This is a genomic window from Actinoplanes sp. NPDC051859, from assembly GCF_044452725.1.
GTDB lineage: Bacteria > Actinomycetota > Actinomycetes > Mycobacteriales > Micromonosporaceae > Actinoplanes.
Genome location: NZ_JBITBX010000021.1, coordinates 1 through 57,336, shown reverse-complemented (window position 1 = coordinate 57,336; position 57,336 = coordinate 1). Strand labels below are relative to the sequence as shown.

The following is a 57,336-nucleotide window of genomic DNA, read 5'->3' as shown; positions in this document are numbered from 1 at the left end:
ACAATCGCCTGATGCGAAACAGCGACACCCTTCGGCCGGCCCGTGGTCCCCGACGTGAAAATCACATACGCCACATCCAACGGCGACAACGGCCGAGAGATTAACGGGCTCGAACCCGGCACACCCGCCAACGGCTCCGACACCAACAAAACCGCAGCCGCATCCTCCAAAATGGCCTGCACGCGCTCCTGCGGATACGCGATGTCGATCGGCACAAAAGCCGCACCAATACGCACCACCGCCGCCAAGGTCTCCACCAGGTCCACCGACCGCGGCAACCGCACAGCCACCCGATCACCAATCTGGACACCCCGGTCCAGCAGTGCCCGCGCCACCCCATCCACCCGGGCATCAAACTCGGCATACGACAGGCTGCTGCCGTCAGCGCCCACGACCGCGACACCATCCGGCGTCGCCAACACCTGCGCACGAATCAACTCATCCAGCGTTGCCCGGCGCACATCCAGAGGTGCACCCGCCACCGCCGGAACGCCGTTGGTCGGCAGCGCGCCGATCGCGGTGTTGGTGTCGCCGTCGAGCACCGACGTCACGAAGGTCGCGAAGCTTTCCGCGTGGTCGGCCAGCCGGTCGAATCCGATCAGCGACTCGTGGCCGGCGAGCTCCAGCCGGGAGCCGTGCACCGGGTCTGAGTAGACGGTCAGTTCGAGACGCCCGACCGGGCCGGCGTTGACGGTCTCCTGCCGGCCGTGCACGTCTCCGAAGACGGCCGTGTAATCGAACGCCTTGATATTGATGACCGGCAGGCACAGGTAGTCGAACTCGCCGCCCGGCCAGCTGCGGGCCACCTGATCCTCGGTCAGGCTCCGGTCCCGGCCGGTGGTGCGGAGCTGCCGCGCCACGCTGTTCACGATCTCGTCCAGCGACGACGTTCCGGTCAATGCCGCCACCACGGGGAGGGAGTTCACCAGCATGCCGGGTGTGCGCAGCGCAGCCGCATCGTCGCGCATCATGAACGGCACGCGCACGATCAGCTCGCGGCGGCCCTCCGCGAGAGCGGCGTAGAGCCCCCACAGCGCGGTCAGGTAGCCCGTCCAGCTCACGCGCGACTGCCGGGCGCGTTCGGTCAGCCGCTGCCAGGCGTCAACCGCCAGCGGGACGGCAACGTGCTGGTGCGAGAGCGCGAACAGCTGGTCGACGGTGGCGTTGACCGCGTAACCGAGCGGTTCGGCTTCCGCGAAGAGAGTCGTCCAGCTGTCCGGGAGGCTCTCCGCCGCACCGTTGGACGCCGTCTCCACCACGGTCGACCAGCTGCCGAACCAGCGAGCCGCGGGCTCGGTGCCGTGCAGCCGGGCGGTGTAGATCTCGGCGACCCGGCGGGTGAACAGCGACAGACCGTACGCGTCCAGCACGAGGTGGTGGGTGGTGAACGCCCAGGCCCAGGTGTCGTTGTCCCGTCGGAACAGGACCGACTCGGAGCGCGACGGCTGGGTGACGTCGATGATCGCGTGATAGGTGGCCCGCACCCGGTGCCGGATGGCCTCGTCGCCGACCGGCTCGTCGACGACCAGGGTGGGCAGGGCCATGGACTCGTCGACCACCTGGAACGCCGTGCCGTCAACCTCGGTGAAGCGGGTTCGCAGCGTATCGGCCTCGGCAAAGGCGCGGTCGACAGCTTCTGCGAAGACAGCGGCGTCGATCGCCCCGTCCAGCCACAGCAGCTGGCCGACCCGGAACGCCGTCGCCTCGGGCACCAGCCGCTGCGCCGCCCACACGCCGTGCTGAGCCCGGGACAGCGGGACAAGTCGGCCAGTCATGAAACCCTCCAAGATCAAAAACCAGAGATCAACACAAAGCGATGGGTACGGAACTCAGCTCGGCGGCTCCACGACCGCACCGGTCAGGGCGTTCCGCACAGCCGCGGCAACCTGGGTGTCGAGGCCGAGAATCGTGACCGTGGCGGCGCCCGGGCCGAGGCGATAGCGGATGACCGCGCGGTAGAGCGTCTCGACACCTTCCGGCCGATCGTCCACCGGCCCGTACACCCGGGTAAGGAGGACATACGGTGCCGGAGCGCGTCGCAGCGCGCGTCGCCCGGCCTGGTTGTGATGCCGCAGCAGGGGAAACTCCGGGCTTGCCGTGCGTTCCGCACCGTCGGCAGGCACAGGCGTGGTCGCCGTGAACGGACCCGGCGGCAACGGCGCGGTCCCTGCGTCGAGAGTGATTTCCTCGTCGACGAGTCCACCAGTGACGCCCGCCGTCCACAGTGCTCGGCGCAGCGCCTGCCGCACGGCGTCGTCGGTGTGCACGCCGACCCAGTCGAAAGTGTCGCTCCGACCCGGCGCGAAGAGGCCGTCATCGACCGGGGCCAGCTGCTTGAGCAGGATCTGCCACCGGTCCAGCTCCGTTGCGGGCACAGCCGTTCCCGCCGCCTCGACGGCCTCCAGCGCCGGTCCGAGCCCAGAGAGACCGGTGTTGTCCGCCCCGCCTCGCAGATTGTCAGCAAGGCGGTGGGCCGAGGCACGGTCCGCAGCTGCGGCGTGCACGGCAAGGGCGACAATCGTGGTGGTCGGCGTCCGCGCGAAGGCCAGGGCCGCAGGTGCGCCGCCCATGACGTCTACCAGATCCTTGGCCGTCGCGCGCACAGACTCCTGGTCGGCGCCGGCGGATTCGGCAACCACCGCTCGGGTCCCCGGCTCGATGTGACTCAGCCACAGGCGCCGGTTGACGCACTGCACCGAGATCCGCAACGCGTCGGTGCCCGCAACGAGGGCGGCGTACGCATCGCTGAGCTCGGGGTGACCGCTGACCTCGAAGCTCTCTGTGTAGATCCAGGCGTTCGGATCGGCGCCCGACTCACGCAGCCGCTCGAGGATCGACGACACCGGCACCGGAATCGGTTCGGCCACGGGCTGTTCGGCGGTCGGAGCTTTCTCGGCACCCGAGGCGGGGAGGATTCGAGCAAGCGCGGCGACGGTGCGTTGCTCGAAAACGTCGCGGAGCGTCAACGGCAGGTCGAGGGCGAGCGCGGCGGACACCAGGCGGGCGGCAAGGATGCTGTCGCCGCCCAAGCGGAAGAAGTCGTCGTCGGCCGACAGATCTCCACCGAAACGCAACACCTCACGGAACACCCCCGCAAGCAGCCGCTCAGACTCCGACTCCGGCGCCCGACCACCCACCGAACCCACATCAGGCTCCGGCAACGCCCGCCGATCCAACTTCCCATTCGCCGTCCGCGGGAACTCCGCCAACACCGTGAACGAAACCGGCACCATATAGTCCGGCACCAACCCCGCAACGTACGCACGAAGCTCATCAACACTCACGTCACCCGTGACATAAGCCGCCAAGAACTTGCCACCCGCCGGATGATCCAAGGCGACCACCACCGCCCCCGACACCAGGGGACTCGACTCCAAGGCGTTACGGACCTCTTCCAGCTCGATTCGGAAGCCCCGGATCTTCACCTGATCATCAGCGCGACCAAGGAAATCCAACTGACCCCGGTCGTTCCAGCGAACCAGATCGCCGGTCCGGTACCAGCGCACACCACCGTCGCCGGCAACAAACCGGTCCGCTGTCAGCGCACCACGACCGGCATAACCCTCAGCCAGCTGCACACCACCGACATACAGCTCGCCGACCACACCCGATCCGACCGGCCGCAACCAGGCATCCAGCACCCGCACCTGGACACCCGGAACCGAACCACCGATCCCGGCCCCAGCATCGGCCACGGTCGCGTCGCCAGTCACCTCAGTCGACCCGTAGAAGTTGCGCAGCACCGCAGCCGGCGCGACCTCCCGCATCGCCGCCACCGTCGACGCAGTCAGCACTTCACCCGAGCACACCCACGACCGCAACGACCCCAACGACCGCACCGCGCCCGGCACCCGAGCCACCACATCAGCCAAACCCGGCACCGTCAGCAGATGCGTCACCCCATGACGACGCACAGCCGCCAGCACCGCAACCGGATCATTCGCCACCTCGTCCGGCACCACCACCACACCCGCGCCCGCCGCCAACGGCGCCAACAACTCCGTCACCGCGTCCACGAAACCCACGCTCGACTTCGCCAGAGCAAGCGCGCCCGGACCAAGATCCAGCACCCGAGCACCCCACACCAAGCGGTTCACCACCGCCCCATGCGAAAGCACCACACCCTTCGGCCGACCCGTCGTACCCGACGTGAAAATCACGAACGCCGCATCATCCACCGGCCCCGCAACCCGACCCGTCGACTCCACACCCGACGCGGCAACCACCGCCACCGCACCCGAGTCAGCAACAATCTGGCCCACCCGCTCAGCCGGATAGCCCGGATCCACCGGCACACACACCGCCCCGGCACGCAACACACCGAGCACCGCAACAACCCGCTCCACCGAACGCGGCAACACCACCGCAACCCGGCCGCCGGTCCTGACGCCCGCACCCGCCAACGCACCCGCAAATGCGTCCACCCGCTCGTTCAACTCCGCGAACGACAGCAGCACCCCGTCGGCCACCACCGCTGATCCGCTCGAACCCGCCGCAAAACCTCGCCGCACCAACCCGTCCACCGACAGGTCCACCGCAACGGCCGGCAGTTCCGCTACCGCAGGCGCAGCCACCAGATCGAGATCAGCGACCCGCGCCTGGGGGGCAGCCGCCAACGCATCCAGCACCCGCCCGAATACCGCCACGAACCGCTCGGCCGTCGGCGCATCGAACAAATCGACGGCGTAGCTGAGGAAACCGGTGATGCCCTGCGGCGAATCCGTCAGATACAGATCCAGATCAGTCTTGACCGCGCCGAGCGACGTGCGCTCCAACCGCACATCGACACCCGGGAACTTCGGCTCCAACACACCGGGATCAGCTACATGCCGATACGTCGCCAACACCTGGAAGACCGGATTGCGATGCACCACCCGGTCCACCCCGGCCACCGCCGCGATCTGCTCGAACGGCGTATCCTGATGCGCCAGGGCGTCCAGCACCACCGTCCGGGCCCGGCCCACCACATCGACCAGCCGGTCCCCCGCCGTAATCCGATGCCGGAACGGCACAGTGTTCACGAAATAGCCGACCAGATCTTCCAGGCCGTCCTCGGTGCGACCGCCGACCGGAGAGCCGATCACCACATCGTCGCCACCGCCCAACGCCGACACTGTCAACGCCGCAGCGGCCTGTACGACCATGAACATCGTCAAGCCCTGCGCCGCAACCCAACCCCGCAACGCCGACACCGTGTCCGCGGCAACACCGAACTCGATATCCCGCCCCACATGCGACGGGGTCCCGCCGGGCAACCGATCCGCGCTGATCCCCGATTCCGCCGCCACATCCGCAAGTGCACCGCGCCAGAATTCCAGCTGTGCTGCCGACTCTGACGCGCGCTGCCACACGGCGTAGTCCGCGTACTGCACCCGCAACGGCTCCCACGCCGGCGAGATGTTGTCAGTGCGGGCATGGTAGGCCGTCGACAGGTCGTCCAGGAGCACCGGAAGCGACCATTCGTCGATGGCGTGGTGGTGTATCGCCAGCACCAGCATCCACTCGGCGGCAGCGACCCGGAGCAGTGCGGCTCGGGCAGGAAGGTCGGTAGCCAGGTCGAATCGGGCCCGGACGAAATCGGCGAGGCGCGCTTCGGTGAAGTCGTCGACAACCAGGATGTCCGCGGTAGGTGCGACGATCTGCTGCAGCTGACCGTCCCGCTCCACCAACAGCGTCCGCAGCACCTCGTGCCGGGACAGCACGTCCTGAATCGCCGCTCGCAGCGCGGCCTCGTCCAGGCTTCCGGTCAGCCGCAGCGATACCGGCACGACATATCGGCCACCGGGTCCGCCAAGCTGGTCTACCAGCCACAATGCCTGCTGCCCGTACGATGCCGGCACGGTGGTAGGCCGCGGCAACTCGCCTACCCGCACCCGCGGGCCCTCCTCGACGCGGTGGGTGTCGATGAGGTGGGCCAGCCCCGCAATCGTCGGCGCGTTGAACACATCCCGCAGCGACAACCCCGACCCCACCCGAGCCACCACACGCGTCGCCAGCAGCGAATCCCCGCCTAGCCGGAAAAAATCGTCGTCAGCCGACAGATCCCCACCGAAACGCAACACCTCACGGAACACCCCCGCAAGCAGCCGCTCAGACTCCGACTCCGGCGCCCGACCACCCACCGAACCCACATCAGGCTCCGGCAACGCCCGCCGATCCAACTTCCCATTCGCCGTCCGCGGGAACTCCGCCAACACCGTGAACGAAGCCGGCACCATGTAATCCGGCACCAATGCCGCCACAAACGAGCGGAGGTCTGCCACATCCGCGTCACCGGTGACATACGCGGCCAGATACTGGCCGCCCGCCGGATGATCCCGCGCGACTACCACCGCCCCGGTCACCGAAGGGCACGATTCCAGGGCGCTGCGGATCTCCTCCAGCTCGATCCGGAAGCCCCGGATCTTCACCTGGTCATCCGCACGACCGACGAACACCAGACCGCCCTGAGCGTCCCAGCGCACCAGATCGCCGGTCCGGTACCAACGCTGACCACCGTCACCGGCAACAAAACGGTCCGCCGTCAGCGCACCACGACCGGCATAACCCTGCGCCAGCTGCACGCCACCGACGTACAACTCGCCGACCACGCCCGATCCGACCGGCCGCAACCAGGCATCGAGCACCCGTACCTCGGCTCCCGGCACCGGACTGCCGATACCTGGCATTTCCGCGTCCATCGCCGCCGTCGCGTCACCGGTGACTTCCGTCGACCCGTAGAAATTGCGCAGTGCCGCGCCCGGCGCGACCTGCTGCATCGCTTCCATCGTCGATGCGGTCAGCACTTCACCCGAGCACACCCATTGCCGCAGTGACCCGAGCTGCCGCATCGCGCCCGGCACCCGAGCGACTACATCAGCCAAGCCCGGCACCGTCAGCAGATGCGTCACCCCGAAGCGCTGCACCGCCGCCACCACCGCGAGCGGATCCCCCGCAACCTCATTACCGGCGATCACCACGGCAGCTCCTGCGGACAGTGGCGCCAGCAGCTCCGTCATCGCGTCCACGAAACCGACACTGCTCTTCACCAGTGCCCGGCTTTCCGAACCAAGGCCGAGCACCTCAGCGCCCCACACCAGCCGGTTCACCACCGATTGGTGGGAAAGCACCACACCCTTCGGCCGGCCCGTCGTACCCGACGTGAAGATCACGAACGCCGCATCATCCACCGGCCCCGCAACCCGACCCGTCGACTCCACACCCGATGGGCTGACCACCGCCACCGCACCTGAGTCATCGAGAATCCACTGCACCCGCTGAGCTGGATAGCCCGGATCCACCGGCACGCACACCGCCCCGGCACGCAGCACACCGAGCACCGCAACAACCCGCTCCACCGAACGCGGCAACACCACCGCAACCCGGCCCCCAGGCCGCACCCCCGCACCATGCAGCAGGGCAGCGAACTCCGCCACCCGCGCATCCAGCTCCGCATAAGACCACGAGACCCCGTCGGAGATTAGTGCCGTCGCCTCCGGAACCGCCGCGGACCGGGCCCGCAATAGACCATCCACCGAGGAATCCACCGAGACAGCAGGTGTCACCAGAGGCGCGGGCACCTCCACCAGATCAAGGTCCGCCACACGGGCGTGCGGGGACCTCGCCAAAGCGTCCAAGACCCGGACGAACACCGCCACGAACCGCTCAGCAGTCGCCGCGTCGAAGAGGTCCACGGCATAGCTGAGGAAACCAGTGACAGCCTCCGGAGTATCGGTCAGATAGAGATCCAGGTCGGTCTTCACCGCGCCCAGCGACGCCCGCTCCAACCGCACGTCGGCACCCGGGAACCGCGGCTCCAGGACTCCCCGGTCGGCCAGGTGCCGATACGTCACCAACACCTGGAAGAGCGGATTGCGATTCGCCGCTCGATCCGCCCCGGCCGCCGCCGCGATCTGCTCGAACGGCGCCGCCTGGTGTTCGAGCCCGTCCAGCACCACGGCACGGGCCCGACCCAGCACGTCCGTCAGCCGGTCCCCCGCACCGATCCGGTGCCGGAACGGCAAAGTGTTCACGAAGTAGCCGACGAGATCCTCGAGACCGGCCTCGGTGCGGCCGCCCACCGGAGAACCGATCACCACATCGTCGCCGCCGCCCAATGCCGACACCGTCAGGGCCGCAGCAGCCTGCATCACCATGAACATCGTCAGGCCCTGCGCTGCAGCCCAGTCCCGCAGCGCGGACACCGTGCCCGCAGCTACGCCGAACTCCAGGTCCACACCCACATGCGACGGCACCCCGCCAGGCAAGCGGTCCGCACTGATCCCTGACTCCGCGGGCGCACCCGCCAAAGCCCCGCGCCAATAGGCCAGGTGCCGGGCCAGCCCGGAGCTCGGATCGTCGACGGCGCCCAGCGCGTGTCGCTGCCACACCGCGAAATCCGCATACTGCACCGGCAAAGGCGCCCACGCCGGCTCGTCGCCCAACGCCCGGGCCCGGTACGCCCGCGACAGATCGCCCAGCAACGACGGGAAGGACCACTCGTCGATCGCGTGATGGTGCACGGCCAACACCAGGACCCACTCAGCGGCGGCAGCCCGCAACAACGCGGCCCTGACGGGAATCTCCGTACCCAGGTCGAACCGAGCCTGCACGATTTCGGCGACCCGAGCCTCGGTGGCATCCTCGACAGCCAGGGCGAGTCGGGAGAGTGCGTCCTGGATCGAGACGACAAGCTGACACAGCTGTCCGTCCCGTTCGACGATCAGGGTCCGCAACGCTTCGTGCCGGGCCACCACGTCCCGGACCGCCGCTCCCAGCGCGACCTCGTCCAGGCTGCCGGAGAACCGCAGCACCAGCGGCACCACATACCGCGCGCCGGGCCCACCGAACTGGTCGACCACCCACAGCGCCTGCTGACCGTAGGAGGCCGGTGCCACCGCGGGTCGCGCAATCGCACCCAGCCGTGCCAACTCCAGCCCACCCGAGCGGCGGGTGTCGATGAGGTGGGCCAGCCCCGCAATCGTCGGCGCGTTGAACACATCCCGCAGCGACAACCCCGACCCCACCCGAGCCACCACACGCGTCGCCAGCAGCGAATCCCCGCCTAGCCGGAAAAAATCGTCGTCAGCCGACAGATCCCCACCGAAACGCAACACCTCACGGAACACCCCCGCAAGCAGCCGCTCAGACTCCGACTCCGGCGCCCGACCACCCACCGAACCCACATCAGGCTCCGGCAACGCCCGCCGATCCAACTTCCCATTCGCCGTCCGCGGGAACTCCGCCAACACCGTGAACGAAACCGGCACCATATAGTCCGGCACCAACCCCGCAACGTACGCACGAAGCTCATCAACACTCACGTCACCCGTGACATAAGCCGCCAAGAACCTGCCACCCGCCGGATGATCCAAGGCGACCACCACCGCCCCCGACACCAGGGGACTCGACTCCAAGGCGTTACGGACCTCTTCCAGCTCGATCCGGAAGCCCCGGATCTTCACCTGATCATCCGCCCGACCGACGAACACCAATCCGCCGATTAGCGCATCCCACCGCACCAGATCGCCGGTCCGGTACCAGCGCACACCACCGTCACCGGCAACAAACCGGTCCGCTGTCAGCGCACCACGACCGGCATAACCCTGCGCCAGCTGCACACCACCGACATACAGCTCGCCCACCGCACCCGGCGCGACCGGCCGCAACCAGGCATCCAGTACCCGTACCCGGGCACCCGGCACAGGAACGCCGATCGCGGCAGAGGCACCCGCCGCCGTTGCGTCACCGGTGACCTCGGTGGACCCGTAGAAGTTGCGCAGCACCGCGCCCGGCGCAACCTGCCGCATCGCCTCTACCGTCGCCGGGGAAAGCACCTCACCCGAGCACACCCACTGCCGCAGCGAAGCCAACTGCCGCACCGCGCCCGGCACCCGAGCCACCACATCAGCCAAACCCGGCACCGTCAGCAGATGCGTCGCCCCGAAGCGATGCACGGCTGCCACCACCGCAACCGGATCTCCCGCGACCTCATCCGGCACCACCACGACGCCCGCCCCTGCCGCCAACGGCGCCAACAACTCCGTCACCGCGTCCACGAAACCCACGCTCGACTTCGCCAGAGCAAGCGCGCCCGGACCAAGATCCAGCACCCGAGCACCCCACACCAAGCGGTTCACCACCGCCCCATGCGAAAGCACCACACCCTTCGGCCGACCCGTCGTACCCGACGTGAAAATCACGAACGCCGCATCATCCACCGGCCCCGCAACCCGACCCGTCGACTCCACACCCGACGCGGCAACCACCGCCACCGCACCCGAGTCAGCAACAATCTGGCCCACCCGCTCACCCGGATAGCCCGGATCCACCGGCACACACACCGCCCCGGCACGCAACACACCGAGCACCGCAACAACCCGCTCCACCGAACGCGGCAACACCACCGCAACCCGGCCGCCAGCCCGCACCCCGGCACCGTGCAGCACGGCGGCAAACGCCGCCACGCGGGCATCCAGCTCCCTGAAGGAGCACAGGACCCCACCGTCAGCGACCAGTGCCGTCGTCTCCGAAACCGCCGCGAACCGGGCCCGCAACAACCCATCCACTGACAAGTCCGGGACATCGACGGTGTCCGCGGAGGCGAGAGCGGCGGAGGTGTCCGAGACCGGGAAGGTGGCTTCGGCGAGGTCGTGGAGGGTCAGGTCCGGCGCTGAGTCGAGCACCCGGTCGAGGAACCGGGCGAAGGCGACCGCATGTCCCTCCACCTCGGCGATGGTGCCAGCCGACTCGTGGCCGGCCAGCTCGAGGCGCAGCCCGTCGACCGGATCGCTGTAGACCGAAAGGTCCAGCTTTCCGATCTGCCCGGGATTGAGGGTCTCTACCGTGCCGAGCACCGGGCCGAACCGGGCGGTGAAGTCGAAGAGCTTGATGTTGATCGAGGGCAGCCTGAAGTAGGAAAGGTCACTTCCGGGCCAACACCGGGTGATCTGGTGGTCCTCCACCATGGCGTGCTTCTTGACCAGCCGCGTCTGCCTACCCACGGCTTCGATCAGACCGCCGAGCGTCTGCCGCGGGCCGATCGAGGCCACCACCGGCAGAACCCTCGACACCGCCCCAGGGGTACGCAAGAGGCTGGGAGCATCTCGCATCATGAACGGAACCCGCACCGCGATGTCGGCTCGCCGGTCGGCAAACGACGTGTAGAGCCCCCAGAGCGCGATGAGCACATCGGTCCAGTTCGCCCGGGTGCTTCGCGCGTACGCCCGGAGGCGGTCGAACCCGTCGACCGGCAGCCGCAGGCGGACGGGCCGGTAGGAGAACGAGAAAAGGTCGGCCAAGTCGCCGGAAGACCGTTCCTCGGCAAGGTCCACGTCCAGCAGCCGGCGCCAGTGCTCGACCGCTTCCGGTTCCGAAAGCGGCTGCTCGGACAGCGCCGGCAGGGCGTCAGCCAGCCGGCCGAACCAGGCGCTGGGGATGTTGTCGCCGTGCACCGCAGCGGTGTAGATCTCCGCCACCCGCCGGACGAACAGGGTGACGCTGTACCCGTCGAGCAGGATGTTGTCCGCAGAGAAGAACCAGGCCCAGGTTCCGTCGGTACGGCGCAGCAACACCGATGCCGTCGACAGCTCCGGCGCGCCGCCCGGGTCATCGCGGAACGAGGCGCGCAGCAGATCCCGGATGGCCGCATCGCTGTGCGGCTTGTCCACCACGGTGGTCTCGAGACTGCGCGCCCGGTCCACAGCCTGGAACGGCGTGCCTTCGTTGTCGTGGAAGCGGACGCGCAGCGCGTCGGTTTCGGCGAAGGCCTGGCCCACTGCCTCGGCAAACGCGGCGGTGTTCACCGCACCCGGCAGCCAGGTGACCTCCCCCGCCCGGAACGCGCCCGGCTCGGCGAACAACCTCTGTGCGGCCCAGATCCCACGTTGGCTGGCCGACAGCGCCAGTCGCTCGTCAGTGTCCACCGGCGCGTTCCGTTCTGGAGAAGGTTTGTCCTGGTCCTACTGGGTCCGTTGCAGACGTTTGCTGACCTTGCCGACCGCCGTCTGGGGGAACTCGGCGACGACTTCCAGCGCATCCGGCAGCTTGTAGGCGGCGAGGCCACGCTCCCGGAGGTACTTCCGGATGGCGCTCAGCTTCAGCGTGGCCGGGTCCGCACCTTCGCGCGGGACCACGAACGCCTTGACCCGCTCGCCGAGGATCCGGTCGGGGACGCCGACGACGGAGACGTCGTGCACGCCTTCGTGGCCGAGGATGAGGTTCTCCACCTCCTCCGGCGCGACCTTCTCGCCGCCCCGGTTGATCTGGTCCTTGGACCGTCCCACCACGGCCAGGTAGCCGTTCTCGTAGCGCTCGATGATGTCGCCGGTGCGGTAGAAGCCGTCGGGGGTGAAGCTCCGGGCGTTCTCCACGGGATCGCGGTAGTAGCCGCGGATCGTGGTCGGCCCGCGGGTCAGCAGGTGTCCCGGCGTGCCGGGCGGCACCGGGGAACCGGCGTCGTCGAGCACGAGCAGTTCGTCACCGGGCGAGATCGGGCTGCCCTGGCACCGGACGCTCGTCTCTTCGTCCACGTCGAACCGGTTGTAGTTGACGAGGCCCTCGGCCATCCCGAAGCCCTGCTGGAGGATGACGTCGAGCTCGGGCCGCACCCGGCGGGCCGCCTCCATGCTCAGCCGGGCTCCGCCGACGTGCAGGCTGACCAGGCTGGACAGGTCGTAGCGGTCCTTGAGCGAGGAGTTCAGCCAGGCCAGCAGGAGCGGCGGCACGATGGACGACTGGGTGACCCGGTGCCGCTCGATGAGCGGGAACACGGTGTCGGGGCTGCCGTCCTTAGCCAGCACCACCGTTCCGCCGACACTGAGGATGCCGAGGAATCCCGGTGATCGCACCGACATGCTGTGACAGATCGGCACGGCGGTGAGCTGCACGGAGTCCTCGGTGATGCCGCAGATCGGGATGCTCTGCCGCACCGAGTGCAGATAGGTCTCGCTGGTGTGCGGGATCAGCTTGGGTCGACCGGTGGTGCCGCCGGACATCTGCAGCAGGGCGACATCGCCCGGGAGCGATCGCCGCTCGTGCGGCAGCGGGTCGTGGGCCAACAGCCGGTCGAGGTCGGCGCCGCCGCCGCCGTCGGCGTCCAGCACGACGGTGTGCTCCAGGCTGGGCCAGGTCGCCTTGAGCTCCGCCGCCAGCGCCGCCAGGTCGGCGCCGTCGTGCGCGGCGACGGTGACGTACACCCGGGCTTCGGTCACCTCGACGAAGTGCTCGATTTCCGTACGGCGGTGTGCCACCGGCGCGAAGACGGGGATGGCGCCGATCTCCCAGAACGCGTAGACGAAGGCGATGAACTCTTCGATGTTCGGCAGGTGCACGACGACCCGGTCGCCGCGGCGGACGCCGAGGTGACGCAGTCCTGCGGCGAGCCGGAGGATACGATCGCCCAGTTCTGCGTAGGTGATCGTGGTTTCTCCGGACACGATCGCGCGTTTGTCGGGCACCCGCGCGATCGTGGCGAACAGCGGCTCCGGCATCGTCTGGTCAGTCCAGAAGCCTTCCGCCCGGTACCGGGTGGCGACGTCCTCTGGGTAGGGCACGAAACCGTCGAGGACGAGCGGTTCGAGCACGGTCATCTAGAGCTGCCTGGACGAGATCTGGTCGACCGCGCCCGGCACCGGCTCGGCCGGGTCGCTCCCCAACGCGACGATCCGGTTGTCGGCGTCGACGTGGACGACCCGGGGCTCGTGCGTGATCAGCTCAGCATCCTCGGCGAGCAGGTAGGACATGATGATGACCAGGTCGCCCGGGCGCACCAGGTGGGCCGCGGCGCCGTTGATGCAGATCTGTCCACCGCCGGCGGTGCCGGTGATCACGTAGGTCTCGATGCGAGCGCCGTTGGTGATGTCGACGACCTGGACCTTCTCGCCTTCGACCAGACCCGCGGCCCGCACGAGATTCTCGTCAATGGTGATCGAGCCCACGTAGTGCAGATCGGCCTGCGTGACCGTGGCACGGTGAATCTTTCCGCCGAGGACGGTTCGTAGCACGCTGTACTCCTTGTATTTGAACGAGATCGAGAAATTCGTCAGTTGCCGGTGGCCGCGGCGGGCGCAGCGGTCGTGAGCGCCTCTTGCTCGGCGATGAAGTCCCGAAGCGACTTGGGACGCAGGTCGGTCCAGGTCTTGTCGATCCAGGCGAGGACGTCGGCGCGGGAGGCGCCGTCGGGGCCGCCGAACACGATCGTCCAGCCGCTCGGTACCGGCTTGAAGGTGGGCCAGAGGGAGTACTGCTCTTCGGAGTTGACGAGGGCATAGAACGTGCCACTGTCGTCGTCGAACGGGTTCTGGGGCATTGTTCCTCCCTTGGTCCGGTGCGTATTTCGTGCTGCCGACATTTACCGATCCCGACTTGTCAAAGCGCGGGAAAGGCTCGACGCACGTCACGCATCGACAGCCGACGGCGAGCGTACGCTAGCACAGTTAGGTTAGCCTAAACTAACAGCACACTGCACCAGCAGCAGGTCTCGTCGTGAGTTAGGTGAGCCTAAGCTAAGCGATAACGCCGATCGATGGCAAGGTCGATACCTTTACCTTCGGCATACCTTCGCGTCCGTTATGTTGGCCGCATGGACACGCCGCTTCGAGAACCTACGTTCCTCATCCTGACCGCGTTGGCCGGCGACCCGCTACACGGCTACGCGGTCATCGCCGAGGTGTCTCGCCTGTCGAACGGCCGCATCTCCCTGCGCCCCGGAACGCTCTACGGCGCCCTGGACCGGCTGGTCGACGCGGCATTCGTCGCCGTGGACCGCGAAGAAGTCGTGGAAGGCAGACTCCGCCGCTACTACCGACTCTCCGAACAGGGTGCCGGCGTGCTGGCTGCGGAGACCGAACGGATGCGGCAGAACGTGGCGGCAGCCAGCGCCCGGTTGCGCGCCTGGACGCCCGCACTCATCGAGGGGATGGCATGAAAAACCTGGAACAGCATTACTCGCGGCTGGTGCGCATCTGCTACCCGGCTGCCTACCGGCGAGTGCGTGGCCCGGAGATTGTCGGCACCTATCTGGAGCTAGCCGCGCCGGACCAGCGCCGACCCACCGCCCGCGACGTAGCCGACCTGGTCCAGGGCGGCCTCCGCCAGCACCGACGCGCCGCCGCAGCCACCGGTCTCCGGCCCGGCCTGCGCCTCGCCGGACCGCTGGCGCTGCTCGCGACCACCGCGCTCGCGGTCTTCGAAATGCCGGTCGACGCGTACGCGTCGCTGATCGGCGAAGGCCCGCAGACTGAAGCTGGATCTTTCCTCGCCATCGCCTGCTGGGCGCTGTGGCTCTTTGCCGCCGTCTTGCTGGCAGTGCTGCCCGGCCGGTTTGCCCGGCACACCGTCGGCACCGCGACCGTCGTGACCGCCGGCCTGATACCGCTGGCCGCCGTCACCGGTCTGCAGCGACCCGCGCTCTTCGTCCTGCTGCCGGTATTGGCCCTGGGCGCGGTGGCTTTCGCCGGCGTACGGCGCTTGCCTTGGTGGGGCCGGCTAGCACCACTCGCCGTCGGTGTTGCGGTCGCCATCGGAACGACAAATCCGCTCCGTAGGAACAACAGCGAGTACGGCTCCTACGACGAACTGACCACGTCGGGCCTCTCCGTCATCGGAGGTGCCCTCCTGGCGCTGACACTGCTCCTCGCGATCGTGTTGGCGGTGCGCGGTGATCACCGTGGTGGCTGGGCTCTGCTGGTGTTGCTCGGTCCGATCGGGCTGTTCTTCGTTCGCGACCCAGCGGAAACGCTTGCCTTTGCGGTCGGCCACACCCCGCAATCTGAATGGTGGTCGCTGGTCGCCGCGGCATCGGTCGTCACGATCGTCGGTCCTGCGCTGCTCATGCTCACGCTGGCCGCACGCCAGCGGCTAGCCAAGTCCGCAGCTCAGTAGGACCGGCAAAGCATCCGTTCCGGGGGTACGTCGGTTGAAAGAGTGTGATTTCGTTCAACCGACCGTTCCTGGCCGCTCGCGAGCGGGAGTATCTGACCGAAGCCGCCGAGTCGGGGCAGACCTCCGGCGACGGGCCGTTCACCCGGCGCGCCACGGAGTTGCTGACCGGCTTGGTCGGCTCGCGGGCGGCGCTGCTCACCACGTCCTGCACGCATGCGCTGGAGTTGACGGCGTTGCTGCTGGATCTGCGGCCGGGCGATGAGGTGATCATGCCGTCGTTCACGTTCGTGTCGACCGCCAACGCGTACGTGTTGCGGGGTGCCGTGCCCGTGTTTGTGGACTGTCGGCCGGACACGCTGAACATCGACGAGCGGGCCGTGGAGGCGGCCATCACCGTACGGACGAAAGCGATCGTCGTCGTGCACTACGGCGGAGTGGCCTGCGAGATGGACGCGATCGGGAAGGTAGCCAAGCACCACGGGATTCCCGTCGTCGAGGACAACGCGCACGGGCTCGGGGCAGCGTACCGCGGGCGGGCGTTGGGGTCGCTGGGCGCGTTCGCGACGCAGAGCTTCCACTCGACCAAGAACGTGCAGTGCGGTGAGGGCGGTGCGCTGCTGATCAACGACGAGCGGTTCGCCGAGCGGGCCGAGATTCTGCGGGAGAAAGGTACGGATCGGAGCCGGTTCTTCCGCGGCGAGGTCGACAAGTACCGCTGGATGGACGTGGGTTCCAGCTATCTCCCGTCCGACCTGCTCGCCGCGGCGTTGACCGCTCAGCTCGAGGCGTTCGAGGTCATTCAGCGGCAGCGGCACGCGGTGTGGGACGCCTACCATTCCGCGTTTGCCGACCTGCCGTGGATCCGGCCGACCGTGCCGGCGACCTGCGCGCATTCCGCGCACCTCTACTATCTGCTGCTGCCCGATCTGGCACGACGGCAGGCGCTGCTGCGGCACCTGGCCGAGCGTGGCGTGCAGGCCACCTTCCACTATCAGCCGTTGCACAACGCCCCGGCCGGGGAGCGGTTCGGCCGGACCGGTCCCGGCGGCTGCCCGGTCACCGAGGACATCGCCGACCGGCTGGTGCGGTTGCCGCTGTACGCCGGTATGGCCGCGCACGAGGTCGAGCAGGTGGTGACGGCGGTACGGGAGTTCAGCGGCTAGGTGCGCGGCCGGGACGCTCCAGGTAGGTGTGGTCCGGCGCTGCGAAGCCCGCCTTCGCGTAGAGGCCGTGGGCGTCTCCGGTGTGCAGCATCCAGCGGAAGTGCGCACCGGGTCCCTGGTCGACCATCGCGTCGATCAGGGCGACGCCGAGGCCGTGGCCGCGATGCTCGGCCACGATGAAGACGTCCGCCAGGTAGGCCAGGGCGAGACCGTCCGAGATGGCCCTGGCGAAGCCGACCATCGCGCCCGTGGCCTTCTCGTAGCAGCCGACCACCCGCCAGGAGGCGTCGATCTGCTGGTCGACGATGTCGCGGGTGCGCCACTGGCCCCAATAGGCCGGCCCGCTCAGGAACGCCCAGACGATGTCGCGGTCGACGCGCTCGGGGGAATCGTCGAACTCGTAGCCGCTCACGACTCGACCAGCGCTTTGCGGCCGGCCGGGATGGCGGCGGCCGCCGGCAGATCCGGGGTGCGGACCAGGTAGGTGGGGCGGCCCAGCCCGTTCGTGTGGATCCGGCCGACGTATTCGCCCAGCACGCCGATGGCGAGCAGCTGCGCGGCCGAGAAGATCGCCACCATGCACGCCACTGTAGTGAACCCGGCGACCTGGGTCTGCCCGCTGAAGTACAGGAACAGCATCAGGACGAACAGGAGCAACCCCATCAGAGCGGCCAGGAAGCCGAGGTACGTGACGATCCGCAGCGGCCCGGTCGAGTAGCCGAGCACCATGTTGAGCGTGTGTCGGATCAGCATCCGGACCGTGTAGTTCGAGCGGCCGTGTGCGCGGTCGTCCATCCGTACGGTGACCGCGGTGGATCCGGTGGTGCCCCAGGACAGTGCCACGTCGAGGCAGGCGTGCGGGCCGTTGAGCTGGGCGAAGCCGTCACGCAGATAGGTGCGGAAGGCACGGAAGGCGCTGATCTGCCGGGCACCGTCGACGCTCATCGCGCGTTCCAGGCCGGCCTTCGCCAGCCGGGACGCCAGGCTGCGGGTCGCGCCGTGCTCTTCCCGCTCGGGTACGCCGTACACGAGATCGATGTCGTCGGTGAGGGCGGTCAGCAGCACCTGGATCTCTTCGGGCCGGTGTTGCAGGTCGTCGTCCATGGTGACGATGACGTCGTGGCTGGCCGCCCGCACGCCCGCGACCAGCGCGTTGTGTTGGCCGTAGTTGCGGCTCAGCCGGAACGCCTGCACCCGTTCGTGTGCTTGTTCCAGGTCGCGCGCGGTGGTCCAGGTGTCGATGTCGCCGCCGTCCACCACCAGCAAGATCTCGAAGTCCGACACGAATCCCGGCAGTGCGTCGTTCAACCGGGAGACCAGCGCGGGCAGCGTGGCCGCGGACCGGTAGCAGGGCACGACGACGGAGACGTACACGTTGACTACTCCCTTGCGGGTGGAATCATCCGGTTCAGACCGGATACATCCCTCTCAACGCCCGTCCCCCGCCTCGCGTGATGTGCAACCCGCGCGTACCTCGAAATGGCCCGCCGTTGCGCTCGCCGGCGCGGCCGCGGTCGCCTCGGTCTGGATCGGCGCTGCCGTCCTGACCGCCGGGCACGGTTTCGACCTGACCGACGAGGGTTACTACCTGCTCTCCTACCGCTGGTGGGACGTCAATCCCCGCACCTTCACCGGCTCGCAGTACCTCTACGGTCCGGTCTTCGAGCTGCTGGGTCACGACATCGCCGGGCTGCGCCTGTTCCGGCTCCTCACCATCGTGCTCACCCATCTCGGATTCGGCTGGGCCTTCATGGGCTGGTTGCGGCTGCGCCGGCCCGCGGCACCGGCCACCCGGCTGTGGGAGGCGGCCGGCACCGCGACGATCCTGGCGGCCGGGGGTGCCATCTACGGCTGGCTTCCGCAAAGCCCGGGATACAACGATGTGGTCCTGCTGGGTGCCATGAGCTGCCTGGCCGTCGTGCTGCGCATCGCCACGTACGCCGAACGCGACGCGCGCGTACCGATCTGGCTGCCGGTGGTCGGCGGTCTGCTGCTGGTCCCGATCCTGCTGGCAAAATGGTCGGCCGGACCGCTACTGCTGCTGATCGCGGTGACCGGGGCGGTGACGGTGTACCCGCTCGGTTGGCGTGCCCTGGGTCGGGCTGCGGCCGGTGCCCTCGCCGGAGTCGTGACGGCAATCGCGACAGTCCATCTCCTGATCGTGCCCCTGACGTACGCGGTGCCGTACCTGGTCGAGGTCAACCGGTTGCTCTCGGCCGGATCGTTCTCGCTGCCGGTGCTGCTCGAACGGTACTGGGATCTGACCCGGCCGATGCTGCTGTCGGTCGCTCGGTACGACGGGCTGCTGTTGGTTGCGGCCGCGGCGGTCGTCCTCGCGCGGCGGAAGGTTTCCCGCATCGCCGCCGTCGCGCTGGCCGTCCTCGGCGCCGCGTTGTCGGCGTATCACGTCGTCGACTCGGGCGCCCTCGGCGGCGGGCGGCTGTATCTCTACCAGTGGGTGCTGATCTTCATCGCCGCGCTGGCGTTCACCGTGTCCACCGCCGTCGCCGCGATCTTCGACCGGCAGTCTTCGCTGGGCCGGGAGCATCAGCGCGGTTGGCTGCTGCTCGGTGTGGTGTTCCTGCTGCCGATCCTGCAGACGCTCGGCACGAGCAACGCCCCGTTCGTCGTGGCGACCAACGGGTTCGCTGTCTGGATGGCCTTGCTCGTCGCCGTGGTGACCGGCCTCGACAAAGCGCCCGCCCCGGCCCGCGTGCTTGCCGCGGGTGTGGCGACCGCCGTCGTCGTCGCGACCGCCTGCGTCGCCACGGGTGGCCTGTGGCGGCACCCCTACCGGACCCCGGGTCGCGCGGAGACCACCAGCTCCGTGCCCGGTGTCACGGCCCTCAACCACATCCGGCTGGACGCGGAGCGTGCCGCCGGGTTCCGGGACCTGCACCGGCAGCTCGAGCCATATCTGTGGCCCGGGCGACCGATGATGGCGTTCGACACCATGCCCGGCGTCGTCCTGGTGCTGGGCGGCCGCCCGCTCGGCGAAGCGTGGTACGCCCCCGCCGACCCGGCCCGGACCTCGGCGGGAATCCTCGCGGACTGCCGCGTCCATGGCCCCTGGCACGCCCCGACAGCCCGGCCCGGCCGACAAGCGCCGATCCTGCTCTTCGACCGCCCGGTGACATCGGACAAGAAGGACCTGTTCCGCGCGTGCGGGCTCGACTTCGACACCGGATACAGACTGCTCGCCCCGAAGGAGCAGACCATGCGGCTCGAGGTGTACGTGCCGGCCGATGACCCGGCGAGCTACCGGTGGGACAAACCCACGAAAGGACCCTGAGCATGGACACCAGCGACATCCAACGGCTCGCCACGCTGGAGGACCGACACTGGTGGTTCCAGGAGCGCCGGTCGATCCTGGCCCGCTGGCTGCGGCGCCTCGCCGACTCCGGCCGCAGCACCGGAACCGCCATGGACATCGGTGCCGCGGCGGGCGGCAACACCCGGGTGCTGCGGACGCACGGCTGGCGGCCGATCGCGCTCGAATACAGCGCGGACGGCGCCCGGGTCGCCGCGGAGCGCGGGTTGACGGTCGTCCGCGGCGACGCCACCCACCTGCCCGTCGCCTCGGCGAGCATTGACCTGATCACCGCCTTCGACGTGCTCGAACACATCGAGGACGACGATCAGGCCGCCGCCGAGATCCGCCGAGTGCTGCGGCCGGGCGGGACGCTGCTGGTCACCGTGCCGTGCGACATGCGGCTGTGGTCCGCCCACGACGTCGCGGGCCACCACTTCCGCCGGTACGACCGGCCGGGACTGACCCGAGTCATCACTCAGGGCGGCCTTTCCATCGACGAGCTGTGGAGTTGGAACGTGTTGCTGCGGCCGGTCGTCGCCATGACCCGGAAACGGGCCTCGGGCAACGAGTTGGCGCCGCTGCCGCCGCTGGTGAACGCCGCGCTGCGGTCGGTCGTCGTGGCCGAACGCTACCTGCCCGCACAGCGGCTTCCGGGAGTGTCGCTGATGCTGCGCGCCCACCGCCCGCGTTGACCGTGCTCGCCCGGCTGGCCGAGGACCGCCGGGTCCGCTACGTGGGCGCGGGCGGAATCAGCGCAGCCGTCTACTACGGACTATTTGCGGCGGGCTGGCTGGCGCTCGGGAACCGGGTGCCCTACCTGGTGGTCGCCGCGGTCACCAGCACGCTGACCGCGATTCTCACGTACCCGATCTATCGCGCTTTCGTTTTTCGGGCGACCGGCCCGGTGCTGACCGGATTCCTGCGGTTCTACGTCGTATGCGTGTGGGCGCTGCTGTTCAGCCTGGGCGGGCTGTGGACGCTGGTCGACGTGGCCGGACTGCCGGTCCTGCTCGCCCAGGCGATCGTGATCACCCTCGGACCGCTCATCAACTATCAGGCCGGCCGGCTCTGGGCCTTCCGCGGCTGACTCAGTCACGACCCCAGGCAGCGTTGTCGCGATACCACCGGACCGTGTCGGCGAGCCCGGCCACGAAGTCGACGCGCGGCTCGTACCCCAGCGACTGGATCTTGCTGATGTCGACCGAATAGCGCAGGTCGTGGCCGAGCCGGTCGGTGACGTGCTCGACCAGCGACCAGTCCGCGTCACAAGCCGCCAGCAGCAGCCCGGTCAGCTCGCGGTTGGTCAGCTCGGTCCCGCCGCCGATGTTGTAGATCTCCCCCGGCGCGCCCTTGCGCAACACCGTGCGGATGCCCCGGCAGTGATCCGCCACGTGCAGCCAGTCGCGCACGTTGCGACCATCGCCGTAGAGCGGCACCGGCCGTCCCGCCAAGAGGTTCGACACGAACAGCGGGATCACCTTTTCCCGATGCTGGTACGGCCCGTAATTGTTGGAACAGCGCGTGACCCGAACATCCATTCCATAAGTACGGTGATACGACCGGCACAACAGATCGGCGCCTGCCTTCGCCGCCGCATACGGGGAGTTCGGCAGCAGCGGATCCGTTTCCGGCCATGAGCCCGCGGCGATCGAGCCGTACACCTCGTCGGTCGAGACCTGCAGAAACGTGGTGACGTGCGCCGAGCGGGCCGCGTCGAGCAGCCGCTGCACCCCCAGCACGTTGCTGCGCAGAAAAGCCTCGGGGTCCTGAATCGAGCGGTCCACATGGGTCTCCGCCGCGAAATTCACCACCACGTCGACGCCGGGCATGACCGCCGCCACCGCCGCATCGTCCGCGATGTCACCCCGCACAAAAGCAAACCCGGGATGGTCGGCCACCGCGGCCAGATTGGCGAGATTTCCCGCGTACGTCAGGGAGTCGAGCACCGTGACCCGCACGTCTTCGAACCCGGCGCACCCACCGCCCAGCAGGTCCCGCACGAACTGCGACCCGATAAAGCCGGCACCGCCGGTCACCAGCATCCTCATCCGCGGATCCGCACCGTGCTGTGGTCACCGATGACGAGCTGATGCGTCCGCGGCGTCTGCGGCGCCGGTGTCACCTCCACTCCCTTGCCGATCAGCGACGCCTCGATCCGCGAGACCCCCCGGACCGTCGAATGGTTCATCACGATCGAATACTCGATCTCGGCGTCCTCCAGCGTGCAGCCGTCCCCGATCGACGTGAACGGCCCCAGATACGAGCCCACGATCTTGGAATCCGCCCCGACCACGATCGGACCGCGCAACACCGAACCCTCGACGACCGCACCCTGCTCGATGACGACCCGCCCGGTGATCTGCGTCCGGTCGTCGACCGTCCCCAACACCCGTGGCGCAATCGACTCCAACACGATCCGATTGCACTCCAGCATGTCCTGCACCCGGCCCGTGTCCTTCCAATAGCCGGTGATCAGATGCGAGTGCACGTGGTAGCCGTTCGACACCAGCCACTGAATCGCATCAGTGATCTCCAGCTCGCCGCGCGCCGACGGCTTGATCGCCCGTACGGCCTCGTGCACGGCCGGGGTGAACATGTAGACGCCGACGATCGCCAGGTCACTCTCCGGCTCGTCCGGCTTCTCCCACAGGCCGACGATCTGACCACTGCGACCGAGCTGGGCCACCCCGTACGAGCGGGGGTCGTCCACCGGCGTGAGCAGCAGCTGGGCGCTGTAGTCGGCACCGGTGAACGCCGCCACCAGCTCCTGGATCCCGCCGACCAGGAAGTTGTCCCCCAGATACATGACGAAGTCGTCATCGGCGAGGAACTCCCGGGCGATCAGCACACAGTGCGCCAGCCCGAGCGGCGCCTCTTGCTGCAGATAGGTGATCCGCAACCCGAACTGCGAGCCGTCGCCGACCACCCGACGCACCTCCGCGCCGGTGTCCCCCACGACGATCCCCACCTCGACAATGCCGGCGTCCCGGATCGCCTCCAGTCCGTAGAACAGCACCGGCTTGTTGGCAACGGGGAACAACTGCTTGGCCGAGGTGTTGGTGAGCGGCCGCAGCCGCGTACCGCGGCCGCCGGCGAGCACGAGCGCCTTCATCGTCAGCGGACCTTCTTCGCCTAAAGAGACATCGTCGCCCGGCTCAACGACCGGCCGGTTCGACGGGCGGCGGGTCAGCAGGGATGATGTCCCCGGCAAGATCATGAATGGGTAGGCGTGGGAGGTCATGACGGTGGGGCCCGGACGTAATGCGCTGGCCGCGGTGGGCCTGCTGGTCGGCCTCGGTCTCACAGTGGCACTGCCGGGGATACCAGCAGCCCTGCTGCCGGAAGAAGGGCCCGCCCTCCCGGGCGGCCGCATCGACATCGGCGACGGCGTCGCCCTTACCCTGCCCGCGGGTGCTCGCCTGGACCTCGGCGATGCCCGCCCCGGCTCCGGCGATGTCACCTTCCGGACAGGCGCGGTGACCGTCAAGGTAGCAACCAGCGCCGTCCCCGACCGGCCGGCGGAATTCATCGCCCACGCCCGCCACAAGCTCGACCGCGACGAAGACCTGCGGCCCGGCCCCGCCGAACCCTGGCCGACCACCGCCGGAGTGCAGGGGGAACGCGGCGATCTTGCGCCAGCCGGCTGCTACTTCGCCGCCGTCGCGGAGGGAGCAGGCGTTGTCGTGACGATGCCGGACACCGGCTGCGGCTCCGCGCCGCCCGAAGTCTGGAGCGCCATTTCCAGCATCACCTTCGAGGAGGCAGCCAAGTGGTAACCCCGGCCCCGCGCTGGTCGGCGTTACAGACCCCGGCGTTCTCGATCCTCGGTATCACCGTCGCGCTGTCGGCACTCTTCCTCGCGGTAGGCACGATTTTCACCTCGTTGTCCACGCCCTGGGCGGCGGCAGCGACCCTGCCGGTGACCCTGGTGGCCGGAGCGGCCTGGCTAACGGCGTTGCTTCGGCTCGCCGACCCGGTCGAACGGCGGCCGGCCTGGCTGGTGGCCTTCGCGCTGGCCTGGGGCGGCGCCCTGGCAGTGGCGGTGGGCCTACTCGGCGGTCTCGCGGTGGACCTGCTGGTGGCCCAGACTGTCTCCCCCACCTTCGCTGCCGACTGGGGAGCAGCGATCGCCGCGCCCTACGCCGAGGAAATCGGCAAAGGCGCGGGCGTCGTCATGGTGCTGCTCGTGGCCCGGCCGTACCTCACCACCGTCTGGTCCGGCGCCCTGTATGGCGCCCTGGTTGGCGTCGGCTTCGCCCTGACCGAGGACGCCGTCTACGCCCTGACAGCGGCCGACGACGTACTGCCCGACGACGTCGAAGCGGCCCTGTCCACCCTCGCGCTGCGATCGGTGGCCTTGGCGTTGGTCGGCCACCCCCTGTTCACCGCCACAGCCGGCGCCGGGATCGCGTACGCCTGGCTGCGCCGCGACCGCTCCCCCAGGCAGCGGCTCGGCGTCCTGGCCGCCGCCCTGTCCGGTGCGATGCTCATGCACGCCGCGGTCAACTCACCGGTCTCTCACGCTGCCACCAGCGCCCTGGCCGCCCTGTCCGAATCCAATGCGATGGCCGGCTATCTGCTGGTCGTCGTCGCCTTCGCCGGATACCCGCTGTGGTGGCTGGTCCAGCTCCGCCGCTCGGATGCCCGGATGCTGCTTACCCGGGCCGCCGCGCTCGCCCCTGAGACCATTCAACCCGACGAAGTGAAAACCCTGGCCTCCGTACGCGCCCGCCGGTCCGCCACCAGGCGCATCCGCCGCCTCCATGGGGCCGAGGCCGCACGTCGCCACACCACACTTCGCCGCGCCCAACTCTGCTTCACCGCGGCGACAGCCCAGCCCTACCTGGGATATCCGGCCTTCGGCCCGTTCGGCCTGGCTCCGCCACTGCTGCACTGGTCCCAAGAAGCAGCCACCGCCCGCCACGGCGTGCCGGACATCAATCCCGCTGCGGACGTGCCGTTGCCACCCACCCGCGCCACGACCGCAGCCGCTACGGCAGTGCTCACGGCCGCGACCGCCGGCCTCCTCTTCAGCCCCGCCGCGCTCCTCGCAATACTAGGTGCGGCGGTCCTCCGCTGGCGCAAGGTGGGCGGTCGCTTGGCAACTATCGCCACACTTTCGGCACTGTTCAGCGCTTACAGCGCCGCCACAACGCTGCTCATTGCGGTGCTCTTCTGATTGCACCACGCCGCGACCTACCCATCGCCGTGCAGTTGTAGCCGGACTTCCGCGACGCTTACCTCCACGAGCTGGGCCACGCTGTCCACCACGAAACCCAGCTCCTCGTTGATCAACAGCATGTGACGGTTGTCCGGTGCGACGCTGGTGAGGACGCAGTCGAGATCGGTCGGCTGATCGGCAGCAAGCCAGGTCAGCATCTCCGGCCGGCACCGAGCTCAACGCGGATCTCGATCTGAGCGTGGTCGCTGTTCTCGTGCTCCGGCAGCGACAACCGGGCGAATCCGGCCAGCCCGGAGGCGTCACGCACACTCCACAGCAGAAACCGCCGCTCCGGCGACGAAACGACCTGCAGCCACTCGTCGGCGCCTGGGCGAGTGGGAGCCGGTTCGTAGGACCGGTCGTTCAGCATGGCGCTCGCCACGATCTGAAAATGCGCGGCCAGGAAGCCTTCCGCCAGGACAACAGAGTCGAGGGGGTCGACGAACCAACGCGGCGTACTCATCGGAATTGCGCTTCTTCGCTGCGGAGTTGGCGCACAGCATCCGCCACCCTACGTAGGTCTTGCCCGGCAAGACACGGGTCCGCGTATCGATATGATTCGCTATATGTCTGTCTTCCTGCAGCCCGGCGCAGAGCCGCGGGTCGTGTTCGTTTCTCAGCTTGCTCTCGGCGGGGCCGGTTGGTCGGTCGTTGCGGAGCGATTGACGTGCGGTGCCGCGACCGTCATGTATGACCGGCCGGGGACGGGTGACGCGCCGCCTCGCCCGGCGCCGAATCCGGATCTGCCGCCGAGTGCGTTCGCCGATGAGCTGGCCCGGCTGCTGGACGAGGCAGGGATCACGCAGCCGGTGGTGGTGGTCGGGCATTCGTTCGGCGGCAACATTGTCCGGCTGTTCGCGGGGCGGCATCCTGAGCGCGTCGCCGGCCTGGTCTATCTGGACTGTTCGGTGCCGCGGCAGCGGTTGTGGGACGGCACCACGCCGATCCTGGACGGCGCCGAGTCGGGCACTGCCATCGATCTTGTCCTGAGTGAGGTGGAGGTGCTCCAGGCTCCTTCCCCGGCGGTGCCGAGTGTTGTCGTGGCGAGCGAGGCGAGCAACTGGAACGAGGATCTCCCGCATCCGGCAGTCACCGATCTGTGGGCGGTCCATCAACGGATCCTTGCGGGTCAGGTCGGCGGGCCGTTGGTGACGGCCGTACGGGCGAGTCATCAGATCCCGGCCGAGGCGCCAGACTTGGTGGCCTACTGCGTGGATGCGGTGGTCCGGGCGGCGGCCAACGGTGGCGTGCCGGTGTTGACTGCGGATGAGGTGGCTCGGGTCGGCGGCCGGTTGGAGCAGTCTGCATAGGCTCACCGACATGGTTAGCGACCTCCCGGCCCTGAGACCGGAAGGCGCACCACGTACGGGATCAGAACTTGCCCTTGTGCAGGCCGGTCTTGAAGCTTTGCGTCAGTCCGGTGTGGCAGTCGTAGTAGGAGATCTCGGCGTACACCTCGTCGGCTTCGCCGCTGTCCTCGTTGAGGTTCATGCTGGACCGGGAAAACTCGGCGGACAGGCCCCTCGGCCCGGCCTTGGGCCAGCCGCTCTTCAGGTAGGCGAGGCCCAGGTCGTCGTCGCTGTTGCTCGGGTCGGAACCCATGATCTTCGCGGTCAAGCGCCCGGCGCCCGGGCAGGCGATGATTTCTCTGGCGTAGGCCTCGGGCAGGTAGCGGTCGAAGCCGACCAGCACGTCCCATCTCTGGTCGCCGGCGTACTCGATGGTGAGACAACCGGTGTAGCGATCATCGGCGGCGCACTTGATCGCGGCCGCTGAGGCGGGTGCCGCGGTGGCCGTCAGCACGCCGGCGGCCAGCGCCGCTCCGGTGACAGCGCCCATGAGACGCGTACGTACGGTGGTTTTCACGTCTTTCTCCTTGATGTCGAGCCCCCCGTCTGCGCCGGTTCGCGGCGGAACGCCCGAACCAACACATCGGCTTTGCTCGATGAGAATCCGGCGAGTGGCCTGGCGCAGCTATACCTAGAAGTAGGTAGTGACGCTTTCGCAGCGAAAATCCGGAGGGTTTCCTTGACGTTGGAACGCACGGTCCGACTGTGCTTCGACCACGCATCGCACCTGGCCGCGACGCACAGCAACCTGTCCGCGGTGCGCACCGACGGGCCGGTGCTGTGGATCGCCGGCGACGAGACCGCGACGGTGGAACGGCTGGTCGCCGACGACGCGGAGCATCCGACCGAGTACAGCCAGCAGTCGACTTTCCGACTGGCCGACCTGGTCGACCTGCCCGGCGCGGATCCGGACGCCGAAGCCGACATCGAGGGTTTGGCGCGCAACGGGCCGTTCCTCTGGGCGGTCGGCTCGCACAGCCTGCGCCGTAAGCAGATCAAGGACCGCCACTCCGGCGCCAAGGCCCTGAAGCGGCTGGCCCGCGTCGAAGGCCAGGACAACCGCCAGATCCTGGTCCGCATCCCGATCGTCGACGTCGACGGGCTGCCCACCCCGACCCGCGAGGTCGTCGTCGACGGCGTGCCGCAGCGCGCCGCGGTGCTGTCCGGCCGGGACGACCTGCGCGTCCTGCTCGAGGACGATCCGCACCTCGCGCGGTTCCTCGACATCCCGGGCAAGGACAACGGCCTCGACATCGAGGGCCTCGCCGTGCACGACGACCGGGTCTATCTGGGCTTGCGCGGCCCGGTCCTGCGGGGCTGGGCTTTCGTGCTCGAGATCCGACCGTACGCGGACCCGCAGCGGCCGGAACAGTTGCGGCTGCTGCCGTTCTCAGACGGGCTGCCGTACCGCAAGCACGTGTTGGATCTGGACGGCCTGGGCGTCCGCGACCTGTGCCCGGCCGGCGACGACCTGCTGGTGCTCGCCGGGCCGACCATGGACCTCGACGGGCCGGTCCGGATCTACCGCTGGCACGGGGCCTGCCGGGCCGAGCTGTCCACGATCGCGCGCGACGACGAGCTCACCCGAGAGCTGGAGCTCACCTACGGCGAGGGCGACGACCACGCCGAGGGGCTCGCGGTGCTGGGTCCGCTGGATGAGGGACGGCTGATGGTGGTCCACGACAGTCCGGCCGTGGCCCGGCTCACCACGACAAACACGGTGCTCGCCGACGTGGTCCGGCTGCCCGGCCACTGACCGGCGAGGCTTTTTGTCGTACCGGGTCGCTAACGTCGGCGCCACCGGATCGAGGCTGGACGGCTCGCACCGGCGACTTCCGCGTACCCGAACGAAGGTTTCCGCATGCGCAGTTTCGCGTTCGTCGAAGGCAGCTCGGCGAAGTTCTGGGAGGTCCACCGGGACGGCACCGACCTCACCGTGCGGTGGGGTCGGACCGGCACCACCGGGCAAGCCAAGGTCAAGACCTTCGACACAGGAGAGGCTGCCGCGGCCCAGGAAACCAAGCTCATCGCCGAAAAGCTCCGCAAGGGGTACGCCGAAAGCACCGCCACATCAGCACCGGCTCCAGTCAGCCAGGTAGCCGGCGCCCCGGACGCGCCCGCCGCCGATTCTCCGCCCGTGCCGAAGCCCCGGGCAGCCAATGAGGACACACTTGTGCTGCCTGGTGCATGGCTACGCTATCGATGTCCACGCCGCGGCGGTGCCGGCGTGACTGCGTTCGTCCCGGATCCGCGGGCCCGGGAACGGGCAGCCGAGCTGGACTCCCGCCGCCGGCCCGACCAGCTCGAGTGGATCCTGCAGTCCACCAGCACCGATCCTGCGCTGGCCGCCGCCGCACGCCAATGGCGAGCTGGCGCGGGCGACGCCCCACCCGCCGGCGCAGCCGTGTGTGCGGCCGTCGCGTCCTCGGGCGGCTGGGGCGATGCGGAGCAGGCCGCCGCCTATGCCGACGTGTGGATTGCCGAACGCGGCCTGCTGTTCGCCACCCGCGCAGCCACCGAGCTCCTCATGCTCATCCTCACTGATGACAACCTGCGCGGGCGGACCTACGCCGGTGGTTCCGACCGGCCCGGCATCCGCTATCGGCGCGCCGGCGACACCTCCTACCAGCGATCCGTCAGCGGCACCGCCTACATCCTGCTCCGGGTGCGTGCCGCGCTCGCCGCGGCGTCCGCTGAGGAGCACGCGGCGGCGGTGGCCGCCCTGACCACCTACCGGAACAACGGCGCCTATGCCCGGACGGCCACCTCGGTGCTGGTCCCCAGCGCGGTGGAGTGGGTCGCGGCAGACGTCGCCGATGCGGTGACTGCTGCCGACGAATACCGGGCCGGCCTGCTCTTGTTCGCGGCAGGCACCGCCGACCAGGCCGATGCGCTGGGTGCGGTGGCGGACGCCTACGGATACCTCACCTCACTCGCCCTGATCACCACCCTGATGGACGGCATCGGCGCACAGGCGACCGGTGTGCTGCTACACTGGTTCGACGCCGATCCCTACGGCGCTGACACTCAGCGCCGTCTGCTGTCCGCGCTGGCCGTGCTGCCTGGCGATGCCGCACTGCGCGGCCTGATCGAACGACTCGATCGCAAGTATGTCGTTGCCGCCTTGCTCGAGGCTGCCCAGCGCTTCCCCGCCCGGGCGATGCGGCTGCTCGCCGAGGCCACCCCGAAAGGCCAGATCACCGAGCTGTTGCGCAGTCACGTCCTCACCCATCCCGAGCTCGCCGAGCGGGTTGCCGAGCAGCTGACCGGGTCAGCGGCGCACCGGGTCGCCGAGATCCGGGCGGCGGCGGCCGCCGTGGTGCCGGCACCCAGGTCCGCGGTGCCGCCGGTGCTGGCGGATCCGCCGTGGCTGCGCCGGGTCCGCGCGGCGAAGCCGGCTGTCGTGCCCCTGCCGGCCTGCGCCGACGCTCCGACGATCAGCTGGCTCCCGGACGAGCGGCAGACCTGGCTGGACCATCCCGTCGAGCCGTACGCCGACCCGCAGTACACCTGGGACCAGCTAGCCAGACGAATCTGCGCGAACCAGGCGCGGTGGTGGGAATATCCGACGTTCTTCATGAAGGCTCCCGAGGAGCTCGTCCGGCCGGTGCTGCCGCAATGGCGGGTCGCCGAGACGTGGGACGCACGCGACTGGATGCACATCGCCGTGGCCCGGTTCGAGCTGGGCATGCTTCCCCAGGTCACTGAGCTGGCCCGGCGCAATCCGGCCGACCTCGGCGAGCTGCTGCTGCCGTACGCCTCGGTCGAGGCGGCGCTGCTGATGGCGGAATGGTACGGCCGGCTCAAGAGCATGCGCCGGACCGCGCGGGCGTGGCTGCTGCGCCATCCCGCCGCGGCCGCCCGGGCGCTGGTTCCGGCCGCGCTCGCCGCCGCGGGAGTCGGCCGGCGCCACGCCGAGCAAGCGCTGCTTCTGCTGCACACCAGTGGGCACAGCGACGCGGTGCGGGCCGCCGCCCTCAGTTACGGCGGAGAAGCCGCTGCTGCCATCGACACCTTGCTGTCCACCGACCCCCTCACTATGCTACCCACGCGGATCCCGACAGCGCCCGGCTGGGCGGTGCCGGGGTTGCTCCCCGCCGTAGTGCTGCGCGAAGGCGCGGGCGCGCTGCCGCCTGACGCGGTCAGCAATCTGCTCACCGTGCTGATGCTCGGCAAGGGCGACGAACCGTACGCCGGGCTGGCGCTCGTCCGGGAGAGTTGCGAGCCGGACAGCCTGGCCGAATTCGGTTGGAGCTTGTTCCAACGCTGGCTTACTGCCGGGGGGAACGCCAAGGAGAACTGGGTCCTGCCCGTGCTCGGGCTGATCGGCAACGACGAGACGGTGCGCCGGTTGACGCCGATGATCCTCGCCTGGCCGGGCGAAGGCGGGCATGCCCGGTCCGTCGCTGGTGTGCAGGTGCTGGCTGCCATCGGCACCGACGTCGCCCTGATGCACCTGCACGGCATTGCCCAGCGGGCCAAGTTCAAGGGGCTCAAATCCGCAGCCGAGCAGCAGATGGCCGAGGTCGCTGCCGGGCTGGGGCTCAGCGCCGACCAGCTCGCCGACCGGTTGGTGCCTGACTTCGGACTCGGCGCCGAGGGGAGCCTGCAGCTCGATTACGGGCCGCGGCAATTCACCGTCGGGTTCGACGAGCAGCTGCGTCCGTACGTCTGCGACAGCGCCGGAAAGCGGCTCAAAACGCTGCCCAAGCCGGGCGCGCGGGACGATGCCGAGCTGGCCCCCGCCGCCGCGAAGCAGTTCGCGGCGCTGAAGAAGGACGTGCGGACGGTCGCCGCCGATCAGCTCCGCCGCCTGGAGCGGGCCATGGTCACCGGGCGGCGCTGGAGCGGCACCGAGTTCCGCCAGCTGTTCGTCGCGCACCCACTGCTCTGGCACATCGTTCGCCGCCTGGTCTGGGCAAGCTACGACGAGTCCGGCACAGTGATCGACACGCTGCGCGTCGCTGAGGATCGTACGTTTTCCACTGTGGATGATGAGCAGAGTGACCTCGCCGACGACGCGGTGATCGGCGTTGCCCACCCGTTGCACCTCGGCGAGACGCTCGCCGCGTGGGCCGAGATCTTCGCCGATTATGAGATCCTGCAGCCCTTCCCCCAGCTCGGCCGGCCCACCTACACGCTGACCGACGAGGAAATCAAGGCCGGGCGGTTCACCCGGTTCGAGGGGATCACCGTGCACACCGGCAAGGTGATCGGCCTGGAACGGCGGGGCTGGCGCCGCGAGTCACCCCAGGACGCCGGCCACCAGGGCTCCATCGAGCTGGTCCTCGGCCCGAAGCTCGAGGTGGTCATCAGCCTCGACCCGGGCATCGCCATCGGCGCGCTGGACATCTTCCCCGAGCAGAAGCTGGACCAGATCTTTCTGTCCGATGGCAACGGCTACTGGGGGAAGGAACACCGGCTGCCGCTGAGCCGGCTCGATCCGGTAGCCGTCTCTGAAATCATTCGCGACCTGACGGAGATCACCGCATGAGCGCTGACCCCATCGTCACCGTCACCGATCCCAGTTCCTCGGTCACCCACCCCAGTTCCTCGGTCACCGAGCCCGGTTCCACGGTCAGCGGCCCCGGATCCGCAGTGCAGCGGCCACCCGCGGAGGTCCGCTACGCCGAGGAGCTGCGGCGACTCCGGGATTCCGACACCGCCGCCCGTCCGCCCGGCTGGGTGCTCAGCGTGCAGGCCGCCCGGCGGTTCGTCGTCGGGGATCCCGCGCTCGACATCAGCCGCAAGTTCGTCGGCGACCCGTCCCTGATCGATCGGGCGCTGATCACCCTGGCGACCAGCCGGGGGCTGATGCTGGTCGGCGAGCCCGGCACCGCCAAATCGCTGTTGTCCGAGCTGCTCGCCGCCGCGGTCAGCGGCGACTCCACCCTGACGATTCAGGGCGGCGCCGCCACCACCGAGGACCAGATCCGCTACTCCTGGAACTACGCGCTGCTCGTCGCCGACGGGCCGTCAACCCGGTCACTGGTGCCCGCTCCGCTGTTGCGTGGCATGGCCGAGGGTCGGACCGTGCGATTCGAGGAGATCACCCGCTGCCCGTTGGAAGTGCAGGACTGCCTGCTCTCCCCGCTGTCCGACCGGGTGCTCGCCATCCCGGAGCTGACCGGGCCGGATGCGATGGTGTTCGCTCGCGACGGCTTCTCCATCATCGCCACCGCCAACACCCGGGACCGCGGGGTCAACGACATGAGCTCGGCGCTCAAGCGCCGGTTCAACTTCGAGACCGTCTTCCCGATCGCCGACCTGCACACCGAGCTGAACCTGGTCGCTGCCGAGGCCGCACGACTGTTGCAGCGCTCCGGCGTCACCGCCGCACCTCGGCGGGACGTCCTCGAGGTGCTGGTCACCACGTTCCGCGAGCTGCGCGCCGGCGAGACCGCACGCGGCGATTCGATGGAACGCCTATCCGCGGTGATGAGCACTGCCGAGGCAGTCTCGGTGGCGCACGCGGTGGGACTGCGGGGCTGGTTCCTGCGCGGAGAAGCCGGCACCGCAGAGGACATCGTCGCCTGCCTGTCCGGCACCGCCGCCAAGGACAGCCCGGACGACCTGGCCAAGGTCCGGCGCTACCTCGCCCAACAGGTGAGCTGGCGCAACGGCGAGCAATGGCAGGCCCTCCACCAGGCCCGCCACCTGCTGCCGGGCTAGACCGTGGCCGTCACCTTCCTCGGTGTCCGCCACCACAGCCCGGCCTGCGCCCGGCTGGTCGCCGACACCATCGACGCCTTGCAACCGGCGTACGTGCTGGTCGAAGGACCCGCCGACCTCAACGAGCGGATCGGCGAGCTGCTGCTCGGACATGAGCTCCCGGTCGCGGTGTTCACCAGCTACCGCGACGGCGAACGGCGGCACGGTTCCTGGGCGCCATTCTGCGCGTATTCGCCGGAGTGGGTCGCCCTTACCCACGGCCAGGCGGCCGGAGCAGAGCTGCGGTTCATCGACCTGCCCGCCTGGCATCCAGCGTTCGCCGGGCGCAGCAACCGGTACGCCGACGCCGAGCTCCGCTACGCGGACGTCATCCAGCGACTCTGCCGAAGCTTCGACGTAGACAACGTCGACGTGCTGTGGGACCACCTTGTCGAGATCGCGCCGGCCGACAGGCTCGCCGAACGCCTGGCCGTCTACTTCGATCTGCTCCGTGGGGAGGCTGCTGCCGGGGAGTCGGACACCGCCCGGGAGGCGTACATGGCGCAGTGGGTGCGCGCCGCTGCGGCTGCCGCCGGAGACCGGCCGGTCGTCGTGGTCACGGGTGGCTTCCACCGGCCCGCACTCATCGCGCAGTCCCAGGGCGGCACCGACTGGCCGGCGATTCCGGCCCTGCTCGCCGACGCCGTGGGTGGCAGCTATCTCGTCCCGTTCTCGTTCCGGCGGCTCGACGCATTCGACGGCTACCAGTCCGGCATGCCCTCCCCCGAGTACTACCAGCAGGTGTGGGAGGCCGGGCCGGAAACAGCCGCCCAGCACCTCGTCGAATCCGTGGCCGGGCGGCTCCGTGCCCGCAAGCAGCCGGTGTCCACCGCGGACCTGATCGCCGCGCGGACCACCGCGGACGGGCTCGCCGCCGTACGCGGGCACGGCTGCGCCAGCCGGGCCGATGTGCTGGACGGGTTGGCGTCCGCGCTGGTCAATGAGGCTCTGGACGTACCCTTGCCGTGGGCCTCCCGGGGTCAGCTTCGGCCCGGCAGCCATCCGGTGGTGGTCGAGATGGTCGCGGCCCTCAGCGGCACGCGCACCGGCCGGCTGCATCCGGCGACGCCCGCGCCGCCCCTGGTCCGCAATGTCCGCGAGGTTTGTGCGGCTGCCGGGCTGGACGATTCCGCCGAGTGGGACCTCGACCTGCTCCGCGCCGAGGACCGCGAGCGCAGCCGCATTCTGCACCGGCTGCGAGTGTTGTCGGTGCCCGGCTTTCACCGTGACAGCGGACCCAGGACAGGTCTCGACCCGGTGCTGCGCGAACACTGGACGGCACGGCCCGACGACCACCGGTATACCGCGATCGTCGAAGCTGGCGGCTACGGCGCCACTCTCGCCGATGCCTGCGCTGCGATTCTCGCTGAACGGGCCGCCAGCGCCGGGCGCGACGTCGACAGCTTGGCGGGTGTGCTGTTCGATGCCGCGCTGTCCGGAACATCTGACGTGTCCACGCGAGCCCTGTCCGACATCGAAGACACCGTTGCGGCGGCTGCCGACCTCGGAGCGCTCGGTCGTATGCTCACGGTCGTTCTCACCATGTGGCGGCACGACCGGCTCTTCGGCACCGCGCACAGCGCCACCCTCGGCACCGTCATCGCCTCGGCGGTGCGGCGCATTCTCTGGCTGGCCGAAGGCGTGCACGGCGCTGCCGCGACGGCCGACCTCGGCCGCATCGGAGCGTGGGTGGCCTGCCGTGACGGGCTGCGCTACGCGGGACCGGCGCTCCAGCTGGACCAGGCAGCAGCCCTCGAAGTGGCGGCCCGGGTGGCAGCGGACCAGCTGGCCCCGCCCGACCTGCGTGGTGCGGCATTCGGGCTGGGGTGGGCCTTGGGCGCCGCCGCCGTCGAGCCGATCCGGGCAGTCCGGGGAGCGTTCCGCCCCGAGTCGGCCGGTGACTGGTTGGCCGGGCTCTTCGCGCTGGCACGCGAGGAGGTGCTGCACACCGAAGACGTCATCGCCTTGCTCGACGAGCTGCTGGGGGCGATGGCCGCTGATGATTTCCTCATCGCGCTGCCCGCATTGCGCCAGGCCTTCGCATTCTTTCCCCCTCGCGAACGGGAAACCATCGCCAACCGACTGCTGGCCCGGCGCGGACTGACCGGCAGCGGCCGGGCGCTGCTCCGCGGGGTCCCCGACCCTGAGCTCATCGCCACCGGCATGGTGCTGGACGACCGGGTGGACGTCGTCCTTCGCGAGGCCGGTCTCCTCGTCACCACGGGAGCAGAATCATGACTGATCCGACCTTGGAGCGGTGGCGGCTGGTGCTGGGCGCACCCGCATCAGCGGTCGGTCCGCTCGGCGCCGACGCGGCCGGCCGGGACGCCGCACTCGACTGGCTCTATGGTCGCGACGGCGACCTCGACAAACGCGACGTCCGCCGGATCGGCGGCGACGGCACATCCGTGCTTACCACTGTGGACTGGCTCACCGACATCTCCCGGCTCTTCCCGCACGAAACGGTCGAACGCCTGCAGCGGGATGCTGTGGAGCGCTACGACATCACCGACGTGGTCACCGACCCCACCGTGCTGGAAACCATCACGCCCAATCCAGCCTTGCTGCGGGCGGTCCTGCAGACCAAACACCTGATGAACCCCGACGTTCTGCGCCTGGCCCGACGACTCGTCGAAGCCGTCATCCGGGACCTGATGACGAAGCTGGCCACGGAGGTCCGAGCCGCCTTCACCGGCACCCGGGCCCGCAAACCCAGTCGCTGGAAGCAGGCTCGCGACTTCGACATGACCCGCACCATCCGCGCGAACCTCGGCCACTACCGACCGGACGAGCGCCGACTCTTCATCGAAACTCCGCACTTCTTCTCCCGCAGTCGCAAGCACGTCGAGCAATGGCAGGTGATCTTGCTCGTCGACCAGTCCGGCTCGATGGTCGACTCGGTCATCCACTCCGCGGTGACGGCAGCGTGCCTGTGGGGGCTGCCCGGAGTGCGCACCCACCTGATCGCCTTCGACACCGATGTCGTCGACCTGACCAGCGACGTCGCCGACCCGGTCGAACTGCTGATGAAAGTTCAACTGGGCGGCGGCACCGACATCGCCCGAGCGGTCCGCTACGCCGCCGACCTGATCGAACAGCCGCGCCGCACCATCGTCGTGTTGATCACCGACTTTTACGAGGGTGGCTCCCCCGTTCCGCTCATCGCAGGCGTCCGCGCCCTGGTCGACGGCGGCACCAAAGTCCTCGGCCTCGCCGCCCTCGACACCGACGCCAACCCCGCCTACGACCGCGACACCGCCCAACACCTCGCCAATGTCGGCGCCCACATCGGCGCCATGACTCCCGGCCAACTGGCCGCCTTCGTCGCCGAGCAGGTGGCCGGATGACCCTGGCATCCACAGCCGGCGGGAGGACGCGATGAGGACGGATCTGGCTGTGCTCACACCTGAGACGCTGGCCGAGCTCACCAACCGTGGACTGGTGAAACGGGCCGCGCGCGACCTCGAACGCGACACGCCAACCCTGAACGAGGACAGCGAAGGCACCGTCACAGCGAGTTTCCCCGATGGGGTCGGCACCACGCTTCCCGCCGGCGGCCTTGAACGCGGCCATTGCACCTGCGGGGCACCGGGCGTCTGTCGCCACCTGATCGGCCTGGTCTTGGCCTACCGGCACAGCGTGGCCGCACCGCTGCCCACCGACGCCGGGCCGACACCACCCGCCCCGACAGTCAACGCCAGCCCCACACCATCCGGCGGGGTCGAGCAGTGGTCGCCCGGGGAGTTCACCGACGAGCAGGTGGCGCAGCACATCGGGCCGCGCGCACTCGCTGCTGCCCGGCGAGCCGAACGGGCCGGATACACCGCTCGCGTCCGTCGCCCCACTCCCGCCGATCCAGTGCCTACTGTGGAATTGCCCTCCGCAACCGTTCGCTTTCTAGTGCCGAAGGACCTCGGGTTCACGCGTACCGACGCGGTGGCCGGGGTGCGGGACGATGTGCTCGCGCTGGCTGTCTGGGCGTTCCGCGCGGCCGACAACCAGCATCCCGGGCGTACGGACACCCAGGTGCAGGTAGGCGGCTCGGCGGCACCCGCCGGCGGTCCCGGACTGGACGCTGCCGTCGCGCTGGCCGAGGCGGTGCTGCTCGACGGCGCAGTGCACGTCGGCGCGGGAGCCACCGCCCGAGCCCCCGAGGTCCGGCGCATGCTGGAAGCGGAACGGATGCGCTGGCCCCTGCTTGCCGTCGAGGACCTGGTGGCTCAGCTCGACGCGTACGCCGAACGCAGTGCGCGGTATCGACCGGAAGCGCTCGCCGACCACCTCGCCGAGCTGGTCGCCCGGCGGCGGGCGGTCCTGGCCGGCGGGGCTGGGCTGCGGTCGCGGGTGCTCGGCACCGAGGAGAGCGCCGAAACCCCGCTGCGGCGAGCGCGACTGGACGGGCTGGGTGCACGGGTCCGCGCCGTGGGTGCGGAGCGAGTCGTGGAGGTGTTCCTGGCGCATGCGGACAGCGCGACTGTGCTGGTGCTGCGCCGGGCGTACGAAACAGAACTGGGTCTGAGCGATCGACGGGTTGCCGGCGTGCGGCTCGGGATGCTGGCCGGGGGTGTCGTGGTCACCGAATCGGCCGCGCGCAGCGCAAGCCGCACGGTCCGGTTGGGTACGCGGCGGCTGAGCCGAACCGAGGCGACGGTTTCCCGCGGCTCCTGGCAGCACCTGCCGCGCACGTTGCTCGCCGATGATGTGGCCGCCCTCGCCGCCGAGCTGGATACGCTACCGCCACGGCCGATCCGCGCCCGGGTGGCAGCCGAACTGGTTCGGGTGGTGCCGGTCGCCGAGGTGCAGGAGATCAGCTACGCCCCAGGCGCGCAGCGACTCGACGCGGTGATCGCGGACCCGACCGGCGGCACGGCGATCCTGTCGGTGACCCATGCCGCGTGTGCGCCGGGCCGGCTCGACAGCGTCGCCGAGGCACTCCGCGGCGACCTCAAGTTTGTGGCAGGCACGGTGCGGCGCGGCCGCGGCGGGATTTCCATCGACCCCACCGGTCTGGTGGTAGGCACGACGGTGGTGGTGCCGGACCTGGCGGCTGCCGCCCCGGGCGCGGGTCCGGCGCACCCGCCGACGTCGAGCACGGACCCGGTTGCCTTGGCCCTCGACGAGTCGATCGCCCTGCTGGCCGAGACGGCACACCGCGGACTGCGACACCTGCCGGTGACGATGACCGACCGGCTGCGCGCCACCGCCGACCGGTTGCAGGCCGCGGGGCTGCGGCGCGCTGCCGATTCGGTACGCACACTCGCCGGCCACTGCGGCCCCGATCCCGCCGACTCCGCCGTACAGGCATGGATCGACTCCTACCTCCGGATTTCCGTGGCTGCCGACCTGCGCTGAGCGACTACACATGCCCCCCGAGGCTTTGCATCATCATCTATGCTGCCCGCCATGCCTGCGTACAGTGATGTCGTCTTCGATCCGGCGGCATCCTGCCCGGAGGTCGGCTGGCTGCGGTCGGCGCTGGCGGCCCGGGACTGGACCGCCTGCCGGGCGCTGCTCGACGCAGCGCCACCGGCGATCCGTACCGGGCTCATCACCCTGGGTGCCGACGCGCCGGACCTGGAAGACTTTCTGCGTACGGTGCTGCGCAACGACCCGAACGACGGCGCCGCCAGTGCGATGTTGGGCGCGCACCTGACCGACGTCGGGTGGCAGGTGCGCGGCGGGGCTCGCGCGAAGTATGTCAGCCGGGACCAGTTCGCGGTCTTTCACGAGTGGCTCGCCAAAGCGGAACGGGTGCTGGTCGACGGCGCGGCCCGCAACCCGCACGATCCTGCGATCTGGACGGCGCGGTTGCCGACCGCGCGGGGCCTGCAACTGGGTGAGGCCGAGGCCCGCCGCCGGTACGGCCACCTGGCCGCGGCCGACCCGCACCACCGGCCGGGTCAGGAACACCTGCTGCAGCAGCTCTGCCCGAAGTGGGGTGGCTCGTGGGACAGTGCGCATGCGTTCGCCCGGGAGGCCATGCTCAGTTCGCCGCCGGGCTCGCAAAACGCGGTCCTGGTCGCGGCCGCACATGTCGAGCATTGGCTGGATCTGGAGAGCGGCGAGGACCAGGAGTACCTGCGCTCGACCGCGGTGCGGAACGAAATATACGAGGCGGCTGCCCATTCGGTGTGGCATCCGCAGTTCGCGCGTACGTATGGCTGGGTAAGCGTGCTGAGCGCGTTCGCGATGCTGTTCAGCCAGTCCGGCGACCAGCGGGCGGCGGGGCCGTTGTTTGTCGCGTTGGGGCCGCTGGCCTCGGAGTGGCCGTGGAACTATCTGGGTGATCCGGTGGAAACGATCCGGGAACGCCGTTATTACGCCACCGGCTCGCGTGGAGTGTCGCGATGATCAAGCAACTGGAGCTCGACGGCGTACCGACGCTGCTGGCGCCGACTGCCGGGCCGATGCACGCCGGCCTCGCGTTCCGGGTGGGGCAGGCCGACGAGACGTTGGCCCGCAAGGGCATCACGCACTTGGTGGAGCATCTCGCGCTGCATTCGATCGGGGTGGCCGACTATCACTACAACGGCGCGACCGGCACGGAGTACACGTACTTCCACATGCAGGGTTCCGCCGAGAAGATCACCGGCTTTCTGACCGGGGTGTGCGCTGCGCTGCGATCGCTGCCGATGGCCCGGCTCGAGACCGAGAAGGAGATCCTGCGCACCGAGCAGAGCAGTCGCCCCGGCAGTGTCGTGGAGCCGCTGCTGCTCTGGCGGCACGGCGCCCAGGACTTCGGCCTGCCGGCTTACCCGGAGTGGGGCCTGCCGGCGCTGACCGCCGACGACGTGCAGGAATGGGTGGCCCGCTATTTCACCCGCGACAACGCAGCGCTCTGGATCGCTGGCGACGAGGTGCCGGCGGGGTTGCGGCTCGATCTTCCTTCCGGCGTACGGCGGCAGGCACCGCGGGCCTCGTCCACCCTGCCGGAGACCCCGGCCTGGTTCAGCGGTTCGTCGAGTGTGGTGGCCTGGGATGCCGTGGTCCCGCACAGCGCCGGCGCGGCGGTGTTCGCCGATGTGCTCGAGCGGCGCATGTTTCTCCAACTGCGCCAGGAGGCGGGACTGTCCTATTCGGCCTACACCGACTACGACCGGCGCAGCTCGGACCGGGCAGTGATCACGGCAGTGGCCGACGCACTTCCGGAGAAGCAGGGCGCGGTGCTTGGTGGCTTCGTCGACTTGCTGGCGGCGCTACGCGTCGGCCGGATCGACGAGGCTGAAGTCGCGTCGGTCATCAACCAGGCGACCGAATCGCTGCTGGAGGCCGACGCGCAGGGCGCCCGGCTCCCGGGTCAGGTCTTCAACCTGCTCGCCGGGAGGCCGGTCCGGGAGGCCGAGGACATGGCAGCCGAGATCCGCTCGGTGACCCGCGACGAGGTGGTCGCGGCTGCCGGTCAGGCGTACGACGCGGGTCTGCTCATGACACCGGGCAGCATGCGGGGTGACTGGGCGGGCTACACCGCTGCGCCGACCACGTCCGAGCGGGCGGTCGAGGGGGTTGCCCGCCAGGTCACGCATGCGTCGGAGCGCAGTCTGGTTTCCGGCGCCGAGGGCGTCAGCGCCATCGGCGGGGATGAGGTCTTGACGGTCCGCTACGACGCCTGCGGCGTGGTCCTCGCGTGGCCGGATGGCGGGCGCCGCCTGGTCGGACACGACGGGATCATCGTCTCCGTCGAACCCACCCTGCATCGCGACGGCGCTGCGCTGATCGCGGAGATCGACGCGCGAGTGCCCCGCAACCTGCGGGTAGACCTGCCGGCGCGGCATCCGGACGACATTCCGCAACCGCAACGTGTTCCCCGGTCAGCCCGATGGCGCCGGCGTTTCGCCTGGTGGCATTCGCTGCGGGCGGAGAAGGCAAGACTGATCCTACCGTCCGCGGCGATGCTCACACTGTTCACGGCAGCGCTGGTCGCAGTGATCGGCCTGCAGGTCTTCCAGCATCGACTGCGGCCGCTCGCAATGGTCACCGTTGTCTTCCTGGGCGTTGCCGCATTCCGGTACGCCCACCGCCTCTCCGTCATCGTGCGGGCGCTGCGCTCCTAGTCGGGAACGCCATTTCGAACCTCGTCAGGCCGGGATGCTCTAGCTTTTGATCATGGATGAGCTGTCCGAATGGCTACCGACGCTGGGCTCCGTTCTCATCGTGGGCATTCCGGCCGTCGCCGGCCTCGCGTTGATCAGCGCCGGCGTGCGGCGCTGGATCCGGCACCGGTCACTCGCAGGCTCGGGTCACCGCGCCACGGCCGTGGTGGTCGACAATCAGCTGCAGTCGCGGTCGGAAGGTCAGACGCACTTCCGGCCGGTGGTGACTTTCCGGACCGCTGCCGGCCAGGAGCTGAAGACGGTCGTCGACCTGCCGCAGTCTCGGTCCTACCTGACCGGCACCGAGTTCGAGATCTATTACGATCCGCAACGGCCGACCGAGGTCACCCCGGTCCGCAATGGTCAGCGCGGCACCATCACCTACCTCGTCTTCGGCGTCGTTTTCCTGGTGTTCGCGCTGTTCGCCTACCAGCTGACAAGCACGATGTTCGAGGAGTTCGAGGACTTCGGGGACGTGGACCTGACCTGGCCCTGACGCGGAAGGCGCCCCGGGAGCTCCCCCGGGGCGCCTTCTACGTAGAGATTGGAGTTCAGGGTTGGATCTGCGTGGCCGGGAGGTAGAAGGGCTTGCCCAGCTGGTTGACCCGGTAGGTCACGAGTCCGGCCTGATCGGCGACCGCCACCTCCTCGTCGACCTCACCCTGGTAGTAGGACTTACAGGGGTAAACCGCAGCCCGGGCCCGCTTGAACATCACCGGGGCCGGCTTACGCTCCGCGTCGTTGCGCGGCAGCACGATATGGCCCTCGAAGTAGGACCAGACGAACGGGTCCTCGTCCACCCACCGGTCGGCGATGTACTTCTTCATCGTCGCCAGCTTCTTCTTCTGGGTAGTGCCCCAGGACTCCGGGATGTTGATGATCAGACCGAGCGTGATGTGGCTGTTCTTCAGTTCGTCGAGGTACTCCAGGGCACCATCGACGTAGCGCACCTTCGTCCAGTCGGACGTGTCGATCAGCACGTTGCCGAGGTCGAAGTACACCACCGGCTTCGCGCACCTCGATGCGGCGGCGGTCGGGGTGACGGCGGCTTGGGCGGGCGCGGCCAGGGCCGGGGCGGTCAGCGCGGACGCGACCAGGGCGACCGGCAGCATGAGCCGGGCAAGAAAGCGGAACACGAGGAGCCTCTCTGATGACACGGGCGGGCACGCGATCGCGGCCGCCCGTCAAATCGATGCGCGTTCGGGGTGGAACGCTGAAGATTCATCAGCCATCGACGGCTGTAGCCTTCGAAAGCTCAGTCATCATAGGGTGACGCAGCGTGGTTCGCGCACCGGGGTCGGTGCCCACACTCCTCAAGGGAGCGTCGGCGCCTGACCCGCCACCTCGGCGATCGCGTCGATCACACTCTGCGGCTGCTCCCAGTGCACGTAATGCCCACTGTCGACAACCACCTGCCGTGCCCGGCTCGACAGCTTCAGTTGCGCTTCCTGCAACGGACCCCACTGCGGATTCGCCTGTACGTTCCGACTCGACGTCACCACCACCAGCGGCTTGTCCCCGAACCCCGCCGTCCGAGTGGCGCGCAGCTGATCCCGGTTCGCGTCGGTGAACGCCTCCTCGAACTCGCTGCGCTGGGCCGCGTCGCTCATCCGGGCGTACGTCAGCTCCGCGATCAGCCCCGCATCGGCCGGCTCCAGAAACTTCTCGGCGTTCCCCACCGGCGGATACAGCCCGACAGCCCCCAGCGCCCGCACGAGACCCACCTTCCGGCCCACCAGCAATGCCCCGAGCGGCATCTCCTCCCGCGGCCCGTCCTCCTGCGCCGCGTCGATCAGCACCGCGCCGGCGACCTCATCGGGATACTGCTGCGCAAAGGTGCGTACGGTAAAGCCACCCAGCGAATGCCCCACCAACAAATAGGGACCGGGCACGTCGGCCTTGCGCAGCAGGGTATGCAGATCCTCGGCCAGCCGCTCGCTGGTCCGCGCCGAACCGGTGTCGTCGCTGAAGCCGTAGCCCGCCCGGTCATACGTCACAACCTGCGTGACCTTTGCCACGTCGGGAACGATCCGGCTCCAGTCCGCCGTCGACGCCGCGGTCCCGTAGCCCGAGTCGAAAACGACCGTCGGCCCGTTCCGCTTCGTGCCGCTGGTCTGCAGGAACAGCCGGTAGTCGCCGACATCCACCATGCGGCCGCCCGGCGGCAGGTCCGGCGCGTTCGCCTTCGTCGCTCCGTTCTGAAAGACGAACCCGACGAGCGCCAGCACTGCCACCACCCCGATGAACCAGGTGAAGACCTTGCCGGAACGTTTGAGCACTGTGCGGAGCAACGGATTTCCTTAACCTGAGCGCTTCGAACTGACAACAATCAGTCTCGGCGCCCAGGCCGGCAAGATCGATCCGGTCAACCTGTGAAACGCAGGTAGTGCTGCCCCTACCCCCGCGCCAGCAGCCTGAGCATCGGACGGACCCGAAAGGCGCCCATCGGCTTGAGCCGATGGGCGCCTTTTCTTCGGGCTCAGGTGCAGGTGACGCACGTGCCGTTCGGGCCATCGGACGTGGTCGGAGTGACAACCGCCGCGGGCGGCGGGGTGGTGCCGGTCGGCGGCGCCGGGATCGAGGCGATCACGCCCAGACCGGTGATGGCGGCGACGAGCGCGGCGAGGAGTACGGCGCAGAGCCGTGCAGACATGGGATCCCCCGTTTCGTGGATAACTACTAGTCGTGTTCGTCGGGTTGGTCGGTGGGTTCGGCCAGGGACGGTGGTGCGGCGACGCGCAGGGCACCCAGCGCGAGGCCGAGCTGGAATCGGTTGTCGACCCCGAGACGGTCCATCAGGGTCCGCATGATGCCGGTGACGGACCGGGCACTGATCCGCATCCGTTCCGCGGAGCTCTGGTCGGTGTGCCCGGCGGCGAGCAGCGTGATCAGGATTCTTTCCCGCGGCGCCAGCTCGATCGGCGTCACCGCGTTTTGCTCCGGCGGGACCGCCGCGTCCCAGTGCCGCTCGAAGAGCCGGATGAGCGCACGCAAAACGCTCGGCCGTTCCACCTCGAGATAGCCGCGGTCGAGGTCGGCCGGGTCCGCCGGGAAGTAGCCGAACCGCCGATCCACCAGCATCAGGCGCAGCGGCACATCCGGCGTCTCCCGTCGCTGGAAGGTGGTGCCGTTGAGGAGGTGACCACTGACGTCAAGCGGGTCGCCATCGGCGGGCGGCAGGGCGAGCATGCGCATGCGGACGCCGCGCTCATAGAGTGCGAGGTCCTGGGGGGCGGCGATGCGTGCCGACTCCGCGTCGATCTCCTGGTGGTTGCTCATCGTCCAGAACTCGCGGATGTCGGTGGCGACCAGCTCAGCGATGCGGTCCCGGGTCGCCGCCCGGCTGAGGTAGCGCACCCCGTCGGTGACGCTGCCGCGCAGGGCGGGCACCACGTCCAACGGCAGCGCCGCGCCGACTCCGGAGGAACGCAGCGCTCGGACGACATGATGGTGGGACTGGGTCTTGGTGTTCCCGTCTACGAGCCGCAGCCGCCGCGAGCGCAGCATGGCGACCACCGCGGCCGGGCGGCGGGCAGTCCAGATGCGCGTCGTGGTGCGACTGTCGTCGGTGGACACAGCCGCGCCGGCAGCGCGCAGCTCGGCCAGCGCATCGGCGGTGCGGCGCCCGGATAGACCCAGCTCAGCGGCGATGACACGCTCGGTGCGTGGCCCGAATGTCACGAGGGTGCGGAAGACGAAGTCGGCGTCACCAGACAGTCCCCAGCGGACCAGGGAGGGAATGGCGGCGCCCAGCGGGATCGGAGTGCTCGTCACTCCATCGATTCTCATCGAACCTGTCAACCATCGCTTCCCACGGACGGGCTGGGAACGTTGGCCTTGCGGAGGAAGCCGAGAGCCAGGCCCAACTGAAAGCGATTGTCGACCCCGAGGCGGTCCATGAGGCTGCGCAGGATGTTGGACACGGAGCGCGCGCTGATGCCTAGCCGCTCCGCCGCAGAGACGTCCGTGTGGCCCTGAGCGAGCAGGGACACCAGCTCACGCTCGCGATCGGACAGGATGATCTTCGGCAACGCGGTGGCCCCATTTCGCTGAATCGAACGAGGCGCATGCAATCACAGCCGTTCGACGCCGGTCCATAGCTGCCGGTTTTGTCGCTTCCGGTTGCGCAAAACTGCAGCGCCGCGCTGCGGAATCCCGCAATTTCCCGGCTCCGATTCGAGGTTCGTTGACCCCTACGCGCCGAGTCCGCAATCTGACAGCACGGGGACGGGCCGGGGGCGCTCGTCGTCAACGCCGGCTGGACCGGAGCCCCGCGCCCGCCGCCACGGGCCGCGGGGCATCGACACGCTGCAGGACCGGCTCCGATGTTTCGGACGGGGGACGTCGGAACCGGTCCGCCCGATTTGCGGATTCCTGCGCATGATCATGACTGTCCGGTGCGTAATGGTGGTGATGAAGAAGTTTCTTGCCTTTCTCGCCGCCCTGACCGTCCTGCTAGCCGGCGAACTGTCGGCCACAGCGACCCCGAAGGCCCCCGCCAGCTCACCCGCGGCCGCCACCCCGCGCTACCACGTGGTCCGGCCCGGCGAAACCATCAAAGAAATCGCTTCCGTGTACGGCATCACTCCCGGCCAACTACGCGCCTGGAACGGCATCAGAAAGCCACACCAGCCGAGCGTGGACGGCGTCCTGCACGTCGGGAAGCCCGCGGTCACCCTGACCGGCTGGCGATCGTGGATCGAACGTGTCACCCCCGCCGCGGTCAATTGGGACCCGAAAAAGAAGTGCCCGGTCCTCCCCACCGACCTGCGCAGGGTCTGGGTGACCTACATCGACTTCTACGGCGTCGCCCGCTCCGGCAGCATCGTCGTGCACCGCACCATCGCCGCGCGAGTCCAGCGAGCCTTCCTGTCGCTCTACCGGATGCGCTTTCGGATCATGGGCATGAGTCCCATGTCGATAAACGCACCGTGGATCACCGACATGGCGACCGTGACCGCGGGCTACAGCTGCCGCCGGGTCGCCGGCAGCAAGACCCTCTCCCAGCACGCGTACGGCCTGGCGATCGACGTCAACCCGGTGCAGAACCCGATGATCCGCGGCTCCTACATCGACCCCCGCACCGGCACCAGCTTCCTGGCCCGAGTCGCCTACCGCCGCGGCATGATGCACGCCCGGGGCGCCGTCCGCGCCTTCACCACCAACGGCCTCCTCTGGGGCGGCCGCTGGCGCACCCTCAAGGACTACATGCACTTCAGCACCACCGACCGGTAAGCCAAGCCGAAGCCGATTCGCTATCGTGCGCCGGTGACGACCTGCCGCCTGATCGTCAACGGCGAGGTCCGCAAGGAGACCACGAACAAGTTCGGCGCAGCCTGCGATGTCTCGACGAAGGAACTCTTCGAGGATCAGGGAGCGTCCAGGACGGCCACCAGGAAGTCGGCGTCGGGCGTGAAGGGGCGTAGGTCCCAGGTCGCGAGGAGCAGACTGGGGCGCAGACCCGCGCTGGCCGCGTCGGCGAGGAAATCGTCGAAGGTGTAGCCGCGGCCGGCGCCGAAGCCGATCACGACCCGGCCACCCTCGGCGAGGTGCGTACGCAGTCGCCGCAGGATTTCGACCCGGGTGCGGGGCGCCGCAAAGGCCATGACGTTGCCGGCTGACACGATCAGGGCGAAGCGGGCGGGTAGGTCGAGCTCGGCGAGGTCGCCGACCAGCCAGTGCGGTCCGGGGTGGTCGGCGCGGGCTGCTTCGATCAGTTCGGGGTCGAGGTCGACGCCGGTGACGTCGTGTCCGGCGGCAGCGAGGTGGCTGCCGACCCGGCCGGTGCCGCAGCCGGCGTCGAGGATGCGCGAGCCGCGCGGGACCATCGCGTCGATCAGGCGGGCCTCGCCGGCCAGGTCAGCGCCATCGGCCGCGAGCTTGCGGAACCGCTCGATGTACCACTTCGAGTGGTCCGGGTTCTGCGCGATCTGTTCCAGCCACAGGTTGTCCACGTGGTGAACCCTGCCAGAACGGCACAGGCCCGGTCCGCAGAAGGGGCCGGGCCTGTGACTGAACAGATCACCAGTTGCGGTAGTTGTCCTGGGTCTGCGCGTTGAACTCGCCGGTGCGCGCCTTGCGGGCGATGTTCGTACGGATGTCCTTCAGCTCGAGGACGTCCATGCCCTTGGCGATGTCGTTCGAGTAGATGTAGCCGTTGTACCAGTACGCGGACCAGGAGCCGCCGCTGACGAACTGGGTGGCCGACAGCGGGCCGCGTTCCCAGTACGCGATTTCCTTGGGCGATCGGGAGTCGGTGAAGTCCCAGACGGAGATGCCGCCCTGGTACCAGGCTTGGACCATGATGTCGCGGCCCGGCACGGGAATCAGCGAGCCGTTGTGGGCCACGCAGTTCTCGAAGTCGGTGTTCAGCCGGGGGATCTTGAAGTAGCTGCGGAATTCCAGTTTGCGGTTGTCGCCGCGGCCCACGATGTCGTAGATCGCGTCGGCGCCGCGGTCGGGGCCGATGGTCGGGTTGCAGGTCGCCATGCCGCCGCCGCCGAGTTCGTCGGTGAAGACGACCTTGGTGGCGTTGTTGTTGAAGGTGGCCGAGTGCCAGAAGGCGAAGTTCTCGGTGTCGCGGACCGTGGTGATGACCCGCGGTGCTGAGCGGACCGAAATGTCGAACAGCACGCCGTCACCCATGCAGGCGCCGGCCGCGATGTCCTTCTCCGGGTACGCCGTGATGTCGTGGCAGCCGGTGGTCGGTGACTGTTCGTCGCCGGGGCCACCCGGGTGACCTCCGTCCGGGAACAGCACGGGTGTCGCGACGACGGCTGCCGCGGTCGGGTTGCTCAGCGGCACTCGGATGATCGAGATCTTGTCATGCGGCAGCGCGCAGTTCGGCAGGTCCGCGGCCGCCAGGTTGTACGAGGACACGTAGATGTACGCCGAGTTGTCGCCGGACTTGCCGGGAACCAGCGTCTGGGTGTGCGATCCGCAGTCAGTCTTGATCGACTTCAGGTATCTCGGCGTGACCGGGTCGCTGATGTCGAAGATCTTGACGCCTTCCCAGCGGTCGCCGGGTGCGGCCGTGGTGGAGGCGACGTTGTCACAGCTGTCGTTGGTGCGCTGTGAGTCCGTACCCAAGAAGAGCAGGTTGCCTTTGACCGAGACGTCGTTCTGCGAGCCGGGGCAGAGCACCTGCGCGGCGACGACGGGCGCCTTGGGGTTCTTGATGTTGTAGACGGTGAAGCCGTTGTAGTTGCCACCGAAGGCGTAGTCGCCCTGGAATGCCCAGTCCGAGTTCGTCGAGTTGGCGAACGGACCGGTCTTGGGCAGGTACGCGACCTGCGAAATGTTGGGGGTGCTGGCGACCTCGTCGACGCCGGGCGGGGTGCCCGGGTCGGCGGGGGGTCGCGCCATGCCGCTCGTCGGCGCCACCAGCAGCCCGGCGACGATCACCGCCGTACCGACGAATGCCAGGCGCCCGAGCTGCCGCCCCCGCAGAGCAGAGTGCTTCATGGAGCTCCTTCCGGCTGTCCACACACCGAGGGTCAGGGTGTTGCCACTGTCGGTGTGCATTCACCTTCGTCGCTACGATAATCGTCGAGGCGTGGTCGGGGAACTCCGTTGCGAAACCGAAAGGATTCGATGAGCCGCCAGAAGACCTGGACGTTGATCACCGCTGTCGTGGTGGCGCTCGGCGCCGGCGGGGCCGCGTGGGCGGCCCGCTCCGGCGAGGACCGGTCGGCGGCGGCGCCGCGACCGACGGTGAGCTCCGGTCCGCCGCAGCGCGTCGTGCTCCCCGGCCGGCCCGGCGAGGAAGCGGTGGTGACCGATTCCGATAACGTACGCGCGCCGGACGGCTCGACCTTCAACGCGATCGACACCGCGTTCGTGCAGATGATGATCGTCCATCATGGTCAGGCGATCGAGCTGGCGAAGCTGGCCCCGGGGCGGGCCGGTGATCGAACCCTGCTGGCACTCGCCGACCGGATCGGTGCCGCGCAGGCTCCCGAGGTCGCTTGGCTGCAGGGCTGGCTGCGCGATCGCCGTTTGCCCGAGTCCGATCCCGCCCACGATCACCAGAGCATGCCGGGCATGCAGACCGCGGCCGACATGACCGCGCTGACCGGGCTCACGGGTGCGGAGTTCGATCGCGAGTTCAGCCGGATGATGATCGCGCACCATCAGGGCGCGATTCAGATGGCCGGTGATGCGCTCGGCGGCGGCGAGGACGCGGTGTTGCGGGAGTTCGCCAACGAGATGTCGGTGGAGCAGGGCAGCGAGATCCGCAGGATCCGTCAACTCCCTCAGGGGTGACCCCCGCCAGGGTTGCATCGATCACGATCCGCTTCGCCCGGATGCGGGAGACCGGCGTTGTGGATAGGTTGTCCGGTGTGGAGATGATGGGCTTGCGGCGGTTGTCGGCCGCCACCTCTCTCTTCCTCGCCCTGCTGGGCGGAGTGATCGGCACTGCCCCCGCGGCCAAACCCGCACCCGCCCCTGTGACTGTTGTCGCCGCCACAGCAGCCAGCAATGTGGACATTTGCGACGATTTTGTCGAGTCCCCTGTCGTTCTTCCCGCGTCGGACCAGCTCCGCGGCACCGCCATTGCCCCGCCGGCCGATCGCCTCGCCAGCCAGGACAGCCGCGACGCTGCCGGGCCACGGGCACCACCCACCACCGCCTGATCGATCCGGCCGGACCCCGTGCAGCCATGCCGGGGTCATCGATTAGTGACGCCTGCGGTGGATAAGGAAGAAGACATGAACTTCGCTCTGGAGCTCCTGGACGACGCGAGCGGCCGAGTGGCGGTCATCTGGCTGGCACTCATCGTGCTCGCAGCGGTCGCCCTGGGTGCGCTCGCCCTGCCCGCGGGCGTACGCCGCCCGCGGCAGATCATGACGTGGCTGGCCGAGTCGGCGGCCCAGCGCCGCGCCGACCGGGAGCGTCGAGCGGTGCAAGCGCACGAGACGATCCGGTACGCCGACGAGATCGCCGTAGCGGCACAGGGTTCGGCCGCCACCGCCGAGCGCCGCCGGGAGGAATGCCAGCAGGCGCAGGCCGAGGTGGAACGGGTCTGGACCGCGTGGCAGGCGGCGGATGCCCGGCTCGAACGGGCCCGCCGCGCGGCTGCCTACGCCACGCCGCAGAGCCCGCCTTCGCCGCGGGAAGGCACCGAGCGGGCTCAGGCGCTGCGGCGCACCGCACAGGCCGCGTACCGCCGCGGAGACCTGTCCGACACGCAGCTGCTGGACGCCTTGACCCACCGCAACGGCTGGGACCCGGCGTTGCACCCGGTGGAGCAGGAGTTGGCGTTGGCCCGGGCGGTGGCTGCGCACCGCTTCACGGCGTACCAAAATGCGCTGGAGGCTGAGGAAGCCGCCTGGCGCGCCGCCGACGTGGCGACCGCCGCGGTCCGGACTTTGCGGCACGAGGCGGCGATCGCCCGGGCCCAGGCCGACGTGGTCCGGGAAACGACGCCCGTCACTCGGCGGACTGAGCGGGCCACAGTGACCGTGCGGATCCCTCGCCAGGCCAACCCGCCGGCGCCGACCCCGCAGGAGGTCCGGCGGGAGCTGCCGTCCTGGGCACAACCCACGGCCGGGCGGCCGCAGATCGCCGCGATCCGCTGAGGGCTTTTTGACGGACCGACAACCTTGGTGGTGACGTCAGCCGCCACATAGGCTCCGCCCATGAGGAAAAGCCTGGGCATCGCCGTCGCCGGGTTCGGTTGGATGGGCCGCGTGCACACCCAGTCCTACCTGCGGGTTCTGCACCACTTCCCGGATCTTTCCGTACGCCCGGAGCTGCTCGCCGTCGCCGACGAGGTCCCCGGCCGGGCCGAGGAGGCCGCCGAACGTTACGGCTTTTCCACAGCGGTCCGGGACTGGACGGAATTGCTCGACGACCCGGCAATCGAGGCCGTCAGCATCGGCACGCCGAACTTCCTGCACCGGGAGCTCGGCGTCGCGCTGGCCCAGGCCGGTAAGCATCTCTGGATCGAGAAGCCCGTGGGTTGCACCGCCGCCGACGCCCGCGCGGTCGCCGCCGCGGTTCGAGAGTCCGGCGTGCAAGCCACTGTCGGCTACAACTACCGCAACGCTCCCGCCGTGGCCGCCGCCCGTGAGCTCATCGCCGCGGGTGACCTGGGCGTCGTCACACACGCCCGGTTCCGACTCTTCAGCGACTACGCCGCCGCGCCCGACAGCGCATTGAGTTGGCGCTTCGAGCGGGCACGGGGCGGCAGCGGGGTCCTCGGCGACCTCGCCTCCCACGGCATCGACCTGGTCCGGCACTTGCTCGGCGACATCGAGGCACTGGTGGCCGACACCGCGATCTTCATTCCCGAGCGAACCCGGCCGGTCGCCGCCACGGCCGGGCACACGCGGGTCACCGACGGCGAGCGCGGAGCCGTGGAGAACGAGGACTACGTCGGCGCCCAGCTGCGGCTCGAGTCCGGGGCCCGGGTGGTCCTGGAAGCCAGCCGGGTCGCGGTCGGCGACCAGAACAACTACGGCTTCGAGGTGCACGGCACCCGGGGCGCGCTGGCGTGGGACTTCCGCCGGCTGGGCGAGCTGCGGGTCAGCACCGGCGACGACTACCAGGACCAGCCCACCCGTACGGTCCTGGTCGGGCCGGGCGCCGGGGAGTTCGCCGCGTTCCAGCCGGGCAGCGGTAACGCGATGGGCTACGACGATCTGAAGGTGATCGAGGCCTGGCACTTCCTGCGCTCGATCACGGCCGGCCGGCCATACGGTGCCACCCTCGACGATGCCGTCCGCAGCGCCGAAGCCCTCGACGCGATGGCGGAATCGGCCGCGAGCCGCGCCTGGGTGTCGCTGTAAGCGGGTTACTGCATGACGTAGCGGCCGCGGCCGAGCTGCTTAGCCCGGTACATCGCCGCATCCGCGACCCGCAGCAGCCCCTGGTCGTCGGCCTCCGTCCGGGCCGCGATGCCGATGCTCGCGCCGACGGTCAGATAATGGCCCTCGTAAGGCACCGGCCAGGCGACGTCGCTGAGCAGCCGCTCGGCCAGCCGAGCCGCTTCGTCGCCGGAAACTCCGGGCAACAGCAGGACGAACTCGTCGCCGCCGAGCCGCGACACCAGATCCTGCTCCCGAACCGCAGAGGACAGTCGGCCGGCGACCGCCCGCAGTACCGCGTCGCCCGCCTCGTGACCGTGCCGGTCGTTGATCTCCTTGAAGCCGTCGAGGTCGAGATAGAGCACCGCCACCGGATCGTCCGGCGCCGGCACCGCCCGGGCCAACCGGTCGCGCAACACGGTGCGATTCGCCAGGCCGGTGAGCGGATCACGGTTGGCCTGCTGCGCCAGCTGCGCCTGGGCCCTTTCCTGCTCGCGTACGGCGGAAGTGAAGCGGATGATCACCAGCAACGCGCACACAGCCGAGGCCACCACCGCAGTGATCTTGTCGTCGGCGACCAGGGTGAGCAGCGGGGCCGTCATCAGCGCGACAGCCAGGAAGAAGATCCGGGCGGGATGCAGCACGGTCATCTCGCCGGTCGACCGGGTCAGCTCGCCCCGGGACGGATGCAGCCCCGCCGAAATGATCAGGGCGTTCCCGAAGATCATCGCCGCACCGAGCCGGCCGAAAACGTCGTCGGCCACGAAATACGGCAGCACGTTCCAGGCGAGGTCCATGCTCAGGAACCACGCCGCGCCCGCCATCAGGAGCCTGGTCGGCGCCGTCCGTACGCCCGGCGACAGGGCGATGACCAACGCGCCACTGAGCAACACCACGTCGGCGAACGGGTAGAGCAGGGGCACCACCGACTCGGCCACGGTCCAGCCCTCGGCCAACGGCTTCAAAATGAACTGCCAGCTCACCGCACCCGCGGCGACGGTCAGCGTCAACGCGTCCACCACCGCGCCCCGCAACCGCCCGGCCGCCCGACGCCGCGCCATCACTGCGAGCGCCGCCGCCAACAGCGGATACCCGCCCAGCCAGAACACATCGGCGACACCCACCGACGAGCTGCTCCCCAGCAGGTGCACCTCTGCCAGCTCGTAGGCGTCACCGGCGAACCACAGCGTCACCGCGGCCGCAACGAGCACCCACGGCACCCGCTCCCGGCCCTGGTGCAGCTTCACCACCGACCACCACATCAGGCCACACAGCCCCGCGTACGCGGACACGTGCATGAGTTCCCCGGCCGGCGAGTAGAAGACGATCGCCTCCACGACGGTGAGCACAAACATCACCGTCAGAAAGAGTCGTACGCCGATCCGGGCCACGCCGCACCATCGGACGCGAACGGCGCCCACCTGAGCGGTTGTGCGCTCGCTAACGGTTTCCGCGCGGCTCCAGATAGCTGTCGAACCAGGCGCTGGCCTGCTCGGCGACCGCAGTGTCCGCAACGACGCGGAGCTGTGCGGTCACCGTCATCGTGGCGCAGGCCTGCCGGTGCCGGTCGACGGCCTGTTCGTCGGGCACCAGCAGCAGGGTGGGCGCGCTCACGTCCGGCAAGGCGGGGCCGGCGAGCTCCGGGCGGCCGCCGGTGGCGACGACCGCGCGTACGGAATCGGGCCGGGCCGCGGCAGCGAGCAGAGCCGCCGCCGATCCGGTGGTCTCGCCGAAGAGGCCGATCTCCAGGTCGGCGGTCGGGCCGTGCTCGCCCAACCAGTCCACCAGCTCGATGACCTGGTCGGCGAGCGGACCGGCACCGGGCTCCGGCGCCGACACGCCCACGGTGCCCAGGTCGCGACGGTGGAGCTCGGCCGCCAGCTCCCGATCATGCGGGCCGGCCAGCAGGACCACCACACCGGTCGCGTGGGCGGGCAGCACCAGATCGTTCACTCTGGCTGGCTACCCGCCGGCAGCGTGATCAAACTCAGAGGTACGAGCGACCGGCGTTGCGCTTCAGCGCGTCCTCCCAGCCGGCGATCTCCGACGGGTTGCGGTCGGCGGCACCGACGTAGTCGGCCGACGGGCGGATCAGCTTTCCCAGCCGCTTCTGCTCCAGGATGTGGCTCGCCCAGCCCGCCGTCCGCGCACACGTGAACATCGACGTGAACAGCGGCGCGGGCACCTCGGCGAAGTCCAGCACGACGGCCGCCCAGAACTCGACGTTGGTTTCCAGCACCCGGTCCGGCTTGCGTTCCCGCAGTTCGGCCAGCGCCGCGTCCTCCAGCGCCTTCGCCACCTCGTAGCGCGGGGCGCCCAGCTCCTTCGCCGCCGCGCGCAGCAGTCGGGCCCGCGGGTCCTCAGCGCGGTAGATCGCGTGCCCGAACCCCATCAGCCGCTGGCCGCCGTCCAGTGCCTGCTTGACGTATGCGGTCGCGTCGCCGGACTGCTCGACCCCCTCGATCATGTGCAGCACCCGGGCCGGTGCACCGCCGTGCAGCGGGCCGGACATGGCCGCGACCGCAGCCGACATCGCCGCCGGCACGTCGGCGCCGGTGCTGGCGACCACCCGGGCCGTGAACGTCGAGGCGTTCATGCCGTGCTCGGCGGCCGAAATCCAGTACCGCTCGATGGCGCTGACGTGCCGCGGGTCAGGCTCGCCGCGCCACCGGATCATGAACCGCTCGACGATGCTCGAACCCTCGTCCACCCGCTGCTCGGGCACGGCAGTCAGGTCGGCACCCCGGGCGCCCTGTGCCACCAGCGACAGCAGCGTCGCCGACGTCCGGGCCAGGTCGGCCCGCGCCCGCGCATCGTCGATGTCGATGACCGGCCGGGCACCCCAGGCCGGGGCGGCCGTCGCAATGGCGGCCTGCACGTCGGCCCGGACATCGCCCGAGCGCAGGGTCAGCGGGTACGGCTCCTCGGTCGGCAACGGGGAACCGAAGTCCCCGTCCACGAGCAGCCCCCACACGTCGGCGAAGGACACCTTGCCGACCAGCTTTTCGATGTCGATGCCGCGGTAGCGCAGGGATCCGCCATCGCGGTCAGGTTCCGCGATCTCGGTGTCGAAGGCGACAACTCCGGCGAGGCCAGGGGGAACGGTCAGCATGGTGACTCCCGGTGAACGCATCGGTGGATCTCGAATCCTACGGCTGGTCAGGCCGTCCGGGCGTGGGGAAAATGTCACACCGTGTGAAAATGCGAATTCGCCGATCGTCGGAGTCGCTCAGGCAAAGCGGGACGGGTCGCCGGCACCGACGCGCAGGACCTCGGGCGTTCCCTCGGAGAGGTCGATGACGGTGGTCGGCACCGTGCCGCACTCGCCGGAATCGATCACCCCGTCGACCACGTGGTCCAGCCGCTCCTTGATCTCCCAGCCCTGGGTGAGCGGTTCCTCCTCGCCGGGCAACAGCAGCGTGCTCGACAGCAGCGGCTCCCCCAGCTCCGCGAGAATCGCCTGCGTCACGCTGTTCTCGGGGATGCGTACGCCGACGGTCTTCTTCTTGGGATGCAGCAGCCGACGCGGCACCTCCCGGGTGGCCGGCAGGATGAAGGTGTAACTGCCCGGTGTCGCGGCCTTGACCGACCGGAAGACCGCATTGTTGATCTGCACAAGCTGCCCGAGCTGCGCGAAGTCCCGGCACACCAGCGTGAAATGGTGGCTGCTGCCCAGGTGCCGGATTTCCCGGATCCGGTCGATCCCTGCGGCGTTGCCGATCCGGCAGCCGAGCGCATAACAGGAGTCGGTCGGGTAGGCGATCAACCCGTCGTCCCGCAGCAGGGCGACGATCTGCGCGATGGCCCGAGGCTGCGGGTTGTCCGGGTGCACGTCGAAGTACTTAGCCACCGGCAGAGCCTATGCCGTCTCGGGTGGGTCAGTCCTCGTCACTGGCTCGGCGTCGCTCGGCAAGTTGCCATTCCAACAGGTATCGGCGTACCTGCTGGGCCTGCGATTCGGACAGTGTGTAGAGGATGACCACCTCGGCGTCGTCGCCGGCATCCTTGTCGTGCTCGCGGGTGAGCAGCACGGTGCCGTACACGTCCAAGGTGCCTTCGCCGAGCGTGACCCGTGCCCGCACCGGGTCGCCTTCCACGAACTGCAACTCGGTGAGATAGCACCGCAGCGCGGCCTCGCTGATGTCCTCGACGGTCGCAACGTGCCAGTGCGTCTCTTCCTCGTGGCGCAGCAACGCATCCTCGCCACCGCCACCCCGGAAGAAAGTACGCCGGGTGACCGGCTCGGGCTCGCCCGCGATCCGCAGCCGCCACCGATCGCCGGCGACCCCGACGAAATCCACCCGGACCCGGTACCGGTGCGGGGGCCGGTTCCAGGCGAGGTGCAGCACGTCGTCCTTCGGCGGCACGCCCATTTCCAGCTCGGGCGGAGGTGCGGGGATGAGGAACTGGTCGTCGTCCTCGAGCAGGTCGACCCGCGACTCGAACTCGATGCCGTGCACCTCGAGGTTGACCGCGGCACCCACGGTGAGGCTCGCCCTGTCTCGTGGCACCGCCCACCTCACAATCCGACCGCCGTCCCAGCCGACCCACGCCGCCTGCCGGACCTGTCCGTCAAAGGTCATTATCGTCCGCGAAGGCCCCGCCAGGAGCCATAACGCCCGACTCCCCCTGCGCTGCCGGATGCATCGCTCTCCCCGCCCCACGCAAAAGCCCGCGCCCCCGGCGGATCTGCCGAGTGGCGCGGACTTGTCAGCTTCAGCCGATCGTGACGTTGAAGATCGGGTTAGCGGCGAGGATTTTGAACGCGGTGAGGCTGGCGTTGGTGGAGTTGACGGAGATGTCGCGGTCGCCTTGGT

The 57,336-nt window shown here is 69.2% G+C and carries 47 protein-coding genes; 23 read left to right on the top strand and 24 right to left on the bottom strand.

Annotated elements, in window-relative coordinates; translation table 11 throughout:
* The 5 genes from ACIA1L_RS31620 to ACIA1L_RS31600 form a co-directional block, all read right to left on the bottom strand.
* Nucleotides 1-1,775, bottom strand: a 1,775-nt coding sequence (locus ACIA1L_RS31620; protein WP_396076711.1) for an AMP-binding protein, incomplete at its 3' end; no start/stop codon positions are given.
* A gap of 54 nt (nt 1,776-1,829) precedes the next feature.
* Nucleotides 1,830-11,903 (bottom strand): amino acid adenylation domain-containing protein, encoded by a 10,074-nt coding sequence (locus ACIA1L_RS31615; protein ID WP_396076710.1) that lies wholly within the window; start codon nt 11,901-11,903, stop codon nt 1,830-1,832.
* A 36-nt stretch (nt 11,904-11,939) separates the two neighbouring features.
* Nucleotides 11,940-13,568: a (2,3-dihydroxybenzoyl)adenylate synthase gene (locus tag ACIA1L_RS31610; RefSeq protein WP_396076709.1), complete on the bottom strand. Its 1,629-nt coding sequence runs from the start codon at nt 13,566-13,568 to the stop codon at nt 11,940-11,942.
* Nucleotides 13,569-13,982, bottom strand: coding sequence for an aspartate 1-decarboxylase (panD, locus tag ACIA1L_RS31605; protein WP_396076708.1), 414 nt, complete (start codon nt 13,980-13,982; stop codon nt 13,569-13,571). It lies immediately after the preceding gene.
* A gap of 38 nt (nt 13,983-14,020) precedes the next feature.
* A complete protein-coding gene (locus ACIA1L_RS31600) occupies nt 14,021-14,287 on the bottom strand; it encodes an MbtH family protein (protein WP_396076707.1) in 267 nt (88 codons plus the stop codon).
* A 273-nt stretch (nt 14,288-14,560) separates the two neighbouring features.
* On the opposite strand from ACIA1L_RS31600, the gene ACIA1L_RS31595 reads away from it, so the two are divergent.
* The 3 genes from ACIA1L_RS31595 to rffA are packed head-to-tail and all read left to right on the top strand — an operon-like array spanning nt 14,561 to nt 17,024.
* A complete protein-coding gene (locus ACIA1L_RS31595; protein WP_396076706.1) occupies nt 14,561-14,905 on the top strand; it encodes a PadR family transcriptional regulator in 345 nt (114 codons plus the stop codon).
* Complete coding sequence (locus ACIA1L_RS31590) at nt 14,902-15,861, top strand: hypothetical protein (RefSeq protein WP_396076705.1); 960 nt, start codon at nt 14,902-14,904, stop codon at nt 15,859-15,861. The genes ACIA1L_RS31595 and ACIA1L_RS31590 overlap by 4 nt, the downstream gene beginning before the upstream one ends.
* A gap of 44 nt (nt 15,862-15,905) precedes the next feature.
* Nucleotides 15,906-17,024 carry a dTDP-4-amino-4,6-dideoxygalactose transaminase gene (gene rffA / locus ACIA1L_RS31585; RefSeq protein WP_396076704.1) on the top strand — a complete coding sequence of 373 codons (1,119 nt, stop codon included), beginning with the start codon at nt 15,906-15,908 and terminating at the stop codon, nt 17,022-17,024.
* On the opposite strand, the gene ACIA1L_RS31580 is transcribed toward rffA, so the two are convergent.
* Together ACIA1L_RS31580 and ACIA1L_RS31575 are read right to left on the bottom strand one after the other, a co-directional pair.
* A complete protein-coding gene (locus ACIA1L_RS31580) occupies nt 17,014-17,436 on the bottom strand; it encodes a GNAT family N-acetyltransferase (RefSeq protein WP_396076703.1) in 423 nt (140 codons plus the stop codon). The two genes, rffA and ACIA1L_RS31580, sit on opposite strands and share 11 nt — an antisense overlap.
* A complete protein-coding gene (locus tag ACIA1L_RS31575) occupies nt 17,433-18,398 on the bottom strand; it encodes a glycosyltransferase (protein WP_396076702.1) in 966 nt (321 codons plus the stop codon). The genes ACIA1L_RS31580 and ACIA1L_RS31575 overlap by 4 nt, the downstream gene beginning before the upstream one ends.
* Nucleotides 18,399-18,480: 82 nt before the next feature.
* On the opposite strand from ACIA1L_RS31575, the gene ACIA1L_RS31570 reads away from it, so the two are divergent.
* From ACIA1L_RS31570 to ACIA1L_RS31560, 3 genes are read left to right on the top strand one after another with little or no spacing between them, the layout of a single operon-like run.
* The gene (locus ACIA1L_RS31570) at nt 18,481-20,316 is read left to right on the top strand and encodes a hypothetical protein (protein ID WP_396076701.1); all 1,836 of its coding nucleotides are present in this window, start codon (nt 18,481-18,483) and stop codon (nt 20,314-20,316) included.
* 2 nt (nt 20,317-20,318) lie between these two features.
* On the top strand, nt 20,319-21,029 hold the full coding sequence (locus ACIA1L_RS31565) for a class I SAM-dependent methyltransferase (RefSeq protein WP_396076700.1): 711 nt from the start codon (nt 20,319-20,321) through the stop codon (nt 21,027-21,029).
* Between the two features lie 2 nt (nt 21,030-21,031).
* Entirely contained in the window at nt 21,032-21,424 is a 393-nt protein-coding gene (locus tag ACIA1L_RS31560; RefSeq protein ID WP_396076713.1) for a GtrA family protein, read from the top strand.
* A gap of 1 nt (nt 21,425) precedes the next feature.
* Here ACIA1L_RS31560 and rfbB read toward each other — a convergent pair whose 3' ends face one another.
* Together rfbB and ACIA1L_RS31550 are read right to left on the bottom strand one after the other, a co-directional pair.
* Nucleotides 21,426-22,385, bottom strand: a complete 960-nt coding sequence (gene rfbB / locus ACIA1L_RS31555) for a dTDP-glucose 4,6-dehydratase (RefSeq protein WP_396076699.1) — start codon at nt 22,383-22,385, stop codon at nt 21,426-21,428.
* The gene (locus tag ACIA1L_RS31550; protein ID WP_396076697.1) at nt 22,382-23,449 is read right to left on the bottom strand and encodes a glucose-1-phosphate thymidylyltransferase; all 1,068 of its coding nucleotides are present in this window, start codon (nt 23,447-23,449) and stop codon (nt 22,382-22,384) included. The genes rfbB and ACIA1L_RS31550 overlap by 4 nt, the downstream gene beginning before the upstream one ends.
* 133 nt (nt 23,450-23,582) lie before the next feature.
* Here ACIA1L_RS31550 and ACIA1L_RS31545 point away from each other — a divergent pair, with 133 nt between their 5' ends.
* Nucleotides 23,583-24,113 (top strand): hypothetical protein, encoded by a 531-nt coding sequence (locus ACIA1L_RS31545; protein WP_396076696.1) that lies wholly within the window; start codon nt 23,583-23,585, stop codon nt 24,111-24,113.
* On the top strand, nt 24,107-25,516 hold the full coding sequence (locus ACIA1L_RS31540; RefSeq protein ID WP_396076695.1) for a PrsW family intramembrane metalloprotease: 1,410 nt from the start codon (nt 24,107-24,109) through the stop codon (nt 25,514-25,516). The genes ACIA1L_RS31545 and ACIA1L_RS31540 overlap by 7 nt, the downstream gene beginning before the upstream one ends.
* A gap of 17 nt (nt 25,517-25,533) precedes the next feature.
* Here ACIA1L_RS31540 and ACIA1L_RS31535 read toward each other — a convergent pair whose 3' ends face one another.
* Together ACIA1L_RS31535 and ACIA1L_RS31530 are read right to left on the bottom strand one after the other, a co-directional pair.
* The gene (locus tag ACIA1L_RS31535) at nt 25,534-25,716 is read right to left on the bottom strand and encodes a hypothetical protein (protein ID WP_396076694.1); all 183 of its coding nucleotides are present in this window, start codon (nt 25,714-25,716) and stop codon (nt 25,534-25,536) included.
* On the bottom strand, nt 25,710-26,021 hold the full coding sequence (locus ACIA1L_RS31530) for a hypothetical protein (protein ID WP_396076693.1): 312 nt from the start codon (nt 26,019-26,021) through the stop codon (nt 25,710-25,712). The genes ACIA1L_RS31535 and ACIA1L_RS31530 overlap by 7 nt, the downstream gene beginning before the upstream one ends.
* Before the next feature lie 103 nt (nt 26,022-26,124).
* On the opposite strand from ACIA1L_RS31530, the gene ACIA1L_RS31525 reads away from it, so the two are divergent.
* On the top strand, nt 26,125-26,868 hold the full coding sequence (locus ACIA1L_RS31525; protein ID WP_396076691.1) for an alpha/beta fold hydrolase: 744 nt from the start codon (nt 26,125-26,127) through the stop codon (nt 26,866-26,868).
* A gap of 61 nt (nt 26,869-26,929) precedes the next feature.
* Here the strand turns inward: ACIA1L_RS31525 and ACIA1L_RS31520 are convergent, their stop codons facing one another.
* Nucleotides 26,930-27,424, bottom strand: coding sequence for a hypothetical protein (locus tag ACIA1L_RS31520; protein WP_396076690.1), 495 nt, complete (start codon nt 27,422-27,424; stop codon nt 26,930-26,932).
* Between the two features lie 162 nt (nt 27,425-27,586).
* Between ACIA1L_RS31520 and ACIA1L_RS31515 the strand changes: the two genes are divergently transcribed.
* The 9 genes from ACIA1L_RS31515 (at nt 27,587) to ACIA1L_RS31475 (ending at nt 42,204) form a co-directional block, all read left to right on the top strand.
* Nucleotides 27,587-28,663, top strand: coding sequence for a DUF3616 domain-containing protein (locus ACIA1L_RS31515; RefSeq protein WP_396076689.1), 1,077 nt, complete (start codon nt 27,587-27,589; stop codon nt 28,661-28,663).
* 105 nt (nt 28,664-28,768) lie between these two features.
* Nucleotides 28,769-32,401, top strand: coding sequence for a DUF4132 domain-containing protein (locus ACIA1L_RS31510; protein ID WP_396076688.1), 3,633 nt, complete (start codon nt 28,769-28,771; stop codon nt 32,399-32,401).
* Nucleotides 32,402-32,505: 104 nt separating this feature from the next.
* A complete protein-coding gene (locus tag ACIA1L_RS31505) occupies nt 32,506-33,579 on the top strand; it encodes an AAA family ATPase (protein ID WP_396076712.1) in 1,074 nt (357 codons plus the stop codon).
* Between the two features lie 3 nt (nt 33,580-33,582).
* A complete protein-coding gene (locus ACIA1L_RS31500; protein WP_396076687.1) occupies nt 33,583-35,856 on the top strand; it encodes a DUF5682 family protein in 2,274 nt (757 codons plus the stop codon).
* Nucleotides 35,853-36,965, top strand: a complete 1,113-nt coding sequence (locus ACIA1L_RS31495; protein ID WP_396076685.1) for a VWA domain-containing protein — start codon at nt 35,853-35,855, stop codon at nt 36,963-36,965. Before ACIA1L_RS31500 ends, ACIA1L_RS31495 begins: the two co-directional genes overlap by 4 nt.
* A 31-nt stretch (nt 36,966-36,996) precedes the next feature.
* Nucleotides 36,997-38,970 carry a hypothetical protein gene (locus ACIA1L_RS31490; protein ID WP_396076684.1) on the top strand — a complete coding sequence of 658 codons (1,974 nt, stop codon included), beginning with the start codon at nt 36,997-36,999 and terminating at the stop codon, nt 38,968-38,970.
* Nucleotides 38,971-39,021: 51 nt separating this feature from the next.
* On the top strand, nt 39,022-39,969 hold the full coding sequence (locus ACIA1L_RS31485) for a hypothetical protein (RefSeq protein ID WP_396076683.1): 948 nt from the start codon (nt 39,022-39,024) through the stop codon (nt 39,967-39,969).
* Complete coding sequence (locus ACIA1L_RS31480) at nt 39,966-41,669, top strand: M16 family metallopeptidase (protein WP_396076682.1); 1,704 nt, start codon at nt 39,966-39,968, stop codon at nt 41,667-41,669. Before ACIA1L_RS31485 ends, ACIA1L_RS31480 begins: the two co-directional genes overlap by 4 nt.
* Nucleotides 41,670-41,721: 52 nt before the next feature.
* Nucleotides 41,722-42,204: a DUF3592 domain-containing protein gene (locus ACIA1L_RS31475; protein ID WP_396076681.1), complete on the top strand. Its 483-nt coding sequence runs from the start codon at nt 41,722-41,724 to the stop codon at nt 42,202-42,204.
* A 55-nt stretch (nt 42,205-42,259) separates the two neighbouring features.
* On the opposite strand, the gene ACIA1L_RS31470 is transcribed toward ACIA1L_RS31475, so the two are convergent.
* The 5 genes from ACIA1L_RS31470 to ACIA1L_RS31450 form a co-directional block, all read right to left on the bottom strand.
* Nucleotides 42,260-42,844 (bottom strand): hypothetical protein, encoded by a 585-nt coding sequence (locus ACIA1L_RS31470; RefSeq protein WP_396076680.1) that lies wholly within the window; start codon nt 42,842-42,844, stop codon nt 42,260-42,262.
* A 177-nt stretch (nt 42,845-43,021) separates the two neighbouring features.
* Nucleotides 43,022-43,999, bottom strand: a complete 978-nt coding sequence (locus tag ACIA1L_RS31465; RefSeq protein ID WP_396076678.1) for an alpha/beta fold hydrolase — start codon at nt 43,997-43,999, stop codon at nt 43,022-43,024.
* A gap of 188 nt (nt 44,000-44,187) precedes the next feature.
* Nucleotides 44,188-44,361: a hypothetical protein gene (locus ACIA1L_RS31460; RefSeq protein ID WP_396076677.1), complete on the bottom strand. Its 174-nt coding sequence runs from the start codon at nt 44,359-44,361 to the stop codon at nt 44,188-44,190.
* A gap of 26 nt (nt 44,362-44,387) precedes the next feature.
* Nucleotides 44,388-45,482, bottom strand: a complete 1,095-nt coding sequence (locus tag ACIA1L_RS31455) for a LuxR C-terminal-related transcriptional regulator (protein ID WP_396076676.1) — start codon at nt 45,480-45,482, stop codon at nt 44,388-44,390.
* A 23-nt stretch (nt 45,483-45,505) separates the two neighbouring features.
* Nucleotides 45,506-45,739, bottom strand: coding sequence for a helix-turn-helix transcriptional regulator (locus ACIA1L_RS31450; protein WP_396076674.1), 234 nt, complete (start codon nt 45,737-45,739; stop codon nt 45,506-45,508).
* A 349-nt stretch (nt 45,740-46,088) separates the two neighbouring features.
* Here ACIA1L_RS31450 and ACIA1L_RS31445 point away from each other — a divergent pair, with 349 nt between their 5' ends.
* Nucleotides 46,089-46,943, top strand: coding sequence for a M15 family metallopeptidase (locus ACIA1L_RS31445; protein WP_396076673.1), 855 nt, complete (start codon nt 46,089-46,091; stop codon nt 46,941-46,943).
* A gap of 134 nt (nt 46,944-47,077) precedes the next feature.
* Here the strand turns inward: ACIA1L_RS31445 and ACIA1L_RS31440 are convergent, their stop codons facing one another.
* Nucleotides 47,078-47,662: a class I SAM-dependent methyltransferase gene (locus ACIA1L_RS31440; protein ID WP_396076672.1), complete on the bottom strand. Its 585-nt coding sequence runs from the start codon at nt 47,660-47,662 to the stop codon at nt 47,078-47,080.
* 67 nt (nt 47,663-47,729) lie between these two features.
* Nucleotides 47,730-49,172 carry an LVIVD repeat-containing protein gene (locus tag ACIA1L_RS31435; protein ID WP_396076671.1) on the bottom strand — a complete coding sequence of 481 codons (1,443 nt, stop codon included), beginning with the start codon at nt 49,170-49,172 and terminating at the stop codon, nt 47,730-47,732.
* A 168-nt stretch (nt 49,173-49,340) separates the two neighbouring features.
* On the opposite strand from ACIA1L_RS31435, the gene ACIA1L_RS31430 reads away from it, so the two are divergent.
* From ACIA1L_RS31430 to ACIA1L_RS31415, 4 genes are all read left to right on the top strand, one after another.
* Complete coding sequence (locus ACIA1L_RS31430) at nt 49,341-49,973, top strand: DUF305 domain-containing protein (protein ID WP_396076670.1); 633 nt, start codon at nt 49,341-49,343, stop codon at nt 49,971-49,973.
* A 59-nt stretch (nt 49,974-50,032) separates the two neighbouring features.
* Nucleotides 50,033-50,344: a hypothetical protein gene (locus ACIA1L_RS31425; protein WP_396076669.1), complete on the top strand. Its 312-nt coding sequence runs from the start codon at nt 50,033-50,035 to the stop codon at nt 50,342-50,344.
* Between the two features lie 75 nt (nt 50,345-50,419).
* Complete coding sequence (locus ACIA1L_RS31420) at nt 50,420-51,289, top strand: hypothetical protein (RefSeq protein ID WP_396076668.1); 870 nt, start codon at nt 50,420-50,422, stop codon at nt 51,287-51,289.
* A gap of 60 nt (nt 51,290-51,349) precedes the next feature.
* Nucleotides 51,350-52,501, top strand: coding sequence for a Gfo/Idh/MocA family protein (locus ACIA1L_RS31415; protein ID WP_396076667.1), 1,152 nt, complete (start codon nt 51,350-51,352; stop codon nt 52,499-52,501).
* Nucleotides 52,502-52,506: 5 nt separating this feature from the next.
* Here the strand turns inward: ACIA1L_RS31415 and ACIA1L_RS31410 are convergent, their stop codons facing one another.
* The 5 genes from ACIA1L_RS31410 to ACIA1L_RS31390 all read right to left on the bottom strand — a co-directional run bounded on the left by ACIA1L_RS31410 (nt 52,507) and on the right by ACIA1L_RS31390 (nt 57,030).
* Nucleotides 52,507-53,940 carry a diguanylate cyclase domain-containing protein gene (locus tag ACIA1L_RS31410; RefSeq protein WP_396076666.1) on the bottom strand — a complete coding sequence of 478 codons (1,434 nt, stop codon included), beginning with the start codon at nt 53,938-53,940 and terminating at the stop codon, nt 52,507-52,509.
* Between the two features lie 19 nt (nt 53,941-53,959).
* Complete coding sequence (locus tag ACIA1L_RS31405) at nt 53,960-54,472, bottom strand: hydrolase (RefSeq protein ID WP_396076665.1); 513 nt, start codon at nt 54,470-54,472, stop codon at nt 53,960-53,962.
* Between the two features lie 34 nt (nt 54,473-54,506).
* Nucleotides 54,507-55,631, bottom strand: a complete 1,125-nt coding sequence (locus ACIA1L_RS31400) for a citrate synthase 2 (protein WP_396076664.1) — start codon at nt 55,629-55,631, stop codon at nt 54,507-54,509.
* Nucleotides 55,632-55,748: 117 nt separating this feature from the next.
* A complete protein-coding gene (locus ACIA1L_RS31395; protein WP_396076663.1) occupies nt 55,749-56,369 on the bottom strand; it encodes an L-threonylcarbamoyladenylate synthase in 621 nt (206 codons plus the stop codon).
* A 28-nt stretch (nt 56,370-56,397) separates the two neighbouring features.
* On the bottom strand, nt 56,398-57,030 hold the full coding sequence (locus tag ACIA1L_RS31390) for a hypothetical protein (protein WP_396076662.1): 633 nt from the start codon (nt 57,028-57,030) through the stop codon (nt 56,398-56,400).
* Nucleotides 57,031-57,336: the final 306 nt, after the last annotated feature.

Bases quoted from the DNA above. Each gene is read 5' to 3' on its own strand.
- ACIA1L_RS31495 (WP_396076685.1), top strand. From the start codon at position 35,853: ATGACTGATCCGACCTTGGAGCGGTGGCGGCTGGTGCTGGGCGCACCC.
- ACIA1L_RS31535 (WP_396076694.1), bottom strand. From the start codon at position 25,716: ATGCTGACCTGGCTTGCTGCCGATCAGCCGACCGATCTCGACTGCGTC.
- ACIA1L_RS31490 (WP_396076684.1), top strand. From the start codon at position 36,997: ATGAGGACGGATCTGGCTGTGCTCACACCTGAGACGCTGGCCGAGCTC.
- ACIA1L_RS31550 (WP_396076697.1), bottom strand. From the start codon at position 23,449: ATGAAGGCGCTCGTGCTCGCCGGCGGCCGCGGTACGCGGCTGCGGCCG.
- ACIA1L_RS31480 (WP_396076682.1), top strand. From the start codon at position 39,966: ATGATCAAGCAACTGGAGCTCGACGGCGTACCGACGCTGCTGGCGCCG.
- ACIA1L_RS31595 (WP_396076706.1), top strand. From the start codon at position 14,561: ATGGACACGCCGCTTCGAGAACCTACGTTCCTCATCCTGACCGCGTTG.
- ACIA1L_RS31460 (WP_396076677.1), bottom strand. From the start codon at position 44,361: ATGTCTGCACGGCTCTGCGCCGTACTCCTCGCCGCGCTCGTCGCCGCC.
- ACIA1L_RS31435 (WP_396076671.1), bottom strand. From the start codon at position 49,172: ATGAAGCACTCTGCTCTGCGGGGGCGGCAGCTCGGGCGCCTGGCATTC.
- ACIA1L_RS31610 (WP_396076709.1), bottom strand. From the start codon at position 13,568: ATGACCGTGCTCGAACCGCTCGTCCTCGACGGTTTCGTGCCCTACCCA.
- ACIA1L_RS31600 (WP_396076707.1), bottom strand. From the start codon at position 14,287: ATGCCCCAGAACCCGTTCGACGACGACAGTGGCACGTTCTATGCCCTC.
- ACIA1L_RS31445 (WP_396076673.1), top strand. From the start codon at position 46,089: ATGATCATGACTGTCCGGTGCGTAATGGTGGTGATGAAGAAGTTTCTT.
- ACIA1L_RS31510 (WP_396076688.1), top strand. From the start codon at position 28,769: ATGCGCAGTTTCGCGTTCGTCGAAGGCAGCTCGGCGAAGTTCTGGGAG.
- ACIA1L_RS31565 (WP_396076700.1), top strand. From the start codon at position 20,319: ATGGACACCAGCGACATCCAACGGCTCGCCACGCTGGAGGACCGACAC.
- ACIA1L_RS31420 (WP_396076668.1), top strand. From the start codon at position 50,420: ATGAACTTCGCTCTGGAGCTCCTGGACGACGCGAGCGGCCGAGTGGCG.
- ACIA1L_RS31530 (WP_396076693.1), bottom strand. From the start codon at position 26,021: ATGAGTACGCCGCGTTGGTTCGTCGACCCCCTCGACTCTGTTGTCCTG.
- rfbB (WP_396076699.1), bottom strand. From the start codon at position 22,385: ATGAGGATGCTGGTGACCGGCGGTGCCGGCTTTATCGGGTCGCAGTTC.
- ACIA1L_RS31590 (WP_396076705.1), top strand. From the start codon at position 14,902: ATGAAAAACCTGGAACAGCATTACTCGCGGCTGGTGCGCATCTGCTAC.
- ACIA1L_RS31475 (WP_396076681.1), top strand. From the start codon at position 41,722: ATGGATGAGCTGTCCGAATGGCTACCGACGCTGGGCTCCGTTCTCATC.
- ACIA1L_RS31415 (WP_396076667.1), top strand. From the start codon at position 51,350: ATGAGGAAAAGCCTGGGCATCGCCGTCGCCGGGTTCGGTTGGATGGGC.
- ACIA1L_RS31400 (WP_396076664.1), bottom strand. From the start codon at position 55,631: ATGCTGACCGTTCCCCCTGGCCTCGCCGGAGTTGTCGCCTTCGACACC.
- ACIA1L_RS31485 (WP_396076683.1), top strand. From the start codon at position 39,022: ATGCCTGCGTACAGTGATGTCGTCTTCGATCCGGCGGCATCCTGCCCG.
- ACIA1L_RS31525 (WP_396076691.1), top strand. From the start codon at position 26,125: ATGTCTGTCTTCCTGCAGCCCGGCGCAGAGCCGCGGGTCGTGTTCGTT.